We start from the raw sequence: 53,119 nt of genomic DNA on the forward strand, positions 1-53,119 counted from the left end.
CTCACTCGCGAGGGCGCGGTGAGCCCGGACGGGACCCGGATCACCGGAGCCTGACAAGCCCGCCGGGTGTTCCCGTGCACGCTGCCCGCGCACGGGAACACCCGACGGCACCCGCGCGGCCGGAGCACGACAGCCACGATCCCGCGCCGCCACAACGTTTTGACCAACGGCAGCCGCCCTTGCAGGGGGCAGGACGGCACCGTTTTCCAGGGGGGAAACCGAACAATGCGATCTGCGCGCACACCCGGCCGGAGCCGACGGCTCCGGCGGCTGGGCACCTTGGCCGCCGCGGCGGGAGCGGTGCTGGCGGCGACGGCCGCGACACCGGCCGCCGCGTCCGCCGACACCGCGCCACAGCGGACCTGCCGTGACGTCACGATCCCGGCGAAACTCGGGCTGCTCGACGTATCCGTCCACGGCGTCCTGTGCACACCAGACGGACCGGCCAAAAACACCGTCCAGTTGCTCCTTCATGGAGGTACCTACAACTCGTCCTATTGGGACTATCCCGTCGCCGGAGGCCGGTATTCCTATGCCCGGCAAGCGAATTCCGGCGGCTACAGCACGCTGGCGATCGACCGTCTCGGCTCGGGGAAAAGCTCGCGGCCGCTCAGCGCGCTGGTGACGGTCGACAGCCAGGCCGACGTCGTCCACCAGATCGTCGGGAAGCTGAAAGCAGGCGAGGTCACCGGATCCCCGGCCAAACGCGTCGCGCTCGTCGGGCACTCGATGGGCACCGGGGTCGCCTCGGTCGAGACCACCGCCTACCACGATGTCGACGCCGTGGTCCTCACGGGCGGCACCAGCCAGCTCGACACCGGCGCACTGCTGAAAACGCTCACCTCCCAGGTGTGGCCGGCCGCCCTGGACCCCGCCTTCGGGCCGCTGATCGACCCGACGTACCTGACGACGAAGCCTGGCGCGCGCGCCGCGGCGTTCCACGACGCCGGCGACGTCGACCCCGAAGTCGTCCAGTACGACGAGGCCACCAAGGACGTCGCCTCGCCCGTCGAGCTGACCGGAGTCGTGCTCAAAGGCTTCTCGCCCGACACCACCCGCAAGATCACCGTGCCGACCATGCTGCAGGTCGGCGGCAACGACCGTCTGTTCTGCGCCCCGGGCAACGCCGCCGACTGCGCCTCCCCGCAAGCCCTGGCCCGGGCACAGGCCACCGCGTTCGGCCCCGCAGCGCGCCTGCACACCTCCGTGCTCCCCGGCGCCGGGCACGACCTGCAGCTGGCGCGCAACGGCGCCGACGCCGCCCACGACGTCACGCGCTGGCTCGACACCGTCCTGCCGCAGTAGGCGCCCGCTCCGCAGCGGCGCGGGCAGCACCCGTTCCCGCGCCGCTGCGCACCCGAACTCCCCGTCAGGGAAAGGAAATCGGATCAATGTCGATCACTGCCGCCGACCCGTTCGCGCGCGGGCGCGCCGAGCCGATCCCGGTGCATCTGGTCGGTTCGCTGCCCGAGCCGCTCAGCCACGACATGCGCACCGCGATCGCGTGGATCCTCCAGCACCGCGGCGACGCGCCGCTGACCGCGCTGCCCTTCGAGGCGTCGCGCTGGATCGTCGACTGGCTCGACGGCCTGGCGCGCCGTCCCGCGCTCGAGCAAGTCCGCTCCGGCGCCAGCCGGGGATACGACGACGTCCCCTACTACCGGATCCGCCCCGGGCACGAACTCGCCCCCGCCGACCTCGCCCTGGGCCGCGTCGAGCAGACCGAGGCCGCCTTCGCCGTCCTGGACGCCCTCGACACCGGCGACGTGCCGCGCCGCCTGCAAGTCAGCATCCCCAACGCGTTCGACCGCGCGCTGTTCGCCTCCGGCTCGCCCGAGGCCGCCGACGAGTGGATGCCCGCCATGCAGGCCTCCGTCATCGCCGAGGTCGCCGAGATCGCCGCCCGCTGGGGCCCGCGCGTGCAGCTGCAGCTGGAAACCCCTGCCGTCCTTGCGGCCTACCACCGCACCCCGCGCGAGGACTGGCCGCTGCTGACGACCGAACTCGTGCAGCAGGTGTCCGGGGTCATCGCCGCCGCGCCCGCCGCCGAATGGATCCTCCACCTCTGCTACGGCGACCTCGAGCACGAGCCGTGGTTCACGCCCGTCGACCTCGACGCCGCGGTGCAGTTCCTCAACGCCCTCTCCGACGCCCTGGCCGCGATGGGCATCGCGATGCCGACCGTGCACCTCCCGGTCGCGCACGGCAGCGCGGCCCCGTCCACGGACCCGGCGTTCTACCGGGCGCTGCGGTGGCTGCGTCGCGGGATCAACGTCATCGCGGGCGTGGTCTCCGAAGCCCATCCCGAGCAGAGCCGCATCGCGCTCGGCCTGGTCGCGGACGCCTTGGGCGGAGACCTGGACGGTCTCGGAGCCGGATGCGGACTCGGTCGGCGCACCGTCGCCGCGGCGGCGGCGAACATGGCTCTGGCCGTCCGGCTCGCGCACGAGTGGAGTTCCGGGCTGACGCGCCGCACCGCATGACAGCCCTCCGGCACGCGCCGTCGGCCGCCCGAGGCGGCGCGATCTCCCTGTTCTCCGGCGCCGGCGGGCTGGACCTCGGCGCGGAGCTGGCAGGTTTCCAGGTGCGCGCCGCAGTCGAGCGCAACCTCGACGCCGCCGACACGCTGAGGGCCAACTTCGCGCACCTCGCGGACGCGGTCATCTGCGCCGACATTCGCGACGTCCCGACGGAGGAGATCCTGCGGGCCGCGGGCTTCGCGGGGCAGGACGGACCCGACCTGCTCATCGGCGGGCCGCCCTGCACTCCGTTTTCCAAGTCCGGCTTCTGGCTCGACTGGAAACGCGACGGTCTGGACCCGGCGGCAAGTCTTCTCCAGGAGTACACCCGCGTCCTGAAGGAGGCCCGGCCTCGCGGTTTCGTCCTGGAGAACGTGCCCGCGCTGACCTACGACAACAGGGCCAGCCGCCCGGCGTTCGCCCGGCTGCTCGCCGAGATCGACGATGCCGGCTACACATGCGCCTGGAAAGTGCTGAACGCCGCCGACTTCGGCGTCGCGCAATCGCGACGGCGGTTGTTCGTGATCGGAGTGCGCAAGGGCGAAAAACCGGTTCCCTTCTCCGATTTCGGCAGCACGCGGGAGCGCCGCGCCGGAGGTCGCGTCGAGAAGCCGCGCGCAACGGCGGCGCAGGCGCTCGAGGGCCTCGCCCCGAGCCCGGAACCCGCGGAAGAGGTCGCAGGGCGGTACGGCCACCTGCTGCCCGGCATCCCTCCCGGCGGGAACTACCTGCACTACACGGCCGAACGAGGGCACCCGATGCCGCTGTTCCGCTGGCGCTCGCGCTACTGGTCGTTCCTGCTCAAACTGCACCCGGACCGGCCCTCGCCCACCATCCAGGCACAGCCCGGCCCGTACGTGGGCCCGTTCCACTGGGAGAACCGGCGCCTCAGAATTCCCGAACTCAAAAGGCTGTTCGGCTTCCCCGACGAGTACGCGTTCACCGGAAGCCGCAGGTCCGTCCAAGCCCAGATCGGCAACTCGGTTCCGCCGGACCTGAGTCGCGCGGTGATGGCCACGCTGTTCGGCGAAAGCCCCGGGCACCGGCGACGGCGCAGTCCTGCGGGCGGGGCCTCCGGGGCCGCCGGCGCGAGTGCGAGCGACTGCCCGGCCACGCCCTGAGGCCTGCGGGAACGGGCCGATCGAGTGACCTGCCCACCACACCGGGCCGGTCGCTGCTCCCGGATCTCAGTAGCCCGCAGTGCCTGAGGCCCGGCCGGCTTGCGACCAGCTGGCTCGGCTGATGCCGGACCATAGGGCGGAGATCTCGTTGCCCGCAGCCGGGTTCCGGTCACGAGGGTCCGGCGATCCGGAGCGCCGGGCCCGGCACGCGTTCGTGTCCGCAGGAAGACGGAACGACGTGATTCGTCCCGGTTTTCTTGCGCGCGAACCCCGGCCTTCGATAGGCACGGGAGTACCACTGGTCTTGTCCTAGGAGCGAGTTTGAGCGAGGAACGGGCGGGATCGCCGAGCGCAGGTTCCGTGGATACCGATTTCCACTACCTCGACCCGGCCCTCGCCGAGGTGGACGTCCACGAACGTATGGGGGCGCTGCGCCGGAGGTGCCCGGTCGCGCACACCCAGGCCGAGGGTGATGAATTTTACCTCGCCCTGGGCTATTACGCGGTGGTCGAAGCCGCTCGCAACGCCAGCGGTGCCTTCAGTGCGGCCGTGAACATCGGGGCCGCTCCCCGAGTGGCGCCGGAATTGGCGTGCACCGCGCCGATGTTCGAGGTGGACGGCGCCGAGCACCGCCGATGGCGGAAGCTGCTGGCCAGCCACTTCACGGCAGAGACGGCGGCGACGCACGAGGACCACGTCCGTCGGCTCTGCCGGGAGGCGATCGCGCAATTCGTCGGCGACGGTGAGGCCGACCTCGTGGCGTCGTACACCCGGATCGTCCCGCCCCTCGTGGCGGCCATGGTCCTCGGCATCCCCGAGCGGCATCGTCCCGCGCTGGCCGGGTACGTCCGAGCCTTCATGACAGCCGCTCCTGAGGAAGCAGAACGCCGCGGAGAGGAATACGCGGCATTCCTCTCCGCGCTCCTCCCCGAGGTCGAGGAGGAGTCGATGCTCGGCACCGTGGCACGCACCTCGATAGGCGGTGCATCGCCCAGTCCGCTGCAACTGACGAAGTTCGGCGCCCTCATGCTCGCAGCCGGGCACCTGACGGCCTCGGACGCCTGCGGCGGTGTGCTGTTGCATTTGCTCGGAGACGACAGTCTGCGTGCCCGCGTCGCCGCCGAGCCGGGCTTGCTGCCGACAATCATCGACGAGAGCGTGCGCCACGAACCGGCCGTCACCGCTACCGGCCGGGCGGTGGTCAAGGAGACCGAACTCGGCGGCGTCCGGCTGGTCCCCGGAGACCGCGTCGTGCTGCTGTGGCCCTCGGCCAACCGGGACGAAGCCGTTTTTCCGGACGGGGCGGAGTTCCGGGTGGACCGGGACGAGCCGGGTGCGCAGCAGGTGGCCTGGGGCACCGGCCCTCATCAGTGCGTCGGCAAGCACATCGCACGGATGGAGATCAGGGTGATGATCGAGGAGCTGCTGGACGCCATCCCGGACGTCCGCCTGCGGCCCGGTGCGCGGCCGCGCCGGACGTTCGGCGTCATCCGCGGCGTGCCCGAGCTGCCGACCGTCTGGTCGGTGCCCTAGGACGCGGTCCCGGCGGGCGATGCAGCGTGCATAGCCCGCCCCGGACGCAGCGAAGCGAGTTTCTACCGCTTCGCTGCGTCCGCTCCGCGGCGCTCGAACCACGCTGCCAGCTTCGCCCGGTCGCCGTCGAGGCCGAGCGCCTCGTACACCCTCGTCAGCCGTCGGCTCACGCTCGCTTCCGAGAGGGACAGCGCGATCGCGATGTCCCTGTTCGTCCAGCCCTTAGCCACCATCGACACGATGCGCAGCTGTTCCGCGTCCAACAGGACCGATCTACCCGGGCTCGGGATGCGCATCAGCTTCACGATTCCGTCCTCGCCGAGGCCGCGTCCCTCTTTTTCGAGCTTCTCGTATCGGCTGCGGCCGAGCTGGCTCTCCATGCGATCGACCGCGATGTCCCGGTGCTGACCGAACGAACGAAGTTCGGAGATCGCGACGTGGTGTTTCTCCTGCCATGCACTCGACGCGCCCGACAGGAGGGCCGCGCGCTCCGGATCTTTCTCGGCGCAACCCCACACCTCGGCTTCAGCCGTCCAGCCCGGAGCCCACAGGTCGCCGAGAGCGAGCTGCGCGGACATCACCTCGCCGCCGATATCCTCGCGTTTCGTGCGCATGGGCAGCATGAACAGCCACCGGGCCCACGAGATCGCCCACGGCGCACCGGCGCGTAGAGCGTGCTCAAGGCAGTCGCGTGCCGTCTCGTCCGCGAGCGGCGCAGGGCCGAGCAGCCCCGCGCTCATCCCCAGCATCAGCCAGGTCATCTGTTTGTCACCGGCGAAGTCCGGCCCCATGGCCTCCCAGCCGGCCAACGCGGCCTGGAGCATATCCATGCCCGCGGGGTTCAGCTTCACCAGCGCCTCGTAGGTGCCTTCCGCCACCAGCGCCGGCGGGAAGTCGCGAGCGGCGGGGAGCGATTCGGCGATCTGCTTGATTTCCCGCAGGTGCTGCAGGGCCGTGCGATCGCCCAGGACGGTGCGCATGAACGCGACGCTTGACAGGGCGCCGACCCTGGTCAGCGTCGGCGCTTGGCCCTTGATCGCGAGAAGGCCGTCGAACCACCGTGCGACCAGAGGTTCCCGGGCGTGGTGGTAGGGCATGCGCACGCGATGGGCGTTCGTCGCGATGGCGAGGCCCTGCTCGACGTCCCGGCGCTGGATGCACCAGTCGATCGCGACGTCGAAATTCGGTGCGTCGACCGCGAGCTTGTCGAGCCAGGGCTTCTCGCGCGGGGAGAACCACCCGCCGGCGTTGGCGCCGTCGGACGCCAGCTTGGCCACCCAATCGCGATGGCGGTCACGGAAGACTTCCGTGTCTTCGCCCAGCATTTTCAGCCCGTACTCTTGGAGGGCGGCGTGCTGGGCGTAGCGGCCGGAGGCATCGGGCTCGACGATCGAACGCTGTTTGAGGTTGCCCAGGAGCTGCTCGACTTTGTCCCGCGGAAGCTTGTCGTCGCTGCATACCTCCTGTGCGGCGGCGGTCCCGAAGGATTCGGAGAACACCGAAAGCCTGGCCCAGAGCAGCCGCTCCGCTTCGCCGCACGAGTCCCACGACCCCGCCATGGTGATGTCGAGCCGCCGATGGTGCTCCCGGATGCCGCGGGCCCGCGGCGAAAAGCCCAGCCAGAGGAGGCCTCGCTCCTCGATCTTCGCGAGCAGGTCGGCGGCCGTGGTGCCCAGGCCCAGCTGCGCGGCCAGCAGGTTCAGTATCAGCGGCGAGCCCTGCGAATAGCGGACCAGCGCGACGAGATCGGCCCACGCGTTGGTCTCGGTGACCGGCCGTCCGGCGGCAGCAGTTCCGCGGTCCAGGAACAGGGTCATCGCGTCCGTCAGCCCGGCGCCGGGGTCGGCGTCCTCGGCGGGGCAGGTCAGCGGCTGGACCGAGACGATGCACTCGCCCCAGATCCCCAAGTTCTCTCGGCTGGTGACCACCACCTGCAGTCCGGCCGCGTCGTCCTGCGCCAGGAGCGCCTCCAGCAGACACGCCACGTCGTCCGCGACCGGTTCGCAGTTGTCGAGCACCAGGAGCACCCGGCGATTGCGCAGCCGACCCGAGATCAGCGAGATCAGCGAGTCGAAATCGGGCGCGGCCGGCTGATGGCTCTCCATCAGCGCGGCGGCGATGTCCTGAAGAATCCGCTGAGCGAGATCAGCCGGTGGGCCGGAGGAGTCATCGGACCCCGTAAAGCGGGCGAACTTCTCCAAGCTGACAAAAGCCGTATCTTGGTACGCTTTGCGGCGGCGAAGATCTCGGTGCAGTTCCTGCGCAAGCCGGGTTTTGCCGATTCCGCCCCATCCGAGAAGCTCGATCAGCCGCTCTCCCCCGGCGAGTTTCTGCTGCAGATCGTCGAGCGCCTTGTCTCTGCCGATCAACGCGGTCAGCCCCGGGATGAAGCCATCCCCCATATCCCCCTCCCGTTCTCGGCCATCTGCCGGCCGTCCCCTCCCCAGGGGTCTACAGCGTGCGCCGCGCGGGAGACTCGCCTTCACCGGCGAAACGGCCCCCGCGCCGATACCGGATCTTGCCGCATCCTAACCGGGTCCTCACGCCCTCCTCACCCGATGGTGAGGAGGGCGACCAGGCGTTTTCCCGGACAGGTGAGGACCCTGCGGCAAATCTGAGGAGGCATTTCGCCGTCCGGGCAGGCGTAATCCGCCACAGTGGAAAAAGTGTCCACTCTGGGCTTGGCAAACCGGGGAGGTTGCTGATGGATCCGAAGGATTACCCTGCCCGCCGGCCGCGCCCCGCCAGCCGCAGAGCGGCAACGAATTTCGAGCATTGCTCCAGGCGGCTTCGATGAAGAGCCTCGACCGCGGGCTGCAGTACGCGGCCGCCGTTCTCGCGGACGGGCGCATCGGAAAAGCGCACGCGGTCAACGCGAGGTACCGGGTGATGCCGCAGCTGCGCAAGCCGGTCGAGGACGTCCTCCAGGCCTGTTCGTCGGGAGACACCGCAAAGCGGCACGCCCTCGCCGAGCACGATCTCGGCATCTTCACCCGGACCTGGCCGGCGACGCAGGACCCGGCCCGCCTCGCGCGGGACATCGCCGCGCACGGCTTCGCCCGCGCCCACCTCAACCTCGCCAGCGTGGGCCTGGACAGCCTCGACCGGCGCAGCGCGGCATCGGTGCGCGCCGTCTTCGACCGCGCCGGGGTCGCGATCACCAGCATGTCCGTGACCTGCAACATGCTCGACCCGGACCCGGGCCGCCGCCGCCGCGACGTTCGCGGCGCCGCCGCGCTCATCAGCTGCGCCCCCGCGCTCGGGGTGGGCATGGTCAGCCTCTGCACCGGCAGCCGCGATCCCGGCGACAAATGGGCCCCGCAGCCCGGAAACTCCGAACCCGAGGCCTACGCCGACCTCCTTGACGGGATGCGGCGGCTGCTGCGGCCCGCGCGCCGGGTCGGGGTCGTGCTCGGCGTCGAGCCCGACCCCGGCACCGTCGTCGACTCGCCCGTCGCGGCGCATCGCCTGCTGCGCGACGTCGGCGACGGGGTCGGGATCATCCTCGACCCCGCTGCCCTCATCACCCCCGGCAACGCCCACCGCCAGGCCGAGGTCCTCGACGAGGCGATCGAACTGCTCGGCCCGCACATCGTGGCCGTGGCCGTCCACACCCGGCCAGGCCCGGTCGACTTCGGCCACGTCTTCGACCGGTGGGCCCGACTTCCGCGCCGCGTCCCCATAGTCGTCCACGGCGTGGCGCCCGAGGACGTCGCCGCCGCGCGCGCATTCGTGCTCTCCCACCGGGAACCGGCATGACCCGCGGCGGCCCGCCGCCCCGCCGGTCCTGTTGAACGGGCTCGGCGCAACGGAGGTGGAACACCACCTCCGTGACGGACGCCTTCGGACAGAGCGTGTGTCCGCGAAGGGCGTCCCCGACGTCGTTGCACGCTCGGTTCAGCACCGACCCGGTTGCGTCCGGCGTGCGGATGAAGTCGCGCATGGTTCCCCAGTTTGGGGGCAATGCGCGCCCTGCTCGGATTCCCTCGGAACACCTGCCGGTCGATGGCGTGCCGTCTGTTGCAGGCTGCACCTTCCCGGCGCGGCCGGTCCGGCATGCCGGAGCCGGTTCTCACGGGCCGGACTGCCCATGATCAGCGGCGCGAACGTCGAGACCATTCGTCGGAAAGGACCGAGTACAGGACGGAATCGCGCCAATCGGCGTTGGTGAACACGTGATCGCGCAGCACGCCTTCGCGGACGAACCCCAGGCGCTCGACGACCTTCTGCGACGCCGGGTTGTCGGGGCCGATGGCCGCGGTGACCCGGTGGAGCCCCAACGGCCCGAACGCGAGCGCGAGCGCGGTCTGCACCGCGTCGGTCGCGTAGCCGTTGCCCCAGTGCTCGGCGGCGACGGCGTAGCCGAGTTTCGCGGCTCGTACGCCGCCCAGGCCGAGGCGGCAGAACCCGATCAGCCGGTCGTCGTCGAGACGCGTCATGCCCAGGTAGTACTCGGTGCGCGGACGGGCTTTCGACCGTTCGACGGCGCTGTCGATCATCGCTTGCGCGTCGTCCCTGCTCCTGCTGTCGAACGACAGGTACTGGGTGACCTTGTCGTCGCCGACGATCGCGAAGGCGTCCGCGCCGTCGGCGGAGCGGAATTCCCGCAGTCGCGTCAGGTCTCCGGCGAGGGCGACCGGGGCGTGCGGGTCGTCGAGGTGGTTCATCGTCATCGAGGCAGCGCCAATCGTTGCTGGGCGAACGTGGTGATCGAGCCTGCCAGGTCGGAAGCGACGCGGCCTTGGGCGGGTGCCTGTGCGAGGTGCCGTTGGACATGCTGCACCGCCGTGATGACGCCGTGGGTGCGCTGCGCGGGCGGCAGTGCCATCACGCCCGTCAGCGCCTCGGCAGCGCCGTCGACCTCGCCGCGGTTGATCCGCGCGATGGCGAGCGCGCACCGGGTGCCGGCTTCGTCTCCGAAGGCACGGTCGCCCGGGGCCGCGCTCTCGTAGGCGCGGAGCGCGTCGAGGGCGTACCGCTCGGCATCCTCGGAGGCCGAGCCCGCGCCCCAGGACAGCGCCTCCGCCGCGTAGTAGAGCTGGCGCGGGCTGCTGAAGAAGCAGAACCCGCCGAGATCGTCGAGTTCGTCGCGCCGCACCTGATCCCGCGCGTCCACTGCCCGCTCGACGGCATCGCGCGCCTCGTCGTGCCTGCCCAGCGCCGCGAGCGACCGGGCTTCGCCGGAGGCGATCCACACCGCGGACGTGTTCCGGCTCGCGGCCGCGTACACGGCGCCCTCCCGGGCGTAGTCCACCGACTTGCCGTAGCGCAAAGCCCAGTACGCGATCAGCGACTGCAGGCCTTTCGCCCAGGCTTTGAGCCCGTCGTGGCCCGCCTGGTCGGCGGAGGAGAACGCGAGCCGGGCCTGGGTCATGGCCTCGTCGGGATACCCGGTGTCGTGACTGGCCCGGGCCATCAGACCGGACGCGACGCCCGCCAGGAGATGAAGGTCCCGCGTCTGAGCGAGCTTTTGCGGGCCGTCCAGCAGCCGGAGGATCTTCTGCTGCGTGTCGTCCATGTCTTGCAGGAGGTCTTCCAGCGGCTGCTGCTGGTAGGCGATGGCCAACCCGCGCACGTCGTCGGTGAGCTGGTCCAGGTTTTCCGGTCCCACGTTGGATACCTCCATCTTGCTCAGGTGCTCGCGTGCGCGGCGAGCGCTCGCGAGAATCACCCGACGTTGCCAATCGGGCTGCTCGCAATCGAACGAACGGCCCTCCAGCACAACAGGACTGTGCCGCCGGGCCAGACCGCCGCCGTGCGGCGGACCGAGCAACTGCTCGGCAGGTTCTCCGAATACTTTCTCGAGACCGGCCAGAGAATGCGCACGAGGCGAGCCTTTCAGTTCGCCCTTGACCCAGCGGTACGCCTGCCGTTCCGACAACTCGGAGCCTGTTGCCGCCCGGAACGCCTTCTGCAGGTCCTCCGGCGTCATCCGGAGCTGCTCCAGCAGTTGCGCCAGTCGTGTCTTCGGCGACGCGTGGTCGGCCATGCTTTCTCCCTCGCCGGTCGATCCACAGTAAGACGGTCGCCTGGCGTCAAGCGAGGGGGAACCCGCAAAAGGCAGGAAAAGTCAGGAAAAGGCAGGCCTCGCGTCATTACTAAGTCAACGGTGCCTGGGGCAGGGTGCAGGGCACAGCGATTCGACACCGCGGATCGCGCGGCCGGGTCCCTGGGGAGGTGCCTGATGAACCTGTTCCTCACCGCGTCACCCGGCGTGCCGCCCCGACGGGCGCTCTGCGGGAATGCCCGCGCAGACAACCCGGTGGCCGGACAGATTCCCCCGACGTCTGTCCGGCCGCCGGGTGCACCAACCGGCCGGCGGACGGCTCTCGCGGACCGCGACGGAGACGCCGCCCGGCCGGGGACAGCCTTCCGCACCACATGAACCGAAGGCGCGTGGCGGGACCCGCATCCGGCCGCGCCGCCCGACCGGTCCGTGCAGCCGCTGCGCCGCAGAGCAGCGCGGCGCGCGGACCGGTCCTACCGGAGAGGAATCCACGCGATGGCTTCGATCGCGTCTGTCCGCCCGCCGACCTGTTCGGCGGCGAGCGGCGGTGCCGGGTCGCGAGCGCTGGGCGCAGCCGCCGAGCGCTACGCCGCGCGGGGCTGGCGGGTGCTTCCCGGCCCGGTGAGCAACGGGATCGCGATGCGGCACCCGGTCACGTTCAGGCCGCTCAACTCCTGGGAAGCGGCGGCGGACGTGTCCGCCGCGACCACCGATCCTCGCCGCATCCGGGAATGGTGGTCGCGGCACGCGCACACGATTCTCGCGCAGACCGGACGGCAGTTCGACGTCCTGCGCACGCCGACCCACCTCGGCTGGCAGGCGATGGCCGCGTTCGGCGGGCACCGTCCGCTGGGCCCGGTGGCGACGTCCCCCCAAGGCTGCTTTTTCTTCGTCACGGCCGGAAGCTCCTTGAAGCGCGAACTGGGCAACGTGGCCGGCGTCGACCTCGTGCGGGCGGGGGCTCTCGTCGCGCTTCCGCCGAGCCGGGCGGTTTCGGGCGCGGTGTCGTGGCGCATCCCGCCTGAGCGCCTCCCGGATTTGGGCGCCTGCGACGAGATCCAGGACAAGCTCGCGGAACTGGCGGCGGCCCGGTGAAAGGGCTCGGCTGCCCGGGTCCCGGTCGGGAGAGAAACGCGCCGCCGCACCCGCTGACGCTGCTGGACGCCGCCAGCCCGCTGGCCACGGCGATGTACGTGGCGGTCCGGGCCGGTCAATCCCCCGGGTTCCCCGCATCCCTGCCTGCTGCGCTGGACGCGCTTCCGCCCGTGCCGTTGTTCGACGTCCCGGGTGCCGGAGAAACGGGGTTCTGCGGCGCGGCTGCGTTCGCCTCGGTGCTGCGGATCGCGTCGATCAACGCCCCGCACCTCGCCGAGACGTACCGGTGCCGGCTCGCCGAGGCCGACGCCCGACTGGACAGGATCGTGCGAACCCGTCTGGCCGCCGCCCGCCGCCGCCTGGACGACGGGGCCAGGTCGGCGCGGGCGGAGTTCTCGCTGAGGCAAGGACTGTCCGGGCTGGGCATGTGCCTGCTGCAACGGCCCGGCCCGGACCCGCTGTTGCCCGCCGTGCTGGAGTACCTCGTCGACCTGGTCGCGAGCTTCGGCGACACGGAACGCCCGGGCTGGTGGGTGGACGATAGCCCGCACCCCGACCTGCGCGAGCGGGAGGAATGGCGGCACGGGCACGCCGACCTCACCCTGCCCGACGGAAGCGGCGGGATCCTGGCGCTGCTGTCATTGGCCTGGCGCGAGCGGGTGCGCGTGCCCGGCCAGGAGACGGCGATCCGCACCCTGGCCGAGTGGTACCGGCGGCATCTGCGCGCCGACGAGATCGGCAACCCCTGGTGGCCCGACGTCGTCGGCGACCCTGATCCCGCCAGGGAACCGGACGCGGGGGTGCGGAGACCGAGCCAGCTCGTGCCCGGCTGGTGCGGGGGGCTGGGCATCGATCGCAGCGTGCAGCTGGCTGGGATGGCGCTCGGCGACGCCGGACTGCGCGAGACCGCCGTCGCCGCCGCGGGCGCCGCTTTGCACTGGGACGCCGAGGTAATCCGCCAGGGCGGACTGTGCCACGGTCCGCAGGGGGCGCAGTGGATCGCGCTGCGCATGGCCGGCGACGAAAGCGACGACGCCGCTTGTTCGCTGAGGTCGGCCGCCGGGGTGCTGCGCTCGATCGTTCGCCCGCACACCGCGCGCACGGCCTCCGGCGGCGGGCTCCTCGACGGAGCCCTCGGCGTGCTCGTCTCCCAGTCTCCTAACAAGACGTCCGTCGACCTGCCGGGCGCCGACGCCGCCCAGTGGGACTGCGTGCTGGGTCTCACCGCGATCCGGGGCTCCTCCCGCACTGCGTCCTCCCGGCTTCCTTTCGGGCAAAGCCCGCAGGTTCCGCCTTCGCGCACGGACGCGAGCACACGCGCCGCGCCGTCCGGGTGAGGCCGTCCGCCGACCGGACCGACCCGGTCGCTCGTCTTCGCCCGCCTGGTCGCCCTTCCCTTGCGGGGGAGGGGTTTTCCGTCATTCCGTCGAGAGAAACGAGGCACAGCTTGCGTTTTCGAAGAACTGTAAAGTCCGCGGTCGTCGGCGTGATCGCGGCCGGGCTGGTCGCCGGTCTGGCCGCGCCCGCGTCGGCGATCGTCGGCGGCCACCGCGCCCAGCGCACCATCGCCGACATCGGCGCGCTGGAGTACCTGCACAACAACGTCCCGGACTGGGACACCTGCGGCGCGCACGCCCTCGATACCGGCGAGGACGGCGGGACCCGGTGGCTGGTGACCGCCGCGCACTGCGTGACGGTCATGCCCGGCCCCGAGTCGGCGCAGGTCCGCTCCATGAGCGACGACGGCAGGACACGCTACGACGGGTTCCGGCGGGCGGCCGAGCAGGCGGGAAAGCACACCGGTGCGCCCGGATTCTCCCCCCGCCCGGCATCGGGGATGCACTCGACGCCGGAGGACCCGGCGACCTGGCGCTTCGCCTACGGCAACATCAACCGCTTCGAGGGCCAGAAGGCCAAGATCAAGCGGTTCATCGTGCCGCCGGAATGGGCGTGGGGCGAAAAAACCAAGCGCGGCGACGTCTGGGACCAGGCGCTCATCGAGCTGGAGCACCCGATCCGGGTCGAAGGCGCGCTCATCGCGCCGGTGCTGCCCTGGGCTTCGGTCACGGTCCAGGGCTGGGGCAAGGAAACCCGGGAGCCGGAGTCGTGGCACGGGCCGCTCGGGCCCTGGCTGAACGAGACCGACGTGCGCCTCACCGCGCACGCGCAGTGCGCCGGCGGCATCGACGCCATCGGCGCGGACGAGGTGTGCCTCGGCGAGACTCCTGACCGCAGGGGCCCGTGCATGGGCGACTCCGGCGGCGGCGGCTCGCAACGGCTGGGCCCCGTCGAGGTCCTGCCCATGCTCGTCTCCCGCGGCCTCGTTGCGACCTGTGGCACGGCCAGCGTGGCCACGGCCCTCTGGGCGCACGGGCGCTGGATCTTCCAGCAGATCCACGCGGCCGATCCGCAAGCGCGCGTCGCCACCGCGGATCCGAACCTGATCCGCGCCGCGGCCGCACAGCACCACGCGGCCGCACCGGTACAAACCGATTTCGCTTTGGCCGGATGACACCAGCGGCGGGCCGGGGCTGCTCGACTCCCCGGCCCGCCGCCCGGTCCCGTCCGGACGCACCGACACACAGCAAGGACCCTCGATGACCGCCACCCACCTCGATCCGGGCCCGGCGTCCCCGCACCCCGGCGGACGCGGCCGGCTCGCCGCGCACCGGCCGGCGACCCGATGACCGGGCTCGCCGGACTCGCCGCGCCGGTCGGGCAAGCCCACCCGGCAGCGGCCGTGCTCTGCGGCCTGCTCATGGCAAGCGTCCCGCTCGCGGCGTGGCTGCTGGCGCGGGCGAGGCGCGCGATCCCGGCGGACGGAGAGCTGACGGTGCACGCCTTGCAGGCACGGCTGGCGGACGAGGATTCCCGAAAGACACTGCGGTGCACCGTCGTGCGCTACGGCGACGGAATCCGGCGCGTCTACGACGCGTCGCTGCTCGCCGACCTCACGGTCCGCCCGGTCTGCCGCCTCCCCGGCGGCGACCCGGTCCCGCCGGATCCCGGCCCGCTCCCGCCGCTCCACCGGCCGCGCCGGATCGGGGAACCCGCGTGACCGGCCCCCCTCGACAGCCCGCGGCACAGGTTCCGAGGCGGGTGGCGATCCGCGCGTACGGCGACGGAACCCGCCACGCCTATGACGCGTCGCTGCTCGCCAGGATCAAGATCGACCTCACCATCCGCCCGATCTGCCACCTCCGCGGCGGCGACCCCGACCTGCACTACTTCGACCGGATCAACGCGGTGCCCCAGACCCGCCTCGGCTACCGGGCCTGCCTGTGGTGCGCGGCGGTGCTCGCGACGGCCTGCCACGAGGTGATCGTCGGGGTCGACGTCGTGCGCGTCGCCGGTCGGCTGCCTGTCGACGTCCCGCCGGACAGCGCGCCCGCCCCGCTCGCGCTTCCTCAGGACACCGCCCGGTGCTCGCCCTCGGAGCAGGAAGTTCCGCCGGAGCAGACGCTCCCGCCGGAGCGAACCGCGCCCGACCCCCGCGACGCGCCCCCTCCGGGGGCGGCGCACGCGGCACGGCGAGAACCCGCGCTGGCCGGCGCAGGTCCGTGAGGTCCCGGTCCGCTGCCTGTTCCCGTCCCGTTCCCGACGACCCTGCAAGGACCGCAATGACCGCAGGCGAGCCCTCTCGGCTGCCGAGCACCCCGAAGCTCCTGCACGGATTCCGCGCAGTGGGAACCGACGCGCTGCACGCTTCCCCTTCTCCCGGCCCGGACGAACCAGCCAGGCCCGCGCCAGCGCGGCGCGAGCACCCGTGCTGCGCGGTTTCGTCGGCGGACGACTCTTCGGCGGGCCAGGGGGCGACGACGGGCGGTGCGCTCGCGACCGCGGCCCGGCCGCGCGCGGCCGGAGGCCCTGCTCCACGGATCCTCGTGCTCATCGCGGCTGCCGTCGCGGCAGCGCTGCTCCCCGGCTGCTCCGGCCCCGCCCGCGACCGCCACCGCACCCCAGAACCCGAGACCGCCGCTCCGCCCTCGGCGACCGTGCCGTCGCACAGCGCCCCGAACAGCACGGCGCCCGAGCCGAGCGGTCCTGCGGCGCCAACCCCGTCGGCCGCAACCCCTTCGCCGCGCACGGCAACGGCGACCGTGACGTCACGACCGGAACCCGCGGCCACGACCACGTCGACGCCTCGACCGCAACGCCACTGGAGCCCCGCCGCGGAAAGGACCCGGGCGCGTCCGCAGGCGACGCCGCAGCGCAAGTCTCGACCGACCTCCCGGCACTGACCGGACAGCGCTGGAACCGCCCCGACCGAAGAACCGACAGGATCGATGAAACCCCACGACCAGAACCGCACCGGCGGCCCCGCCGACTGGTCCCGGCAACAACGAACCCGCAGGATCGCGCTCATCGCCGCCCTGGCGGCGACCGGTGCGCTCGCAGCCGGGTGCGACGACGGGCCCGCCCCGGGCATCACCCGCTCCTGCCAGGGCTCGCTGGCCCCCTCCTGCCTGAAACAACTGCTCAAGGAAGACGAGGTCAGAGCAGCGCCGGTACCCGCAACCGCCAGCTTCGGCGTTTCTCGTCCGGTGTCCGATGCGGACGGTGCGCCGCCTGCTGGTGCGTCGTGACCGCCCGGCCGCAACGATCCGAACCCGGGCGCCGCAGGCGGGTCGCGACCCGCACCGCCGTCACGCTGACCGCGGCGGTCGTGCTGGCGACGGGATCCCTGGCGTCCGGGTGCGACGGTCCGTCGGGACCGGCACGCCTGTGCGAGGGCCTCCCGATCGTGCGCTGCCTGAAAAAGCTGCTGCGGGCGCTCCCCGGAACCGTGCACGCACAGTCCACTATGGACAACCAGACGCCGGCCGGTGCGTCGTGACCGCCCGGAGCACGCCGGTGCGCGTGCCGGTCCAGCTCCCGCCCGCGCCTCCGGCGCTGATCGGCCGCGGCGCGGAGCTGGCCCGGCTCGAGGAGATCGTGAGCCGGTCCGGGCCGTCGCCGGTGCTGGCGGTGGTCACCGGAGTGACCGGGATCGGGAAAACCGCGCTGGCCACGACGTTTCTGCACGGACGGCTCGGCGACTTCCCGGACGGGATCCTGGTCGAGCGGTTCGCCGCGGACGGCGGCGACGACGTGGGTGCCGCGCTGTACGGTTTCCTGCTCGCGCTGGGCGTGCCGCTGGAGGAGATCCCCGTCGCCGGGCAGCACCGCGCCTCGCTGTTCCGCACCGTCACCGCGGACCGCCGGTTCGCGGTGCTGCTGGACAACGCCGTACGAGCTGAGCACGTGCGGGCGCTGCTGCCCAGCAGCGCCCGCGCGGTCGTGATCGTCACCAGCCAGTCCCAGCTCAGCAGCCTCGCCCGCGACGGCGCGGACATCCTCCCCCTCCGGCCGCTTCCGGACGAGCGGGCGCGTGAGCTGCTCGTCGACCGCGCCGGTCCCGGCCGGATCGGCCCGGACGGCCTCGCCCACCTCGTCACGGTCTGCCAGGGCCACCCGCTGAAGCTCGCCATCGCCGCGGGCGACCAGCGCACGCACCCCGCCCGCAGCCCGCGCACCACCGCCAGTCACCTCGTCCGATCGAGCGGAGACACCGCCATGCACACCATTTTCGAACAACAAGCCGACGAGTGGCGGCCCGACACGAAACGGCTCCACCTGGCCCTCGGATGCCTGCCCGGACCGCGCTACGGCCTCAACGAACTCTCGAAGGCCCTGAGCTGGACGCGGGACTACCTCGACGACCGTGTCAGGGACCTCGTCGAGGTCAACTACCTCGTCGAACTGGAGCACGAGGACGTCGTCGAGCAACCCGAGCTGGTCCGCGCCGACGCCGACGACCAGGCGGACAAGCACTACGGGCACGACAAGGACCGCGACGAAGGCAGGCTCGACCTGCTGCGCCGCTACCTGCTCGCCTACCGCGACCACACCGGGGCCGCGAGCGCCTGCGCGCACCGCTACCGGCCCCCGCTCGACGGCGACCTTCCCTTCGAGAAATTCTCCGGCACCCGCGAAGAGGCCATGGCCTGGTGGCACCGGCACCGGCACAACGTCTACGGCGTCGCCGGCATGGCCGGCACCCGCCACTGGAACCACGACGTGTGGCGGCTGGCCGAAACCGTCTGGGGCTTCGTCCTGCACACCGGCGACTACAAACCGTTCCTCGCCCTGTGCCAGGCGGGGCTCGCCGCCGCCGAGGCCTGCGGCCACGGCCTGGCCATCGCGCGGATGCATCTGCAGATCGGGTTCCTCCACCACAAACTCGGACAACCGGACCTCGCCGTCCCGCACCACGACGCCGCGTACGCGATCGCCGTGCAGGAACAGCACGGGCCGACGCTGGCCACCGCGCTCTCGCGGCGAGGCCGTGACGCCAGCGCCCGCGGCGACTGCGAAGAAGCGTTGAAGTGGTACCGGCTCAGCGCCGCCAAGCACCGCGAGATCGGCAAGCTGCGCGGCGAGGCCATGAACCGGCGCCGCTGCGGCGAGATGCTGATCCTCCTGCAGCGCCCGGACGAGGCAGAGGCGGAACTCGTCGCCGTCGCCCGCTTCATGGAAGGCATCGGCGACCTGGCCCAGGTCGCCGAGACCGTCCTCCCGCTCGCCGCCATCCACGCCGGCCGCGGCGACACCGACACGGCCCGCACGATGCTGACCGACCTGCTCCCCCGAGTCGTGAACCACCCGGCAGCGCAAGCCGCGCAACAGATCCGCGCCGCCCTCGCCGACCTCGACGCGGCCGACGACAACCCGGAACCCGCGCCCGAGCCGTCCCCTCGCGATCAGCCCGAGCCCGCGAGCACGGACCCGGAACGATCCGACGCCCCGCGCGACGACAATCCCGCGACCGCGCCGGACACCGCAGGCGGCCCACGGGACGAGAACCGGTGACCTCGGCCCGCGCGGCCGAGGAGCGCCGCGGTCACCGCAGGGCGCAGGCCCCGTCACCGCACCGGACTGTCCGCGAAGGACCGGGAACACCGCGTCGGTCCACAATGGACTCCGCATCCGGTGCCGCAGCGTCCGCATCGGACGCCGAACTGCGTGCTGCGGCCGGCGACTGGGTTCCGCCGGGGCCGGACCTGGATCGTGCTTCGGCGTACCGGATCCGGGAGTACTTCCTCGGCGGCGGCGAGTACTGGGCGGCCGACCTCGCATGGTGCGCGGACGCGATCCAGGCCGTGCCGAACCTGCCCCTCGCCTACCACCTGACGCAGCGTTTCCTGGACCGCGCCACTCGTACCGCCGGGGACGCGGGCGTGGACCGGTTTCTGGTGTTCGGCGAGGCATCGCCGTTGCTGCACCCCGTCGTCGACCGCGTCCGGGACACCGGCGGCCGGGCCGTGTGCGCCGGCCTCGGCCATGTGTCCAAGGCGGACTGGGACTGCTGCGCGCAGGCGCGCGACGCCCCGATCGAATGGGTCCAAGGCACGTTCGCCGTCCCGGGCACCGTGCTCTTCGCCGAGGAGACGCAGCGGCTGTTGGCACCCGCCGCCCCGGTCTGCCTGGTGCTCGCCGACCACGTCCTCGACGCGGTCGGCGACACCGCTGCGGCCGCCGACGCGCTGCGCTGCTACACCGACCGGCTCGCTCCGGGCAGCCTGGTGATCGTCACCCACGCCACCTGCCACGGACTCGACTGCGATGAGGGCCCCGACCGGCTCGACCTGGCGACCGGGTGGCGGCACGCGTGCGAGAGCCGCCCCGGTTCGCGACCGGCACCGGTGCTGCCGCCCAGGCCCCGCCGGGTTCTGCGCTCCCCCGACGACCTCGCCCGCATCCTCGCCGGGCTCGACCTGCTCCCGCCCGGCATCACCCACGTCGACGGCTGGCGCAATCCCCACCCCACCTTCGTCCGCCCCGCCGAGTCGCTGTACCTGGCCGCGCTCGCCGCTGTTCCCGCCCCGCCGCACACCGGGCTCGACGGCGCTGCGGCCCCTCGTCCGGTCGACGTTTCTGCCCGGTGAAAGACATCTCAGGTTGTTAGAAGTCAAGCCGCGGCAGCGAGTGGGGGTGGAAAGGCTTGGTGTTCGTCGTAGAGGCAGCCGGTGCGGAGGCAGTGGTGGAGCTGGCCGAGGAATTTGTTGAACAGGTGTCGTTGGGCTTGGTGGTTCCAGTCTCCGGCGGCGCGGCGGGCGTCGAAGTGGCGTCTGGCGCCGGGGCTGGCTTTGAGCGAGGCGAGTGCCCAGATCGGCCCGACGGCGGCCAGGCGCCGGTTTTTGATGTGCCGGTGCGAGATCACGGTTTTCCGGCCGCTGGCGCGGGTGATCGGGGCGGAGCCGGCGTAGGCCTTGAGGCCGCGCGGGTCGGTGAAGCGGGCGCGGTCGTCCCCGATTTCGGCGAGCACCCGGGCGCCGGCCAGCAGCCCCAGGCCGGGGAAGCTGGTGATGATCCCGGCGTCCGGGTGCAGCTCAAAATGTGCCCGCGTGGCCTCCGCGAGATCGTGGGCGGCGGCGCAGGCGGCCTCGAATTGGCTCAACAGCGCGGAAAACTGGACGCCCATCGCGTTCTCCACGATCGGCGGCTGCCGCGACCGCTCCGACCGGAACACGCCGTGGAGACGGTCGACGTCGTGGTCGACGTTGCGGCGGCGCCCGGCCTTGGTCAGCAGGGCCCGCAACTGCGCGCGGGTCAGCTTCGCCGCGCGCGCGGGTGTCGGGGCGGCGGCGAGGACGGCGCGGGCGTCGCGGCGGGCCAGGCCGCCCTCGGGCTGTCCGGCGAAGGCGTCGAGCGCGGCCGGGTAGAACTGTTTGAGCAGCGACCGGAGCTGGTTGCCCAGCTGCTGCCGGGCCCAGACCGCGTCCTGCCGGGCCCGTGCCAGCACCCGGACGGCCCGGGCGAGGTCGGTGTCGGCGGGCAGCGGCCGGTGCGCGTCGGCGTCGGTGCGCACGATGTTGGCCAGCATCACCGCGTCCGCGGCGTCGGACTTCGCACCGGAAACCTGGCGCCGGGCCCGGTAACGCGATGCCGAGAGCGGATTGATCGCATAGACGGTGCGGCCGGTCGCGCGCAGCGCGGCGACCAGCAGACCGTGGTCGGTTTCGATCCCGACCGGGACCGGGTCCTCGGCGGTGTCGCCGGCCTCGGCCAGCAGCTCCAGCAAGCGGGCGAACCCGGCCGAGTCGTGCCCGATGCGGGCTTTCGCGACCACGGTTCCGGTGTCGTCGATGATGGCGGCATCGTGGTGGGATTCGGCCCAGTCGATGCCGCAGAACAGTGTCAAGTTGCTCTGCCTCCTTCGATGTTTCTGCTGCTCACGGGTCCAGGCGGGGTCACGCGGCGCCCTAATCGCGGGACTCGGCGGTCCGTCATCTCAGTAGCCGTTCGCGACTCCGGCACACCGCGGGAACCCCGTTCTGCCGAAGAGCTCGAAGCTCGGGAACACATCGAGAGGTCACCTCCTGCGGCGGACTCGAGCAACGACATCCCACCACCACGATCACCAGCCCACCGGCAGACGCGCCGTTCTTTCACAAGTCGTCGAACGACGGGAACCCACAGGCGTCGCCGCCAGTGAACCAGCACCAACCGACCCAGCCACGAGCCGGAAGAACTACCCCTACTACCGATTAGGAACGACACCAATGGCTGCCGCAGCGCCCGCCGGTATCCGACGACCTGGCCGACCCGGACGCGCCGCGCACCGGGCGGCGGTTCTTCTCCTGTCCGCCGGGAGCATCGTGCCGCTGCTGACGGCCTGCGGACCGGACAGCACGCCGCCGGATTCGCTGCCCGCGGCGGGCGCGCCCACGACGGCGAGTTCCGTTCCGTCGGCCGGTTCCGGTGCCCGTCCTGGGTATCCGGTGACGTGCGGTCGGAACTCCCTGCCCGACGAGCGCTGTTTCGACCCCGGCGCAGTGAAACCGGAGGCCCTGGAGCGCCACCTGGCCGCCAAGCTGGGATGGACCTGCTACAAGCAGGGCGCCGCGAACGCACCGCCCGCCGCCCCGCACGACATCGAGACGTGCAGGGCCACCGGGCGCGATCCCCACGGCGGCAAATACGAGTGGGACCAGACGATCAGCTGGACCAACCGAGCAGAGGACCCGCGGGATCCGCTGGAAACCCTCAACTTCACGGCCTCGGCCACCAAAATCTCCGCGCGCGGGGAAACGGCCTCGGCCGACGACGCCTACTTCATCGCCGAGCACACCATCCGGCACCTGACGGAGGCGGCCTTTCCCGACCACCCGCAGATCGCCTCGGCGCTGCTCGACCTCTACCACCAGTCGTGCGGCGAGCACGCCACGTCGGGCATCAACGCGTACCGCAGCAGCACCGGCTACGAGATGTCCTGCCTTCCCGCCGACCCCATCAGCAGCGTGAACTCCAAAGGCGAGACCTACACCATCTTCACGACCGTCGGCGGGATAACGGGATCGCTCGTGTTCACCCCGCCGACCGCGTCGAAGCCCGCCCGTGAGGACCCGGGCGACCAGCCGCACTCCCTCGCCACAGCTGACGTCCCGCAGCACACGCGAACAGACCACGCTCGTCGCCTAGCCGCACGAGGAACGCCCCGATGACCCCGCCACCGCACGGGCCCGGCCCGTGGCCGCCCGAAGGCTGGCCGCCGCATCCATCCGGACCGGGCACGCCGCCAGGACCGGAAACGCCGCCGGGACAACAGTTTCCACCCGCCCCGCCGTCGATGCTGCCCGCAGTGCACGTCGGAAATCCGCATCGCCTCCCGACGCCCGCGGTGCCCTTTCCGCCGCAGCCCGCGCAGTTCGGCGCTCCGGGTTCCTGGCCGTATCCCGGTGCCCCGGGCTACGCCGCGCACGCCCGAATCGGCGGCCGGCCCGGCGGCCCGGCTCCTCGGAAGAGGTCGCGCATTGTCGTGATCGTCATGGGAGCGCTGGTCAGCGTGATCGCGCTCGCCTGTTTCGCCGTGGCCGGCGGGATCATGCGGCACACGCACGGGACCGACACGGCGGGCGCGCCGACGCCCCCGCCGGTCTACAGCGCACCGCCGACGACCTGGCGCGCCGAAAGCAGCGCACCGAGCACCCCGGCCACAGCCGGACCCAGCGCCACGAGCAGCGCATCGACCCGACCCTCGGCGGACCCGACGCCCGCCGGCCCGCGCCGCGTCCTGCGGCTCGCGGACAACCCGCTCTTCGCGCGTACGTCCACGGGGCTGGCGAACGACCCGTGCCCCCTCAGCCGCTGGCGTTCGGACCGCGACAGCGCGCAGCGGTTCTTCCAGTCCGCGATCACATGCCTGGACAGGGTGTGGTCCCGGGTCCTCGCCGGCGCGGGCCTGCCGTTCAATCCCCCGCACCTGTTCGTCGGCTCGTCGCGGCAGATGCGAAGCCCGTGCAGCGGCGGCAGAGACGACTTCGCCGCCTTCTACTGCGGGCAGAACCAGGCCCTCTACATGCCGCTGGACACTCTCGACATCGACCAGTTCGGCGCCCATCCCGGCGTCTACCTGGCCGTCGTGGCACACGAATACGGCCACCACGTGCAAACCCTGTCCGGCGTGAAGGACGCCATGGACTCCGCGGCCGCCGCCGCGGGCGCCGAGTCCGAACCCGGACGGGAACTGTCGCGCCGCCTGGAACTGCAAGCGCAGTGCTTTTCCGGGATGTTCCTTGGCTCGGCCTCGGTCGCAGACGGAGGATCGGTCGACCGCAACCTTTTCGAGGAAGCCTGGTCGACACAGCGCCGCGGAGATCATGGCGGCGCGGTGCGCGACCACGGCACCGACGCGCACTCCGCCCAGTGGTGGCAGCACGGCGCGACGACGAACCGGGTCTGGCAATGCAACACCTGGGCTGCGAAAGCGTCGGAGGTTTCCTGAACATGCCCCGCAGAGCCTCCCTCACCGGTCGCCCCGCCACGTGCACCCGCACGCGGCCAGCGCCGCGCACCGGTCCGCACGACCGCCCCGGCGAGACTCTTCGGATCGTCGCCGGGCTGCTGGCTCTCGTGATCGGCGTCGTGCTCGCGACGCTCGACCCCGCGACGACTGCGAGCGGGCCCGCTCTGCGGACCGTCTCGACCGTCCGCGACAGCCAGGCAGTGTGAGGCATTTCCCGTGTCCGCGCCACCTGGTCGGAAGATCCCGTTCAGCAACACCGTCCCCGAGGACGAGGCCGAGCGGATCGCCCAGATATACAAGGAAAACCTCAACGTCGCGCTAACTGCTCTGCAGTGCGGACGGTGCTACAACACCGTCAAGCTCATCGTGGAAGCGAAACTGCTGTACGTTCCGTTGCGACGGCCCGTCGACGTCGAAGAGCAACAGCGCATCGTCAGGCTGTTCGGCAAAACCCGCAGCGTCGCGGCGACCGCGCGCGGGGTCGGACGGGCCTACGCCACCGTGAAAACCGTTCTCGTCCGGCGAAAGCTGGTCGAGGCCGAGCTGCGGCACGCGGGGAAGTTCGCGTCGTTGGACACGGCATGGGCGAGCAACGGCCTCACGATCGCGGAGTACATCGACTGGCACGCTCGGCTCGCAGCCGAGACCAGGCCCCGCATGGTGCCATGATCGTGTACCTGGCCGGGGTCGGGGCCGGGATCTGACGCTCGTAACGCTGTGGCTGGTGTTGTGGCTTTACACGAGGCGGGCCAACCGCCCGCCGCGCGACTGGGATCCCGACGCCACCGTGGAGATGCCCCGGATTCCGGGAGACCCGCGCTGAACCCCGGCGGCAGGGCCGAAGAGGAAAGGGCAGGTCAGCTGCTGTTTCCGGCGTCGCCTGTTCCCGAAGAAACAGGAAACCACTCCCTCTTCCGCATCTCGGAGTTGGGGCTGGAGACAGCCCGGATCACCGGGACCTGTTGCAGCGCAAGGAGATTCGTCATGAACGACACCACTGTGGACAGTTCTCTCGTCGAGCAGCCGACGGGCGACCCTGTCGAGCACGCGGCGAACGCGGTCGTGGTGACCCGGGACCGCCGGGTCCTGCTGGCGGTGCGCGACCGCGGTCCGTTCGCCGGGCTCTGGGGTCTGCCCGGCGGGGTGTGCAAGACGGGCGAGGCGACCGACCGCGTGGCGGTGCGCCGGTGCCGGGAGAAGACCGGCCTCGACCTGACCGGCACGCCGCTCATTCCGGTGTCGTCGCGGGACGAAGGCCGTGACGCCTTCCGCCGTTACTGCACCGTGTCCTACGCCGTGCTGCTGGACTCGGCGCCGCCGGTGGAAGTCGGCCACGCCGTGCGGGCGGTCGCGTTCGTGCCGGTCGAGCAGGCCCTGGCCCGGCCGATGCCGTGGGACCACGCGGAGATCATCCGCGAGGCGCTGCGAGCGCTGGGCCTGCCAGGCGAGTGACCCGGCGACGGCGGATGCCGGTCGGGTCCGCGAGGATCCGGTCGGCGTCACGCCGTGAGATCGTCCGCCGCGCGGTCCGGAACGGATCGAGGTGCCGGGGAGGGCGGACCGGCGGCGGACGAACGCGGGCGGGCTTCGCGTCGTAAGGTCCTGATCGTGGATGCGGTGTGCGGGCACGAGATGCGTGCTGCGGGGGTCGCGTGCGGTCGTCCGGCGGGGCACGAGCCTCCTCACCGGCCTGCAGGCTGGGACGACGATTCGCCCCGGGACGCGGCGGGAAACGGTCGACGGCGCGGGCCTCGGCTCTCGTCCCGCGATCTGGCGTACCGCGAGCAGCTCGGCGTGGCTGCCGGCGAGCCGTTGCCCGCGGTGCCGGGCGCGACTCAGGTCGGGGCGGGCGAGGCGGTGACACCGCGCCGCCGGGCTCGACGCGACGGTGCGGCGGGACCGGTGCGGACCACCACCGGGAATCCGGTGCCCGCCCCGGCCAGCGAAGGCCGGGAGCAGACCTCTGCTGCGGGAACGACGCGTGCGGTCGCCCGGTCCGGGGGCACTTGCAGCGCCTGTCTCGAGCCCTACCGCAAGGGCGTCCCGTTGGGCAGGACCGGTGAGGGCTGGGGACACGAAGCCTGCGCCGACAACGCCGCCGAAACGGAGAAGATCCGGTCCGGGGCGACATTCCGCAGCCGCCGCGCTTCGACCTGGCGACGGGGCGCGGGACCGGGGAAGACGCGCGACCGGTTCTGACGTCGGCGCCGGATCCGTCGCCGAAACCCGAAGACGCCGCGGTCGGAAGCGCCTAGTCCGGAGGGAACGGCGCGGTTTTCAGGGCTCTGAGGACCTTGTCCGGCCGGGCGCGCGGCTCGGAGAAATACGCGGCGGCGGCATGGGCGACGGCGCTGCGGTACGGCCGGGTCAGGTTGATCTCGTCGGGCGGAGGGAGCTTCCTCAGCGAATGCAGGACGGCCCTCGCCACCAGAATCGCCTCGGTGCGCACCGCCTTCGGTTCTGTGGAGGGCGGCTGCTTGTCGTCGGGCGGGCTCGCCCGGGCTCGGCGCACGGCCTGCCGGCGGGCTTCTGCGAGGATCGCGGCCGCGGCCGCGGCGGGATCCGTTGTCGTGTCCTCGCCGGTCATGCCCGCTTCCTGTCTTCCGCCTGAATGCTACGGCTGAAATGGTGGTCACTGAGGTGTGCAGGTGCGTAATCCACAGTGTCCGCCGCGAATTCCGGCGGACTGCGCGGGCGGATCAGTCGTAGAGCCCCTCCACCGTCCACGCAAGGGCGTCTCTGTCGACAATGCCTGTCATGAGCAGCGCGTCCTCGCCGTCGTCGGGGCGCGGGCCCGCGAGGACGACCTGGATCCTGACCACGCGCCGGGTGCCGTGGGGTCCGATCCGCGTGATGACGGCGGGCCACGGCCCGGCCCAGCTCAGGACGTGCCGCGGTGCGCCGGTGCCGAGGACGACCGCAGCCGGGGGCTCGGTGAGCCGGGCGCGGGCGGTCCAGCCGAGGGCGGTGCCGCTGGGGCCGAGCACGCGGGCGGGCCACGGTGTGGGCGGGACGGTCGCGGGCGAGGGAGCGGGCAGCCGTCCCGGCCACGGGGCGTCGGGGTCGCCGTCGTCGTGGGGTTTCTCGCCCCAGGGCACCAGGCGAACCTGTTCGGCGGGTCCGCGGCCGCCGTCCAGTACCGCGGTGAGCACCGCGTCGGGGCCGAGCAGGCCCTGCACTCGGCCGATCGCGCGCGCGGCGCGGTCGTCGGCGTCCGGCTGCGTGCCCGCGGCGGGCAGGCTCAGCTGCAGCGCGCCCCCGGACACGGTCTCGGCCGGTTGGAGCGTCATGCGCACGATGCCCGAGGAGGGTCGGTCTTCCTCGCGACGCCGCAGCCAGCCCTCCAGCTGCCATCGCACCCGATCCGTGATGCCATCGGCCGCGAGCGGCTCGGCAGCACGCCAGGTGCGGCTGTGTTCCTCGCCGTTCTCGGTGACGGCGTGGATGGCGAGTTGGGTGCAGGCCAGGCCGCGGTCGGCCAGGCGCACGTGCAGTTCGCTGCCCGCCGCTCGCGCCGCGAACGCGATCGCGTCGACACGGTCCAGCGGGTCGTCCTCGAACCGCTTCTCGACTGTCAGCTCCGGCGGCGGGGTCCGCCGCGACGGCGGGCGTTCCGAGAGGCCGCGCGCGAGCCGGTGCGCGAGGACGGCGTCCCGGTCGAACCGGCCCGCGACGTCGCGTTCGGGAAGTTCGGCGAAGTCCCCCAGCGTCTGCAGGCCGAGCCGGTGCAGCAGGCCGACCAGCTCGGAGCGGTCGGCGCCGGGCTGGCTCAGCTGCCTCAGCGTCAGGGGTGCGAGGAAAGCGGGGGTGCCGCCGGGGTCGACGATGCGGCCGAGCTGCGCGGCGAGGGTCGCGCCGAACAGGCCGTCCGCGATGCCGATCTGGGATTCCGCGCCGGCGAGTGCGGCGACCTGGTCGACGAGTTGCTCGGCCAGCACCGTCTCCGAGCCCGCATGCTTGGCGGGGCCCGCGATCGGGAGCGCGATCAGCCCGGGACGGACGATTTCCAGGCCCGCGGCCACGGTCTCGACCGCGCGCGCGACAACTTCGAAACCGCGCGCGTCGCGATCGGGATCGTGCGCGAACACGACCAGCTCCGGGCAGCGCGACTGGGCTTCGCGCCGCCGCATCCCGCGCCGCACCTGCGCGGCCCGGGCGGCAGCGGAGCACGCCACCACCCGGCTGCCGTGGACCACCGCCGCCGCGGAGGTGACCGGAAGCCCCGCCGCCGCGATCGCGGCCACCACGGGCCAGTCCGGGCACCACAAAGCCAGAAGGCGCGTTGACCCAGCACTATTCATCGGATGCAACACCGGTTTCGCTGCCTGGCGCGTACCGGGGGTCCAGCGTTCGCAGGGTTCACGGCGCGACCACCGTCATCGCCGGGCGGGCGGTTTCCGCCGGTGACGGCGTCGGGGGCGCGATCGTCCCGTCCGGGCCGGGAAGCCGGACGGCCACCGCAGCCTCGGCCGCGCGGCGGCCGTCCCGGCGGACCACCGCGTCGCGGTGCTCGAGGCGTCCGCGCCCGTCGGCGGCGGCGCCGTGCCAGCGTCCCGGCTCGGCTCGCAGGCTGACGTCCGCGCCGGGCCACGGCCCGGCCGCGATCAAGACCGCGCCCCGGTTGCGGGCGCGGCGGGAAAACCGCGCCGCAGCTGCAGCGGAAACCGTGCGGCACAGTTCGGGCCCGAGCGCGACGATGTCGAGCCCGTCGAGCAGCGCCCCCACCGCGCCGGCCGCGTCCGAGCCCGGGCGCGGCACCAGCACCAGCCGCTGCAGCGCCACCCCCAGCTCCGCCGCCGCCACGAGACCCACCGACGGCATCCCGACAAGAGCGGCCCACGCCCCGTGCTTGGTGGGTTCGGCCAGCACGCTCAGCAGCAGCGACGTCGACCCGGACACCGCCACGGTCGTCCCGCGCCGGAGCCCGCCGAGCGCGGCGAGCGGTCCGGCCACCGGCAGCGTGCTGCCGTCGGCCGCCGCCGACGCGCGCTCCCCGGCCAACGCGGCCGCGGTGCTGACGCCCGGGATCGACGCCAGACGCGCAAGCGCTGCGGCCGTGGTCACCGAACGCCTCCCCTGTTTCTCGACGTGCCGTTGCTCGATCTGTCGGGCGGGGAAGGCCCGGCAGACCCCTCGTGCGCTGCCCGGACGTCGCAACGGGCTGCGGTTCCCGCAACCGGGCAGGCTCCGCCGCTGCCGATTCCGGCCTGGCGTACGACGGAATGTAAAACATCACCCGCCGTGTTGTCGAACAAATGTTCGAGATGTCACCGGTACGGGGGCTGGGCGACCTCAAATGTATAACGGCCTATACGGTGCCGCGCGGCTCTTCGAGGGTGCCCCCGTCGCCCTCGAAGAGCAAAACGGACCGGCCTGCGGCCGGGCTCATCAATAAGGCCGATCTTCGATCTCTGCGTGCCGCAATGATGACGAACAGATATCCAAGCTGCTAGCGTTTACGCAAATGACTTTGTCTATCGAGAGGATGTGCGGGATGACGCAGCCGGCCGGGGATCTGCTGTCGACCAATCAGGTGGCCGAGCTGCTGGGCGTGTCGCCCGCTCGGGTGCGCCAAATGCCCGCCGAGGGGCTGCTGCCCGCACCGGAAGACTTCGGCGCGCGAGTGGGAGCGTGGAACCGGGCCGACGTCGCCGCGGTCAAAGCCCAGCGCGAGGGCACGGAAACAAGCCCGATCGCGGGCCTGCTGTCCCCGGCGGCGCACCCGCTGAGGCGGATCCGCGACCAGATCGTCGACGTGCCGGTGTTCGGAAACGGCGAGTCCCGCCCGTTTCACCTGCGCGCATGGCAAGGCACTGCCGACGAAGGCGAGCGCACCGTCGCGCTGCTCGGCAATCTCGACGGCGGCGTCGACGTCTCCGACCGGCTCGACGCGTGCGTGCGCGAGGCGAGTGCGCTGCTGGGCCTTCCCGGCACGGCGGTCGCCTGGTTCCTGTACCGGCCGTGCCTGGAGCACACGATGCACTACCAGCACGTGCAGCACCTCGTCCTGGCCGGGGATGGCAACGACGAGGAACCTGCCGAGCGCGGACGCCTGCGCCGGCTGCTCGCCTCCCGCGCGGTGCGGCCCCCGGCACCGCCGCAAAGCTGGCGCCGTCCCGGAACGCTCGGCGAAGTCGAAAAGCTGATCGGGGCCGCCGTCGAGGCCTACCCCGGCCCGGCCTACCGGCCGCAGTTCGTCGAGGAATGGCAGCGGCGGCGGCGCACCGTCGAAGCCACTCGCGACACCATCTACTTCGAGCCCTTCATGCGCGCCCTCGCGCACCTGCAGCGGATCCGCCCCGACGTCGCCGATCCCGCCCGGCAGGACGACCTGGAGGCGGCCGTGCGGCTGCTGGCCGACGAGATCCAGACCCGCCTCGACATCGAGCGGCCCGGTTTCGACGACGGCACGCGGCCGAACACGCCGCGCAACGCGCCCGTGCCCTACTGGCCCGGCACCTGGGCGGCGCGGCTCGTCCTGCCGCGCCCGGACCCGGCCGACCAGCAGATCCTCGACCGGTACCCGGACGAATTCGTCATCCCGCAGGACCCGGTCGAGCACGGCGACCTGCGAGCCCTGCTCGCACGCCTGCGCGCGTGGGTCGAAGAGTCCGACCCGTACTCCGACCGGCCCGACCCCGCGCTGCACGCCGCACTGACCGAACCGGCCAGCCTGCTCGCCTTCTACCTGGGGGCCTACGACCGCGACTTCGCCGAGAACGACCACCCGGACACCATCCCGGAACAATTCCTGGTCTGCGGCGACCACGACCGCGCCTACCTGGCCTCGATCGCCTGGCAGGACGAGCCGCCCGAGGACACCCGCGCCTACCGGAGGCTGTCCGCCCAGGTGTGGACCGAGGACCGGGAGGACCCGTTGCGCTACGGCTACGACAGCCGCGGCGCGCTCGTCGTCCACCACCCCGGCGACCGGAAAGACCCCTGGTCCGAGTGGTACATCACCGACTGGCCGCTGCGCCCGCCCGCCGACGGCATCCCCGCCGGAGCCGCGATCGTCGCCGACGCCGGACGCGGCGACCGGCCCGCCTACATCCGGGGCCCGGGCGAGCGGATCACGCCCCTGCCCCGCGTGCCCTCGAAAGTGCAGTCGCAATGGTCGTTCGGGTACTCCGGAGGCGGCCCCGGCGCTCTCGCCGCCGCCATCGCCTCGGCGTTCGTCCGCGCCGACAACCTCGACCGGCGACCGCCGCGCGCCTGGACGGAGTGGATCGACAACCAGGTCTGCTTCGGCCTCGACGAACGCCCCAGCCGCCATCGGGAAATGACCGAACTGCGCCTGCCGGTCGACACTATCCGCGAACGCTACGCCCGAGCCTGAACGCCTTCACCTGTTCCACGTAGGCCGCGAGGCCGGCTGGCGGAAGTTCCGTCAGCCGGCCTCGCTGGAGGTTGCCGATACCCGTGCCGGCGTCGGGCCGGTCAGCGGCGTCGGCCTCGGGGGGCGTGGAAGCGGGCGCCGACGTTGTCGGGCGGGTTGAGGAACACCAGCGCGCGCCACCACCGGGCCGCCTTGCGAGGGTGCTTGTGGGAGAGAAGGTCGGCGTAGGTGTAAAGGAGCCGGTGCGCGGGCCGGTTGTCCAGCTGCCCGTAGAGCAGGAAGTCCAGGAACGGCCACGGCAGGCTGGCCTGCAGCACGCAGACCCCGGCCTCCGCCCATTCCAGCGCCTCGTCCAGGTCTCGCGGGTCGATCGGGAACGGGTCGCCCTCGTCGGAGTCGTCGAGGCCGGCGGTCAAGCAGGCCCATTCGGCGAAGTCGTCCAGGCAGCGGGGCGCGAGCTGCACGCCGTCGACGTCGCGGCACGCCGCTTCGTAGGCGGCCAGCTCCTCGGGACCGGATTCCTCGTGCGGCTGCCAGAGGCGTTCCAGCCGCCACGTGGGACGCTCGCCGAGTTTCGCGACTTCCCGTTCCAGCGGGCTCGTCTCGTTCGCCGGGAACTGGGCGTAGTAGTCGGCGGCGTCGAAGTCGAAGTCTTCCTGCCAGGCCAGGATCGGCCGGTCGAGCGCCGCCAGCGCTTTCCGCGTGATGCGCCCGGTCGGCGGCACCCACGGCATCGACCAGTCGGGCGGCTCCTGCAGGCGCGTCACGAACATCCCGTCCCGGAAACGGTTCCTCATGTCAGCGCCGTCCGAGCGCTGCGGGCGGCGGCGTAGGGAGAGGCCAGTAGATCGGGTCCCGGATGCCGTGCCCGGCCGCGAGCAGCGTTTCTTCGGGCGTCTGCAGCACCGGTGCGCACCGGATCAGCTGCGAGGGCGCGGCGGCGGCTCCGTGTTCCCAGCTCGTGACGACGGGAAGCGGCAGGAGCGCGGCCTCGGCGACGTCGGATGCGGACAGGCCGGTAGCGGCGCGGCGGTGGCGCAGGAATCCCGCCACCGTCGTGGCGTATTCGAGGGCCTCCGCCCGCACGTCCAGGGCGGCGGGCAGCGCCGGGTCGACGACCGGCATGGACGTGCCGGTGACGTCCAGCAGCAGTTCGGGCGCGCCGGCGGCGTAAAGGGCGACCACTTTCGCCGCGCAGTCCCGCATCAGCGCGCGGGTCCAGGACCGCGCTTCGCGGTCGGCCATGTCGGAGCGCAGCCGCCACACGCTCTCCAGGCCGTCGATGCGGAAGTCGAAGTCGACGATCAGCATGTCCTGGCCGCAGAAGGCGTTGTGGTGGGTCCAGGCCCGGCCCACGATCAGTTCCGGGGCGGCGAGGAAGGCGGTGAGCAGTCGTTCCAGCGACCGGGCTTGTGCGATCGCGCAGGAGACGTCGAAGAACCGGCGTTGCGCGAGACCGACGAAGTGCTCGAACTCGCGGGCCAGCACGCCGGGCAGCGACGGGTCGCCGACATGCTCCTGCGGCCCCCGTCCATCGGTCGGAGGCGTGTCCGGGGCGGAGAACAGGGAGTTCTGCCGGAGGCCGTTCAGGAGGGCGGGGTCGAAGCCGCGCGCCGCGGCGCGCGGCTCGAGGTTGCCGAAGATCCACCACCACGACGGCGGGCGGAGGTCCCCGGTCTGCAGGTAGCGCATGGCCAGATGGTCGGGATCGCCGGCGACGTCGGCCAGGTCCTGGTCGTACAGAAAGAGAAAGTCCTCGTCCTGCTGGAAGACCTCGCGCATCATCGCGAACTGCCGGTGCCGCGCGGTGTAGGCGTCGCGGGCGGGCAGGCCCCGGCTCTCGGCGAAGTCCTCGTCGTCGAGGAGGTCGAGCAGATGCTTGGCATGGTTCATGATCAGGTGCAGCGCGACTTCCTCGGCGGTGCAGCGCGGCAGCGGAGCGCGGCCGGCGAGCAGGTCGTCCCGAAGGTCGAGGACGGCGCGCACCATCGCCATCCGCCAGGCCGCGTTCTGCCGGTCGCACAACGGCGGCAGCAGGCCGAAGAACGACTCGCCGGGCAGCTCCTCGTCCTCGTCGCCGCGTTCGTAGGGGTTCTCGCCGAGCTGGGTCAGCTCGTAGCGGCCCTGTTCGGCCAGGTCCTCGGCGGCCGCGGCGAGCAGCAGTGCGCCCTGCCTGGTCAGGTACTGGCCGAGCGGCCCGTTGTCGCCGGAGTGGTAGGCGTCGGTGTAGGCGGCCCACGGATCGACCGGGTCGTCCAAGCCGAGCAGCCGGGCGGCGTCGGCGGCTCCGGCAGGCACGTACGTCGCGGCAGCGCCGGTGTCAGCCAGCGCTGCGTCGACCCAGCGGGGATGCGGGAGGGGTTCGCGGGGCGCGGTGATGGAGAACGGCGACCACCAGTAGCGCACGGCTGCCCATCCGCCCGGCGGCGATGGCGGCGATTCCTCGCCCTGCCCGGTCGGCTGCGCCTCGGGAATAGTGTGCTCGGCGCCGTCGGTGACGAATGCGCCCCACAGCGCTTCCCAGAACGGGGCGTCGTAGCCGTGCTCGTCGTAGCCGCCGGGCACCCGGATGCCCAGCCCGCGCAGTTCTTCGTCCGAGGCGGCCAGCAGCCGCGGCGCGAGGTCGAGCATCAGCTCCAGCGCCACCCGTTCCCCTGTGCAGCGCGGCACCGGCGCCCGCCCGGCGTCGACATCGCCGGCCAGCGCGTCGAAACACGCGGCCATGGCAAGCCGGAACCGCTGGTCCTGCCGGTCGCAGTCCGTCGGCAGCAGCGCGAGCACCGTGTGGCGGGCGCGCTTGGCCCCGCGACGCAGAGGTCGGTCGCCGTAGTGCAGTGCGTCGCGGTAGGCCAGCGTCGCCAGCAGGCGACCCGTCGCGGCCAGCAGGCTGGCGGTGAACGGCGGGAACACCAGCTCCAGTTCGTCGTACGCAGCCTCGTAGTACTCGGCCTGCTCGGTGTAGGCGGAGTACGGGTTGCCGTCCACGACAGTCACGGGCGGGGCCTTTCGATATGCCGACGGCGTATCCGCAGGTGCGGCTGCGACGAACGGCGCGGCGTCGTTCGGTCAATTCCGGGCCGATGCACGACATTCTGTCAGGCCACGTTGTGCTCTAGCCTGTCGAGTGTCCGGTCGTCGACGGCCTCGATCCGGCCAGGGTGCCAGAAATCTTGGGGCGTGCAGGGCGCGGATTCGGGTGTGTCGCCGCGGGTTGCTGCCTCGTGGGCGGGCAGCCTCTCCCCTGCCTCGTTCACAAGCCGCGGCGGCGGGACTGCGCGCGCACAGCGCGCACTCGCGCCGCCGTCCGGCTCCAGCCTCGCGCGCATCGCCACCTCTGGCAGCGAAGGCGGCGCCGGAGTCGCGCCACCGCACTGCGGGATATTGGCTGACCGGGCCGGGCACGACATGGCTGAGAATCTGTTTGCCCTGTTGGCGGGCCGGACGGCGAGTGTGTCCGCACGCGCGTTCGCGAAGCTGTCCGCTAGGCTCCCTGTTCTGCCGAGGCCTACCGGGGGTTGGAGGACGGTCTGCACGCGTTTACGGCACCCGCCAGCAAAATCTACGAAGGTTATCTGTCGGTCATGCGGCAGAAGGCGGCCCAGGGCAGGGGCGGCACATCCGTCGGCGAATTGCTGCGCGAAAAGTTCGGGATCGAAACGTGGGAATGGACCCGCCTCAAGGTCGTGTACGAGGCTGCGGAAGCAGGCGACGAGAACGCAGCCGATCTCGTCAGAGACATCGACGCCAGGCGGACCACGGTGTCAGCCGCCTACGGCCAAATCCGTCGCAACCTCGCGGACGCCGATCGGCAGAACCTGCCGAAGAAGGTCCAGCTGCGCGATGTGTACGACTTCGCTCTGCGCAGCAACGGATTCGCGCAGACGACAGCGAAAGCGGTGCGACTGAACGTCCCCGTCAGCACGTCCGGGATGAGCCCGAAAGACGTCGCCGACTGCATCGTCCAACTGCGCGCGGCGGGCTTGAACCTGAAGGCCATGGCCGATCATCTTTCCCGTTCACAAGGAGGCACGTAGTTCCATGGCAGTCCGTCGCAAACGCGTCCCGGCCAACCAGCTCGGGGTCGACAGCCGGGTCCAACGCCACCAGCTCAACGAGAGCACGCTGACCGAGATCCGCGAGAACTACAACCGCGGAGCGCTGCAGACGCTCCAGGTCTCCGAGCGCGCCGACGGCACCCTCGTGATCCTGGACGGATGGCACCGGTGGACCGTCGTGCAGGAGAAAGAGGCACCGGAGTATCCGCTGGACTGCCATGTGCACACCGGCCTGAGCATCGGCGAGGAAGCCGCGTTGTTCCGGCAGTTCAACAACAACAAGCCCGCCAACAAGATCGACCTCTTCTACATCCGCATCACCCAGGGAGATCCCGTCGCGCTGGGCATCAGGAAGATCGCGGACGACAACGGCTGGACGATCGGAAAAGCCAAGCACCAGATCAGTTCCGTCGCCGCTCTGCAGACGATCTACAAGCACGGAGCGGGCGACGAACCCGAGTACGGCCCCACGTTGCTGCACAACACCATCTACGTCGTCACGCAGGCTTGGGGCAACGACGACCCGAAGACGGTGGACCAGAACATCCTCGCTGCGGTCAGCCAGTTCTTCGTACACGTCGACAAGCACGAAGCCAAGAACGGCGTCGATCTTCAGCTCGACGTCGACAGGCTGGCAGCGAATCTTGCGGCCTACACGAAAAACGGTCCGAGCGGGTGGCTGTCGGGAGCCCGCGGCATCGCCGCCGGCACGTCCAAGACTCTCCGGAAGGTCCTCATGGGCGAACTTTTCGACATGTACAACAAAGGCAAAGGCGGTCGCAAGCTGCCCGCGGCCCTCCGGCCGCTTTAACCGTCGGAACTGATGCGGACCGGGCGAACCTGATGCGGTTCTCACGAACGCGATGCTGAGGGTCTGCCCATGATCGGCGCTGTCCTGGCTCGGCGAAGGTGACGCCGACTCGCTCCAGGCGACGCCGCGGCTCGGCTACCTGACTCCCGGTTCGCTGAACCTGAATCCGGTCGCCTGCTGCCGGGCCCGGGAAGCCCTGCGCGAGCGGCCGTGGCACCGCTGTTGCCGGGTCCAGCCGCGGTCAGCTCGCGAACCAGGCGGGTTCGCCGTGTCGGGCGTCGAGCACGTCGGCACCGAAGTCCTGCCGGATCTCGGCGATCAAGGGCGCGAGGTCAAGGGCTTTGACGATGTCCTTGCGTTGCCACAGCGGCATCTCCGGTTCCGTGCGGTCGAAGAGGATTCCGCAGGAGCGGTACAGCTCTTTGTGCAGGCCGCGCCCGATCTGGACCGCCCGCGCGGTTCCGAGAAATTCGACGTTGCTCAGCGCGGCGACGACGGCGTCGTGGGCGTGCCGCATCTCGGCGCGGTTCTTCTCGTCCTCTTCCTGGCTGAGGGCGAGCGAGCCCATGTTCGCCTTCAGGTCTCCGCGGCTCACCCGGTTGAACAGCGCGTCGAGCTTGATCCGCCATTCCCGGACCGCCTGGAGGAACGCGCGGTACGCCTGGACACGTTCGGCCGCCGACGCCCGCTCGCCGTCCTTGCCGCCGGTGCTCACCGGGGCAGGCTCCTGCTCGGCCGACCGGAGCCGTCGTTCTTCGAGCAGGAGCCAGGTCCCTCCGTCGAACGCGCGGCCGGCGAAGTCCATCAGTTTCCTGCGTTTGCGCGCCCGGAAGACGCAGCGACGTGCGGCCCTGACGGCCATGTTCGCGGCGATGAAGGACTCGTGGGCTTGGTCGTTGGCCTCGTCCGCGGTCTTCGGCATCCGGCTCGCGATCGCGCGGTAGGCCTGTGCGTCTTGGCTGTCTCCGGGCGGCTGGCCCTGCGGTCCGGGTCGGTTGCCGGGCTGCGGTGACGTCATGCGGAGCCTCCCTGTCGCACCTGGCGGCGAGCGGAGGTTGCGTACCGCCTCTGACGTCCCGTTATCACTCTCCGCACTCCGCCCATGACTGCGACTGTAATCCAGGCGGACTGTTGCGGTCACCTGTTCGGCGGTAGTGCGCGCGAGCGGGGTCAGAGCACGCGCGCGGTGCATGACCGCGTGCGTGGTCGGACGCCGAGCGGAGGCGACGGAGCTTGCGGGAGACTGGCCGGATCCTGGGCGAGAGGAGGCGGTCATGACCGTCGAGAACGCCGAAGACCACCCGTCGCTCGTGTACGTCGGCTACGGCGAGGCGATGCACCAGATGCAGCTGCTCGAGGTGTCGCTGTGGCTGTTCGCGACGCGGAGGTTCAAGCGCGCCACCACGGCCGAGCAGATGATCCGGAAGGTCGAAGGCTGGGACCACGGCGAGCTGGGGCGGATGTGGGGCAGCCTCAAGATCCAGGACCACTGGCCGGACGGCCTCGTCGCCGAGATCAGCGAACTCGTGGACGCCCGCAATTTCCTCGCGCACCGGTTCCTGCTGCTGCACTTCGCCTGGCAGCCTTCCCCGCAGCACACCGAGGAATCCGCCGCATACCTCATCGGGCTCAACGCACGCCTCGACGCGGTGCTCGACGCGCTCGAGCGACACGCGCGAAGCCTCGGCATCGCCACCGTCGACGACCTGGACGACGACGTGCGCAGGGAACTGGAGGCGCTGCGCCCCGGGGCAGCACCCGACGCCGACGCGTAGATCCGGGCGCTGGCCAGCCCCTGTCCCGCGCCGACGCCAGCGGCATCCGGCAGCGCGGCGCCGGACGACGCTCAGCCGTGTCCTGCGGGTCCCGTCCCGGAGGTCGTCGAGCGCGCGAGCGCTCCGCTCGCGCCGTTGCAGGGCAAGCGCTTCGGACGCGTCCCCTCCCTCAACGGCCGCCCGTTCGCCGAGGACCCAGCCGAATCCGGCCGCGCGACCACCAAGATCACGCCGAGCGCGGACAGCATGAAACACGGGAGCCGCTGCCGGAGCCGCCGATCTCGTCCGCGGCGCAGGAAGGACTGCCCGGCTGCCGCGGAGCGCGGCTCCGCACCGCCCGGGTCGCGAGCGCGGGCACCATGAACCTCGGAGGACGCGCAGGGGGCGCGGAGTTCGCGGGGAGGGGGACGGGTGCTGACGTTCTGCGACGGGTCGGCGGTGTCGGAGGAGGAAGAGGCGGCGGTGTGGGCTGCCTCGCGGAGGCGGTCGGCGTGGAAGGGCTGGGCGGGGATTGCGGTGCTCGCCGACGTCCAGGCCGTGCTGGCGGTGCTGGCGCGCTACCCGCTGTTCTACGGCTTGACGCCGGGCTGGTTGGAGGCTGTTGCCGTCGTGCACCTGGCGGCTGTCGGGTTCGCGGCGGCGTTCGCCTTCATGGACCGCCTGACCGACGGCGGTGGCGGCTGCATGTTCCCGATCACGCTGCTGATGCTGGTCGCCCCGGTCGGCGGGCAGCTGACGGTGCAGTTCGGCCGCTACGCAGGCGTGCTGCCGTGGCAGACGCTGCTCGTCGCGCCCGTGCTCACCCTGCTCGTCGCGGCGTGGTTCGCGTATGTGCTCGGGTTCGACGCCGACGGCGAGCCTCACCTGCCAAAGGACCTGGACCAGTCTTGGGTGCGGCGCGCGATCGCCAAAGCCGACGCCGCGTCCGGTGTCCATCCGGTCCTGATCGACCGGGCCACCGGCGAAACCTGGGCGTGGGAACCCTCCCCTGCAGACGGAGGCGAACCCGGCTACTGCCGCAGCGGCGACCGCCGCACTGCCCGGTCACCCAAGCAACTGCGGGCACAGTTCGGGATCGACGAACTCCGGGCCGTGAGTCCCGACAAGGTCCGCAGCCTGCTTCGGGAACGGTCGCCGGAGGGAGCTGCTGACCTGTAGCGAGAGCGCGCGATGGCGGCGGCGGAGTGCTCGGCCGCGCGAAAGGGTGGTTGCCATGGAAGGCATGACAACCACGGTTCCGTCATGCTCTTGTTGAGGCATGCCGTTGCAAGAGCCGGTCCCGGACGAGCACGCCCCCTTCACCGACGCCACCCGCGCGCGGATGGCGCTCGCGGCCGCGGCGCAGGAGTTGTCGGACTCGGCGCGTGCGTTCGTGCCGATCTGGCCGGGGCGCCTGCGCACCGCCGGAGGGGCCGATGTCGACGCGGGCGACGTCGAGGACGCGGTCCGGCTGGTCGCGCGCGCGAAGGAGGTGCTGGAACGCATGGTCGTGTTCGCGAAGGTCGGCGGCGCGAGCTGGGAGGAGATCGGCGACGGCCTGGGCGCCGCGCCGCAAGACGCGCAGAACAAGCACGAGGAGGATGTCGCCCGGTTCCTGGCAGACCTGGCCGAGCCGGAAGGCGTCCAGGCAAACGGGACGCGGTGGCTGCGGCTGGACTCGGCCGCGCACGACCCGGACGAATGGGGCCCGCGGCTCGACGCGTGGGTCGAGCGCCACCGCGAGCCCGCCGAATACCTCCCCGCCGGGCGGGCGGTGTCCGACGGGCTCGCGCGACTGCACCCGCAGGCGGAGCTGATGCGGCTGCAGGCCCGCCGACATGCGCTGTCGGACGAGCACCTCGATCCCCCGGCGTCGCTGGTGCTGCCGCTCGCCGAACGCGAGCTCGTGCTGTGGCGGCAGTTGGGCGAAGCCGGGCACGACGTGGCCGACATGGTCGAGGCGGTTCAGCGCCGGATCGCCGGGTTGCGCGCCGTGCTCGCCCGAGCCGGCGTCGCGGAAGGGACCGGAGCGTGACCGCCGGCGACACCGGCGAGGACCCGCTCGAGAGGTGGCTGGCAGCCGGACCGCTGCCCTCCCCCAGCGACGAGTTCACCGTCCGGCGACAGGTGAAGCAGACCCTGGCCGCCTACCAGGAGCTGGTGTCGGATCCGGAGCGGCTCGCGGCCGTCGACGCGGAACTCGACGAGCTTGCCGAACGCCTCGGGATCGGCAGGCCTGCCGCTGACCGCATGAATCGCGCCGACTCGCTCGACGGCGCGGGCCAGCCCGGCAGCGCGAACCAGTCCGGCGGCGCGCGAGTATTCCCTTTCCAGGCAGGGAGAAACAGGTCGTGATCATCCGCGAGTCGTCCGCCGAGGACACCACGATGCGGGCGCTGGGCGTCCCCGCCGAGCAGCGCGGCCAGGCCGCTCCCCCGGCGCCGGGGGAAGCGCGGTGAGCGCCCGGACCAGCCAAGGCCACCAGCTCGCCTGGGCAGTGAAGAATGGCCTCGGGCTGCGCTGGTGCGAACTGCGCTGGTCCGGACAGCCGCGGCGCGGCGTGTTCGGCGGGTGGCGGCTGGAATGGACCGACGGCCCGCTGCTGGAGGAGATGCGCGCCGAGGTCGCCCGCCGCGCCGCCCGGTTCCCGGCCGCCCCGACCGGCGACCTGAGCTACGACCGCGACCTTTCCGACCTCGGCGAAGCCGTGACGGTCCTGCGCTACCTCGACCAGCTCGGCGACCAGCGCCGCTACGCGCTCGGCCCCGGCCTGGCCTCGCTGGCCAGGCAGCACGGCGTCTCCTACCCCGAACGCGCCGGTTCCCCGTGGCGCGACCGGGCGTTCGCGCTGCTCAGCGTGAACGCCGGCCCCGACCGGGACTGCTACGACCGGCTCGTCGCCGAGACTGGCCGCGGCTGGCCGCGCACGCTCGCGTGGCTGGACGCCCTCGCCGACGCCGAGGTGCCCGGCGTCGTGCCCTTCCCAGCCGCGCCGGAATGACCGACACCGCCGCGGCAGCGGCGTCGTGCACCGCGGCGGGGTCCCGAAAAATCTTGAATTCTCCTTGCACGCCCCGGGCCTCTCGCCCCTCTACCAGTCGTAAGAGCAGCTCCGACTGCTGAGATCGACTCAGAGGAAGGGGGACGTCCCGATGCCTGGAAGCAGCTTCGACGCGTTCTTCGCCGACGACTTCCCCCGGCTGAAAGGGTTTGTGATCAGCCTGGGATACGAGGCCTCGCTCGCCGTCGCCCAAGGGAACTCCGTCGATCGCGCGGTCTCGCGCAGCGACTCACCAGGCCCCGTTGGAGCCTCTCGCCTCCCCGGAGTTCCCGGAGCGGATCCTGACCGGCCTGCGCGCTGCAGTCGCTCGCCTCACCTCGGCCCACGACGTAGCGTGAAGACCGAGGCCAGACCAGGGGGCAGGGGGAAGCAATGTCCACGATGGACGAACGACGACACCGCGTGCCTGACCCGGCGCCGGCCATGACGACCGTCGGCGCGCTCAACGAGTGGAACCGCCGTAAGGACGTCCCGGACGGCGAGCGCATGCTGTGCCGCCAGTCCGGCCACGGCCTGATGGTCGCCCTGACCAACCCCGATTCCCCTGACGGGATCCGCTGGCAGTGCGCGATCTGCGCCGAGACCCAGCCGATCACGAACGACCAGGTGGTCGTGGCGCTGGGCAGCGAACACTTGCCCGTCGCGCCGGTAGAGGACCACTCGGAGCAGGTGCAGATTCCGCCTGGCATGCCCGGCGACCGCGGCGATGGCACCGTCCGTCTCAGCGTGGTCGCCCAGCACAGCGGCATCTCGATGAGCGGGCTCGGCATCGCGGGCCTAGCGCTCGGCTTCCTCGCCGGTGCCATGCTGGGCGGCGTCGTCCTGCACGGCGGCGGCGTCCTCCTCGCCGCGATCGCCTTCGCGCTGGTCGGGAGTCTGATCGGCGAGTCCGTCAGCCGCGGCCGGTACCCGGCCGCTGTCGTCGTGGCCAGCACCGCGACGACGGCGTCGGCGCTCCGCCCAGGCGACTGGGTCCCGGTGCGGCCAGGCACCGGACCGCACGATCGAGCCACGCGGATCGTCCAAGTCGGCGGGCTCCCGCTGAACCACCGCCGCTACCCCGGCGTCCGGTTGACACTGTTGAGCGGACAGGTCATCGAGTGCCACGGCGACGACGCCTGGCACGCGCTGACGTTGCGCTAACGCCTCCGTCCTAGCCGCCAGCAACCTGGCCGTCCGAACGATGTGCAGGCGCTGGCGGGCGGCCAGGGCTGCGGTGTGCGGTCGCGTTCGCCGGTGGCTCGCCAAGTGAGCGCCGAACTGCCGCGCCGTGCGCGACGGTGCTGGCCCGGCACAGAAGATCGCGCACCCGACCGACCGGATCGTCGGCCACAGCCCGTTCCCGTGGGGAGCCGGGGGGATGGAACAGCGATTGACCCGCGCCCGTTTATGCAGCGCCTTCAGGCGCTGAGGATCGCAACGCATCTGCGTTTCCTGTGAAGCGCTGCGTCGACACGACGTGCAGCCAGGCCCCGAGACCGATCGGTCTCGGGGCCCGGTTTCGTTCCGCCCGCCGGTTCTCGCATTCGCTGCCGGGCAGCCTGTCCTTCCTGACAACTTCTGGGGTATGGTCGTGTCTTCCGACGTCGGACTCCATTGAGGGTCTGCCTTGAGCGGCGTGGCTGACGCAGTCAGCATCGCTTTCCGGCGTCGGACTCCATTGAAGAACCTCGGCGTGCGCCGAGGTTCTTTTCGTTGCAGGGGAAGTTGCGGCGGCCTGCTTCCCTTCCGAATCTCGGAAGGGAAGGGTCGTCGGCGGTGCCCGTGTTCGTCCGCGCGCCGCCGCTGTGCGCGGTCCGGCTTGGGTCTAGAGGACGACGACCTGCTTCCGGTAGTCCTTTGCAGCCAGCAGAACTTCCGCCCTGTCCTCAGTGACGGCCAGGTAGATGAGATTGCCGATGCGGGTCAGGCGGCAAACGGCGTCGTCCAGGGTGACGCCTTCCCCGTGACGACGACGTTCAAGGTCTGCAGAGTGTCCGCGTTGGCGGCCACGTCAAGACCGCGGGGCGGCTGCTCGGCGGCTGGGGCGACGGATGCGGAGGTTTCCTCGGGACGATCGGTGCACGGGCTGGGCGCGGGGCCAGGCGGTTGGGTTCCTGGCCCCGCGTTGTCCCGGCAGGGGAATCGCCGGGACCCCACCCGCCTGGTCTGTCCAGGCCTGGTGATGATGCCCGACCGGGCGGCGTCCGCACGCACCCGGTTCGGGCACAGGGACGCAGCGCCGGTGTTGGCGCACTGCGCGCGTATGTTGCCGTGGCCGAATCAGCCGTCTCCCTGACCGGCGGCGAGGATTTCCAATGCGCGGTTCGTCAGCGGCTGGACCTGATCTACGGGCGCGCCGGCGTCGGCGGCGATCGCGCACCAGGCCAGCGCCAGGACCGGCTTGCGCATTCGCAGGTAGAGCTCGATCAGGCGCAGCACCACCGGTTTCTCGCCCGACTCCTCGTCGAACACGGGGTCGTCCAGGCCCGCCGCCACGCGCCAGTGTGCGGCCGCCTCGCCCGTCCGGCCTGCTTCAAGCGCCCGCTCGCCGGCCGTCAGCTCGGCCGTGAACACGGTCGCGTGCGCCGCGACGACCTGGTCTCCCAGCCCGGCCGGAGCTGCGGCCGCCGCATGCAATTCCGCCAGCCAACGGGACATCTCACGGTCCGCGCGGCGCCGTGCGAACGGCGAGGCGGGATTGGCCTCGGCCTGGTCCAGGGCGGCGGTCATCTCGCGGAAGGCGCCGAGCAGGTCCACGGTTCAGGCCCTTCCGGACTCGGCGGACCGGGCTGCGTCCGGAACGGAGCCGAGCGCCAGCGCGACCTGCCGGCGCTCGCGGGCGGTGCCCCAGATCAGTTCGGGCCGCACGATGTGCACCGCGTATCCGGACGGCACCGACACGGTGGCGGACGTGCCGGAGCGCCCGTTGCTCATCTGGCGGACGATGTTCGCCGCCGCTTCCCGCAGCTGCGAGCCCCGCACGAAGCGGGGCTCGCCGGGGACGGGGTGCGCGCACACGCCCAGCAGCCCGGGCGCGGTCGCCCACACCGGATCCCAGGGCAGGCCGGTGTCGTCGTCGCGGACCAATTTGACCAACGGTCCCGGGTCGGGCAGGCAGCCCGCGCGCCAGAGATGATCGGGCTGGATGAACACGAAGTCCGTCCGCATCTCGTTGTTGTGCTCGCCGTCGTGCACGACCGTGTAGACGTCGCGCGCGCGGACGGGCTCGCCGCTCGCGGCGGTCCTCGCGACCGGTTGGCCGGTTGTCTCCTCATCCGCCGTCCGTGGCAAGTCCTCGGCGTCAGGTGCGTCCATCACGTTCTCCTCGCGGGCCAGTCGTCGGTCGAGCGTTCGGCCGCGAAGCGGTCGTGCCAGGCTGTCGGGGCGGAGGCGGCGAACGCCTGTCGCAGTGCCGTCGCTTCCCCTGTCGGGCACCGCCCATCCTGCCGTCCCGCCGTTCTCTGCGTTCCGCGACTGCTCCCTTCCGAAGCTCAGCCCGAGCCCAGGAGCGGACCTTCCCTCGACCCCGCCCGCATCGCGCCGCCGGGCCGCCGCCAGGCACCGCGAAGCCGAGTTCGGACGGGCACGACGCATTCGCGGCCGTCCGGACCTGTACGCACTCCGCCGGAGCCCGCGTGACCGGGCACCCCCGTGTCCGGCCGCTCACTTGATCCATATCCGCAGCACCGCCGCGACGACCGCGACGATGATCCCGGTCGTCAGGGCGCCGCTGCCGAGGGTGCGCAGCCGGCGCAGCAGCGGTCCTCGCGGAGACCGGGTCCGGAACCGGGCGGCAGGAGGAAAATCAGCGGCGGGAATGGCCGCGCCGGTCGCGGCCGCAGTCGCCAGCTCGGCCAGGCAGGCGCCGAGAACGGGGCGGCGGCGAGGATCGCCCGGGCTCTCGGCGAACCACAGCAGCACCTCCCCCGCCGTCCTCCCCGCCGACGGGCCCGATCCGGCGAGGCGGGCGGTGTCGCGGGTGAGCGCCCACGCCACTCCCGCCACCCGGCGGCGGCGGAACCCGGGATCGGCGAGGTACGGCTGGACGGCGCGGCCGAACGGCGACGGCGGCGCAGCGCGGGGATCAATCAGCAGGACCAGGCGTGCGGCCCGCCCGACCGACGCCAGCAGCCGCGTGCGCCGCGACCCGGGCCGCAGAACGAACAGCAGGGAAAGAACGAAACCGACGAGCAGGCCGGCGACGAACGAGGGCGCTCGTGCTGCAAGGCCCAGCGACGTCTCGCGGAACACCAGCGCGATCGAAACAACCACGGTCGCGAACACGGCGGAGATTGCGCTGAAATTCTGCCGGAGCACTGCGCGCTTGATCAGATACCGGGGGTGCTCCGCAATCCCGTTGTCCGCGAGATACCGGGATTCTGCGGAACTGAGCGGAGCGGCCCAGAGCACCGCGGTGGGTGCCCAGGTCCTGAACGGCAGCCCGGCGAGGTACGTCACGACGAATTCGCGGACCGTCGGCCGCCGTCGGGCCGCTCGCCCAGGGACGGACCTGCCGGCTCGGCCACCGCCGGCGGCAGCAGTCGCATCCGGGCTTTTCCCGGCGGGATCGCGCATCGGTCCCTCCCCGATCTTCGGCACAGTCGGCTCTGGGTCGGAAATGCCAAGCCCTGCGTTACATTCCCCGCCCGCAGCATGGCCCGACGCCGCTGCGGAATCGTGGCCACCGCCGCGGCAGCTGAAACCGTGGCCACGATTCACCGGATACGCGGGCTCTGCCGTCCATTCGAAAGAACGTGCAGGCGGGCACTGGAATCGACTCGTGCCGGGCCCGGTTCCATTCCGCCCGGCGGTCCAGGCATGTCCGCCCAGAGGTTCGGCGAGCGCGAGAACCGGCGTCCTGCTGGCTTTGCCTGCGCGGCAGAAAACCCAAGCGGACAGATCCGGGACGCTTTCGAGAGCCGTTGTCGGTGACTGGCTCCGTCGCGGAAGCCCCTTTCTCCGCTTGCTTTCCGCGCATCGGTCTGGGTGAGGTGATCACGCCTGTCAAGGGGCAGCGGGGCCCTCTCGCACCGACGGAACATTTCGCGCAACGGAATCAACCGCGCGAGAGGGCCTCGTTAAAACACGACTACCCCCGCCTCGCACTGGCGCGGGAATCGACTTGGCCGGACCGTTCCGGTCCAGATCGACCCGGCCGGCCCACCCCCTGATCGGATGAAACCCGGCCGGGCGTTGCCGCGAAACCGCCCGTTTGCACGTCGCGTCGGCAGAAGCACGCGGGCGGGCTGGCGTGCTGTCCCTGGGGTGCCACGAGGAACGGTCACCGGGGGCCAACAGAACCTCGCGGAGCTGAACAGGCCGCACCACGGACGCGGACCGCAGGAACCCCGGGTCACTGTCGGGCAAAGACGGATCCGGGCAGCGCCTTGGTCAGCGTCTCGCCGAGCTGGGCCAATGCGGTGGTCACCGCGAGCTGGGTCGTCCCGTCGACCGGCGCGAGGTCCAGGGCGGGCGTCTCCCAGACGACGTGCCCGTCGCTGTCCACGGTCAGAGTGACCGTGGTGCTGTCCCCGCTGGGCAGGCCGACGTCCAGGCGGGCACGGTCGATGATCGCCGCGGTGTCGACGCTGGTCGCGCGGCGGTCCAGTTCGTCGGCGGCCAGCGCGGCGATGCTCTGCAACTCGGCCAGCCGCTGCTGTGTCGCGCGGGTGACGTAGTCGGCCCGGTGCGCGACCTCGGTCAGCCGTTCGATCCGCTCGGCGCGGTCGGCGGCGTCCAGAGCGTCGGTGATCCATGCGATTGCCGTGACGGCCTGGGAAACGGCCTGGGCTTCGGGTGCTGTGCACGCGGTCACCAGAGCGGGCATGACCGACTCCTCCAGTTGCTTGATCAACCGGCGCACGGTCGGCAGGGCGGCGACGAGTTCGGAGCGGGATCGCGCGGCGTCACCCGGCGGCGGTGCGGACTGGTCGCTCATCGCGGATCTCCGTTCAGGGGAATCGGCACGGGGTTTCTTGCGGCGGCGGGATTCGCGGATCTTGCCCTCGATGGGGCGTGCACGGGTCGCGGAAGGCCAAGCCGAGGGGCGGCGGCCCCCGCCCCAAGACGAGCAGCAGCGGAGCCGGGGAGCGCCGAGGAGATCGCGGCGGCAGGACAGTCAGGTGACGGAGACGGACATCTGGCCGAGCAGGACGCACAACCCGGCCAGTCCCGCGTCGGCGTGCGTGTCAGCGGCCACCCGGATCAGCGTCACCGTGGCCTCGAACGCTGCTTCGAACTGCTGCACGAAGTCCATGGTTCCCGATTCGACGAGCGCGGTCGCTTGCCGGAATGCCGCGTCGGTGTCCGGGGCCGTCGCTGCAAGCGCGAGCATCTGGGCGGCGCGCGGCGTGAACGGCGGGAGCCCGTCCAGCGCGCGCAGGAGCACGGATTCCCGCACAGGCTCGGCCTCCTGGCCCACAGGCGTCGATGCGGCGTGCGCCGCCCACGACAGGCACCTGATGAGGGTGGTAATCGTGTTCCGCTTGAGTTCGGGATCCGCCCGGCGCCACTCGCGGGCCGCGCGCTCGGCGAGCGCCGCGGGCGCGGCTCCCTCGGCGTCCGCCAGCACCGCACTCCCGACCGCATGCAGCATGGCGTGCCGGCCGATTAGCGTGTCGATATCGTTCATCGTGTTCCTCTCCAGTTGAAAGTTTCCGGGAGACCGTCGCGAGGTTCGTGGGGTCCCGCCGGGGGTTCCGGGGTGGCGATTCCGTGCGCTCCTGAAGCGTGGGCCCGGTCGAGCGAAGGGCACCGATCGAAGAATCGGAGCGCCGCGGCGCGACGTCCGGCTGCGACGGCCCCCGAACCGCAAAGTAGGAGCTTGTTGCCTGGTCAGGGACGGCCGCGATGGGTTTCACCGGCCGACTCAAACGGCTGGCCGTGTTTGAACAACGCCGCCGGGCTGGTGTCCCGCCGCGCGGGAGAGGATGCTGACAGCTCGGCAAATCCGCTGTCTGACCACGCCGCCCACCCGCCGACGGGAGCCAAAGCATGCCCGCCACGCCGAACTGCCAGCCCGTGCTTCGGGTGTGCTCGCCTTCCGAGTGCGTGCTCCCGATGAGCCATGTGCGCGGATGTCCTTTCACCTCAAGGGCAGCCACCGATGCCGAGATGAGAGCCGAGATCCGCGCCCATCCAGCCAGCGACCTGCTCCGGCAGGCGCGAGTGGCCGGCGAGTGGGTGAACTAGACCGTCCCCGCGATGTGCCGACAGCCTGCCGGAACATTCGGAGAGCACCAGCTGACCGGGAGAACTCCCACCGCCGCCCCGCCGGTATCCCCTGACCAGGCACGTCGCCCCTACTTCGCGGCTCGGGTCAGCTTCGGGAGTTCCGGGCCGCCACCGCCGAGAGCGGCGCCCGACCGCTAGCGGACAGCGCCGGCTGCCAGCTCTTCCATCCTCTTGAGCACTTCTTCCGATCCAGCTTCGCCGTGCTGCTTTTTGAGGTCCATGGCGAGATCGCCCGGATCGACGCCGAGCACGTCCGCGAGCGCGTAGAGCCGACGCATGGAAGACAGGGGCGTGCCCTCCATCGCGACCGCGAGTTCGTAGGGAGTGAGGTTGGCCGGGTAGAGGATGCGCTGTCGCAGCTTCTGTACCCAGTCGACCGTGCCGGGGTCGTGCCGGTCAGCGGTGGCGGTGCGTTCCGCGAGCAGGGCCTGGAACGTGGCGAGCGGTTCGTAGGCGGGGTGGCGGAGGTTGTCGGGAGTCAGTTGGAGCCACCAGCCTTGCTCCTGGATCCGGCGCAGCGAGTCGCGCCACGCGCCTGCGGGGTCCTCCTGCGGACGGGCCTCGTCGATGTCGTCGTCGAGATCGTCGTCGGAGTCGTCGGGGAATCCGAGGCCCTGGCTGCTGGTGATGACGACGGGACCGTCGGCCGTGGTGAGGCGGGTGATGACGTTCTCCCAGCCCATTCCGTCGCGCAGTACTCCTGCGGCACGTCCTTCGGCGAGCAGCGCGGCGAACCAGCCGACATGCTCTGCGGCGATCCAGAGACGATGGTCGACAGACCCGTGCAGGCGGGCGAGGAACGCCACGATGTCGGGGCCTTCGACGGCCGCGGTGTTCAGCACCGCGTGCGTGACCGGGACGGACTGGCCGCCGATCTGCACCTCGGCGTCGAAGGCAATGCCGGTCATCCATCTCCGCAGCGCCTCCACCGGGGTGTCGCCGGTCCTGGCGAAATCGGTCGCGTCGCGGGGCAGCACGCCTCGCCGGATCAGCCCGGTCACCGCGGCGGCGTTGGTGGCTCCGAGGACTCGCATCGCGGTGTCGACGGCCAGGCGGTGGCCGTGGGGCCGCTCGGAGCCCTGGACGGAGACTGCGTCCGCGTGCTCCGTGTGGAAACTGATCGCGCTCATCGTGAGGTTCCTTGTCGTCTGGAATGGCGGGTGCCCGTGCGTTTTGTTCCCGACCCGGGTTCCCTGGCGTGGGTTCTCCGGGTGGGGGCGCGAGCGCACGGAACGCGGGACTGCTTTCTCCGGGCCGGGTGTTACGACTCGCCGGGTTCCTGCTCGGCGCCGGTCGCGGTGTCGTCGGCGGCGATCCGGGCGAGCCGGTCCTTCACGTGCGCCGTGTCGGTGTCCGGACCGATCTCGGCGAGGACGAGGAGGAGGTTCCGGCGCAGGCGCTGCAGGCCGTCGGCGGCTGCCTGGTTCCGCTCGGCGGCTGCCTTGGCGTCTTCGGCGTGGGCGGTGAGCGCGGAGACCTGGCCGGTGAGGTCGGCGATCCGCTCGGCCGCGTTCTCGCGCTGCTGTTCGAAGGTCGTCCGCTGCTCGCGCAGTACGGCGTCGGCCTGGGTCCGTTGGCTCGCCAATTCGGCCGCCGCGGCGGTGCGCTCCTGCTCTAGCTCGGCCGCGGCATCGGCGGCTTGCTGCTGCAACTGGTCGCGCGCCGCCTGGACGTCGGCGTCGAGTTGCTGCGCGCGGGCGGTGAGCTGCGCGTTGGCGGCGGAGAGCTGGCCGATCTTCTCGGCCTGCTCGGCGATGCGCGCGTTGGCGGCCGACAGCGATTCCTGAGCGTGCTTCGCGGCGTCGAGGGAGGCCCCGGCGCGGGTGTTGGCGTCCTTCTCCCTGGTTTCGGCGGTCTTTCGCGCGGCCTCCGCCTGGTCGCGTTCGACCAGGGCGGAGCCTTCGCGGCGGCGGGCTTCGGCGGCGTCGTCGACGGCGGCCTGCTTGGCGGCGAGCGCGGCGTCGCGGTCGGCTTCGGCGGCGCGGGCCTCCCCGCGGGCGAGGTCGGCGTCGGCGGCGGCCTCCTCTGCGCGGACCAGCGCCTGGGCGACCTCGCCGGTCAGCCGCTCGTCGAGCTGGTCGAGGTCGCCGCGCACCGGGTCGAGCGCCGCGACCAGGGCTTCGGACGCGGCGCGCAGGTCGGCGAGGTGGCGGGCCTGGGCGCCGACGTCGAGCCGGGACAGCGGGCCGGTGCCGCCGTAGGCGGCCAGCCACAGGTCGAGGGCGTCGTCGAGCCGGGCGCAGGTGACGTCCTTGCCGCGGTAGTCCTGGCCCCAGACGTGATCGCAGTGCTTCGGGCGCGGCCCGCCGCCCCGGCTGGCCGGTTTGCGCGGGTGACGCTGGCAGAACTCGCACCGCTCCGGGTCGGCGGCCGCCTCCCGCCGTGGGTCGCCGCGGCGGAAGGCGGGCGGGGTCGGGGGACGCTCGGCCACGACTCCCCCGCCGCCCGGAGCCGGGTCGCGGGCCTCGTCCGGCTCCGGGGACACGTCGGTCATGGCCGGTGATCCTCGCAGCCGTCGCCGTCCTCGGCGCCGCCGCCGGCGTTGTCGAGGTCGTCCGGGGTGATCGTGCCGTCGGCGAGAAGCCGGTCGAGGTGCTCGGGGGCGTTCGGGCACGTGCCGTCGACGAGGAGCTCGTACCCGCACCCGGCCGGGGAGAGCGTCTCGGCGGAGCACCGCTCGCCGTTCTTCGGCAGCAACCGCAGCGGCACCGCCTCGCCCGCGCGGTGGGCGCGCCAGGCCTCGTCCTGCTCGTCGTTCTCGCCCTGCTTGTCCAGCGATGCCAGCAGCGCCAGCCGCCAGTCTTCCGCCGACCTGGGCCGTTGCGGCCCGCGACCGGGCCCGGAGGGAATCGTCGTCATGATCATCATTGTACAGGACTAAGTTAGAAAACTATGACTTTAAGTCAGAGTTTTCTAACTTCAACCAGATGGCACAAGACGTTTTCGATAACCTGTGTTATCGAATAAGAGTTGATCTTCAAACCGGCGGGAGGCGTGGAACGGGACACCGAACACCGCCACCAGCAGATCGGGCTGCCCGCACAGCCGCGCGACCATCGACGCCCGCCGCGCGCCCTGGCCCGGTGCCGACGAACTCGCTGCCCGCATGACGACCCGGCTGCAGGCAGGCGAGTGACAATGGAGCGAGTCCTGCGAGAGCGAGGTTCTCCATGCGGCGTGTGAAGCTGATACCGACAGCCGAGTCCGGTCCGCCGGATGTGACGATCGGCGACCTCGTCCAGTGCCGGGACGCGGGCGGCCGATGGCTCACCATGCTCGCGCTCGCTCCGCCCCGCTATGACGTCGCCAGCGCGTTCGGCTCGACCTGCTGGATGTCGGTCCCAGTCGTCGACCCCGACGACTGGGACGCCGGCCCCGGCCGGGCCCGCTGGTGCAACTGGCCGGCCGACGCGGTCCGCCCCGACCCCGAGCGCCGGAACCGGCACGTGTACTGGCGGCCCCCGTCGCTGATCCGATCCCTCCACGCCCCCGAAAACCACCTGGACACCCCTGTTGACCAGGAGAAGCCAGCCTAGGGTTCTCGGCAATCGGACATCCGGCGCGGCGGGTTTCGGGACGTCGTCTCTTGCCGACCGCGTCGCGAGCGCGCAGGCTTGAGGCCGTGCCGACCGCGGACGGCAGGCTCACCGCGCAGGACCGCGCGCAGATCACCGGCGAACTCACCAGGATTCGCCGTCTGATCACGGGCACCGTGCTTCCGGCGCTCGAGCGCTTCCCCGACGACGCGGCGCACTGGCAGCACAGCCTCGACAACGCCGAACGGCTTGCCCAGGCACTCGAACAGCTGATCATCCGCGACGAGCAGCGCGCACTGAGCGAAGGGCCGATCGACGATGACCGGTGAACCCGCGATCGAAGACGTCGCGAAAGCGGCAGCCGACCGGGGTTCACGCTCTCCGCAACGACCGCCCGGCGAACTGGCAGAGGTAACGAACGTCGAATCAGCTGGGTGCGACGCCGAGGCGCTGCCTCCCCGGTTTCGGGGTCGTGAAACGGTTTCCGGGTCGGGACTTTCCGGGCCAGGGCCCACAGATCCCCCGATCGCGGTGCGCTGGGCGGCGTCCTCGGCGCTGCGTCCCTGCTTCTGCCTCCGCATCGCCCAGGCGATCCCGGCGGCGAACTGTCACAGCAAAGGCCAGTCGCCGCGATCGATCGCGGTTGCCAGGCGAGCGGGGGGAACGCCGAAGGTGTGCAGTACCAGCGCGACAGCGAGGGTATGTCCGAGGCGGGTCAGCATCATCAGTTGCTCGTCGGTCTGGCGAATGTTGCCGTGAGCGAGGTTGTTGCGCGCTTTGCCCATGATGTGCCAGACATTCATCGGCTGCTGAAGAATCCCCTGTAGCAACTCGGGAAGCGGGTTCACCGCATTCTCGATCGGTCCTCGGATCTCGTCGGGCAATCGGTCGGCGAGGGCTTGGAGTTGTTGCCACAGAGCATATTCGGTGGTGCCGGGGTCATCGACACCGTGGAAGCTCTCCAGCGCGGCGATCAGCGCGATGAACCGGGAGGTCACGGGCAGAGGAGTGGTGCTGATCGAGGTGAAGTAGTCGGCGAAGGTGACATAGCGGTTCTTCAGATCGTCCCATCCGGTGAGCAGTTCGGTCAGCGAGGCGCCGCCGGATCCGCAGTGCACAAGTGCTTGCAGCGTGCCGGGTCGCGGGCGTTCGGCCTCGTAGCGCTGTTGGGTCAACTCCTGTCCGTAGACGGCCCAGGACTCCCGAAGCTGGCCCGAGCCGCAAAGTAGGGGTGGAGTGCCTGGTCAGGCGATACCGGCGGGGACGTTCTGAGAGTTCACTGGTG

General features: G+C 71.6%; 50 protein-coding genes. 31 read left to right on the forward strand and 19 right to left on the reverse strand.

The window, feature by feature from the left end; all coding sequences use genetic code 11:
- The first annotated feature begins 225 nt into the window (after nucleotides 1–225).
- The 4 genes from ACZ7OI_RS37765 (at nucleotide 226) to ACZ7OI_RS37780 (ending at nucleotide 5,173) form a co-directional block, all read left to right on the forward strand.
- Nucleotides 226–1,305 carry an alpha/beta hydrolase gene (locus ACZ7OI_RS37765; RefSeq protein WP_470268903.1) on the forward strand — a complete coding sequence of 360 codons (1,080 nt, stop codon included), beginning with the start codon at nucleotides 226–228 and terminating at the stop codon, nucleotides 1,303–1,305.
- Nucleotides 1,306–1,391: 86 nt separating this feature from the next.
- Nucleotides 1,392–2,483 carry a hypothetical protein gene (locus ACZ7OI_RS37770; RefSeq protein WP_470268904.1) on the forward strand — a complete coding sequence of 364 codons (1,092 nt, stop codon included), beginning with the start codon at nucleotides 1,392–1,394 and terminating at the stop codon, nucleotides 2,481–2,483.
- On the forward strand, nucleotides 2,480–3,640 hold the full coding sequence (locus ACZ7OI_RS37775) for a DNA cytosine methyltransferase (RefSeq protein ID WP_470268905.1): 1,161 nt from the start codon (nucleotides 2,480–2,482) through the stop codon (nucleotides 3,638–3,640). Before ACZ7OI_RS37770 ends, ACZ7OI_RS37775 begins: the two co-directional genes overlap by 4 nt.
- 360 nt (nucleotides 3,641–4,000) lie before the next feature.
- Entirely contained in the window at nucleotides 4,001–5,173 is a 1,173-nt protein-coding gene (locus ACZ7OI_RS37780; protein ID WP_470268906.1) for a cytochrome P450, read from the forward strand.
- 62 nt (nucleotides 5,174–5,235) lie between these two features.
- Here the strand turns inward: ACZ7OI_RS37780 and ACZ7OI_RS37785 are convergent, their stop codons facing one another.
- Nucleotides 5,236–7,659: an ATP-binding protein gene (locus ACZ7OI_RS37785; RefSeq protein WP_470268907.1), complete on the reverse strand. Its 2,424-nt coding sequence runs from the start codon at nucleotides 7,657–7,659 to the stop codon at nucleotides 5,236–5,238.
- A gap of 307 nt (nucleotides 7,660–7,966) precedes the next feature.
- Between ACZ7OI_RS37785 and ACZ7OI_RS37790 the strand changes: the two genes are divergently transcribed.
- Nucleotides 7,967–8,932: a sugar phosphate isomerase/epimerase family protein gene (locus ACZ7OI_RS37790; RefSeq protein WP_470268908.1), complete on the forward strand. Its 966-nt coding sequence runs from the start codon at nucleotides 7,967–7,969 to the stop codon at nucleotides 8,930–8,932.
- 335 nt (nucleotides 8,933–9,267) lie between these two features.
- Here the strand turns inward: ACZ7OI_RS37790 and ACZ7OI_RS37795 are convergent, their stop codons facing one another.
- Together ACZ7OI_RS37795 and ACZ7OI_RS37800 are read right to left on the reverse strand one after the other, a co-directional pair.
- Nucleotides 9,268–9,846 (reverse strand): GNAT family N-acetyltransferase, encoded by a 579-nt coding sequence (locus ACZ7OI_RS37795; protein WP_470268909.1) that lies wholly within the window; start codon nucleotides 9,844–9,846, stop codon nucleotides 9,268–9,270.
- The gene (locus ACZ7OI_RS37800) at nucleotides 9,843–11,162 is read right to left on the reverse strand and encodes a hypothetical protein (protein ID WP_470268910.1); all 1,320 of its coding nucleotides are present in this window, start codon (nucleotides 11,160–11,162) and stop codon (nucleotides 9,843–9,845) included. Before ACZ7OI_RS37800 ends, ACZ7OI_RS37795 begins: the two co-directional genes overlap by 4 nt.
- Before the next feature lie 513 nt (nucleotides 11,163–11,675).
- Here ACZ7OI_RS37800 and ACZ7OI_RS37805 point away from each other — a divergent pair.
- The 9 genes from ACZ7OI_RS37805 to ACZ7OI_RS37845 all read left to right on the forward strand — a co-directional run bounded on the left by ACZ7OI_RS37805 (nucleotide 11,676) and on the right by ACZ7OI_RS37845 (nucleotide 20,203).
- Nucleotides 11,676–12,275, forward strand: a complete 600-nt coding sequence (locus tag ACZ7OI_RS37805) for a bifunctional DNA primase/polymerase (protein WP_470268911.1) — start codon at nucleotides 11,676–11,678, stop codon at nucleotides 12,273–12,275.
- Nucleotides 12,272–13,612 (forward strand): lanthionine synthetase LanC family protein, encoded by a 1,341-nt coding sequence (locus tag ACZ7OI_RS37810; protein ID WP_470268912.1) that lies wholly within the window; start codon nucleotides 12,272–12,274, stop codon nucleotides 13,610–13,612. The genes ACZ7OI_RS37805 and ACZ7OI_RS37810 overlap by 4 nt, the downstream gene beginning before the upstream one ends.
- Nucleotides 13,613–13,722: 110 nt before the next feature.
- Complete coding sequence (locus ACZ7OI_RS37815; RefSeq protein ID WP_470268913.1) at nucleotides 13,723–14,787, forward strand: trypsin-like serine protease; 1,065 nt, start codon at nucleotides 13,723–13,725, stop codon at nucleotides 14,785–14,787.
- 171 nt (nucleotides 14,788–14,958) lie between these two features.
- Nucleotides 14,959–15,333, forward strand: a complete 375-nt coding sequence (locus ACZ7OI_RS37820) for a hypothetical protein (RefSeq protein ID WP_470268914.1) — start codon at nucleotides 14,959–14,961, stop codon at nucleotides 15,331–15,333.
- Nucleotides 15,334–15,374: 41 nt separating this feature from the next.
- On the forward strand, nucleotides 15,375–15,839 hold the full coding sequence (locus tag ACZ7OI_RS37825) for a hypothetical protein (protein WP_470268915.1): 465 nt from the start codon (nucleotides 15,375–15,377) through the stop codon (nucleotides 15,837–15,839).
- Between the two features lie 722 nt (nucleotides 15,840–16,561).
- The gene (locus ACZ7OI_RS37830; protein WP_470268916.1) at nucleotides 16,562–16,861 is read left to right on the forward strand and encodes a hypothetical protein; all 300 of its coding nucleotides are present in this window, start codon (nucleotides 16,562–16,564) and stop codon (nucleotides 16,859–16,861) included.
- Complete coding sequence (locus ACZ7OI_RS37835) at nucleotides 16,858–17,112, forward strand: hypothetical protein (RefSeq protein WP_470268917.1); 255 nt, start codon at nucleotides 16,858–16,860, stop codon at nucleotides 17,110–17,112. Before ACZ7OI_RS37830 ends, ACZ7OI_RS37835 begins: the two co-directional genes overlap by 4 nt.
- A complete protein-coding gene (locus tag ACZ7OI_RS37840) occupies nucleotides 17,109–19,127 on the forward strand; it encodes a tetratricopeptide repeat protein (RefSeq protein ID WP_470268918.1) in 2,019 nt (672 codons plus the stop codon). The genes ACZ7OI_RS37835 and ACZ7OI_RS37840 overlap by 4 nt, the downstream gene beginning before the upstream one ends.
- 104 nt (nucleotides 19,128–19,231) lie before the next feature.
- Nucleotides 19,232–20,203: an SAM-dependent methyltransferase gene (locus ACZ7OI_RS37845; protein WP_470268919.1), complete on the forward strand. Its 972-nt coding sequence runs from the start codon at nucleotides 19,232–19,234 to the stop codon at nucleotides 20,201–20,203.
- 23 nt (nucleotides 20,204–20,226) lie between these two features.
- Here ACZ7OI_RS37845 and ACZ7OI_RS37850 read toward each other — a convergent pair whose 3' ends face one another.
- Nucleotides 20,227–21,459: an IS110 family RNA-guided transposase gene (locus tag ACZ7OI_RS37850; protein ID WP_470268920.1), complete on the reverse strand. Its 1,233-nt coding sequence runs from the start codon at nucleotides 21,457–21,459 to the stop codon at nucleotides 20,227–20,229.
- A gap of 457 nt (nucleotides 21,460–21,916) precedes the next feature.
- Between ACZ7OI_RS37850 and ACZ7OI_RS37855 the strand changes: the two genes are divergently transcribed.
- The 6 genes from ACZ7OI_RS37855 to ACZ7OI_RS37880 all read left to right on the forward strand — a co-directional run bounded on the left by ACZ7OI_RS37855 (nucleotide 21,917) and on the right by ACZ7OI_RS37880 (nucleotide 26,262).
- Complete coding sequence (locus ACZ7OI_RS37855) at nucleotides 21,917–22,762, forward strand: hypothetical protein (RefSeq protein WP_470268921.1); 846 nt, start codon at nucleotides 21,917–21,919, stop codon at nucleotides 22,760–22,762.
- Nucleotides 22,759–24,042, forward strand: coding sequence for a neutral zinc metallopeptidase (locus ACZ7OI_RS37860; protein ID WP_470268922.1), 1,284 nt, complete (start codon nucleotides 22,759–22,761; stop codon nucleotides 24,040–24,042). The genes ACZ7OI_RS37855 and ACZ7OI_RS37860 overlap by 4 nt, the downstream gene beginning before the upstream one ends.
- Nucleotides 24,043–24,044: 2 nt before the next feature.
- On the forward strand, nucleotides 24,045–24,269 hold the full coding sequence (locus ACZ7OI_RS37865; RefSeq protein WP_470268923.1) for a hypothetical protein: 225 nt from the start codon (nucleotides 24,045–24,047) through the stop codon (nucleotides 24,267–24,269).
- 10 nt (nucleotides 24,270–24,279) lie between these two features.
- Nucleotides 24,280–24,732 (forward strand): hypothetical protein, encoded by a 453-nt coding sequence (locus tag ACZ7OI_RS37870; protein WP_470268924.1) that lies wholly within the window; start codon nucleotides 24,280–24,282, stop codon nucleotides 24,730–24,732.
- Between the two features lie 315 nt (nucleotides 24,733–25,047).
- Nucleotides 25,048–25,515 (forward strand): NUDIX domain-containing protein, encoded by a 468-nt coding sequence (locus tag ACZ7OI_RS37875; RefSeq protein ID WP_470268925.1) that lies wholly within the window; start codon nucleotides 25,048–25,050, stop codon nucleotides 25,513–25,515.
- Between the two features lie 342 nt (nucleotides 25,516–25,857).
- Nucleotides 25,858–26,262, forward strand: a complete 405-nt coding sequence (locus ACZ7OI_RS37880; RefSeq protein ID WP_470268926.1) for a hypothetical protein — start codon at nucleotides 25,858–25,860, stop codon at nucleotides 26,260–26,262.
- Nucleotides 26,263–26,314: 52 nt separating this feature from the next.
- Here the strand turns inward: ACZ7OI_RS37880 and ACZ7OI_RS37885 are convergent, their stop codons facing one another.
- The 3 genes from ACZ7OI_RS37885 to ACZ7OI_RS37895 all read right to left on the reverse strand — a co-directional run bounded on the left by ACZ7OI_RS37885 (nucleotide 26,315) and on the right by ACZ7OI_RS37895 (nucleotide 29,127).
- A complete protein-coding gene (locus ACZ7OI_RS37885) occupies nucleotides 26,315–26,650 on the reverse strand; it encodes a hypothetical protein (protein ID WP_470268927.1) in 336 nt (111 codons plus the stop codon).
- Between the two features lie 112 nt (nucleotides 26,651–26,762).
- Entirely contained in the window at nucleotides 26,763–28,364 is a 1,602-nt protein-coding gene (locus tag ACZ7OI_RS37890) for a DNA polymerase Y family protein (RefSeq protein ID WP_470268928.1), read from the reverse strand.
- A gap of 58 nt (nucleotides 28,365–28,422) precedes the next feature.
- Nucleotides 28,423–29,127, reverse strand: a complete 705-nt coding sequence (locus ACZ7OI_RS37895; RefSeq protein ID WP_470268929.1) for a hypothetical protein — start codon at nucleotides 29,125–29,127, stop codon at nucleotides 28,423–28,425.
- A gap of 400 nt (nucleotides 29,128–29,527) precedes the next feature.
- Between ACZ7OI_RS37895 and ACZ7OI_RS37900 the strand changes: the two genes are divergently transcribed.
- Nucleotides 29,528–31,402 (forward strand): helix-turn-helix transcriptional regulator, encoded by a 1,875-nt coding sequence (locus tag ACZ7OI_RS37900; protein WP_470268930.1) that lies wholly within the window; start codon nucleotides 29,528–29,530, stop codon nucleotides 31,400–31,402.
- A gap of 101 nt (nucleotides 31,403–31,503) precedes the next feature.
- Here the strand turns inward: ACZ7OI_RS37900 and ACZ7OI_RS37905 are convergent, their stop codons facing one another.
- Complete coding sequence (locus ACZ7OI_RS37905; RefSeq protein ID WP_470268931.1) at nucleotides 31,504–32,199, reverse strand: hypothetical protein; 696 nt, start codon at nucleotides 32,197–32,199, stop codon at nucleotides 31,504–31,506.
- 1 nt (nucleotide 32,200) lies between these two features.
- Nucleotides 32,201–34,396, reverse strand: coding sequence for a hypothetical protein (locus tag ACZ7OI_RS37910; protein ID WP_470268932.1), 2,196 nt, complete (start codon nucleotides 34,394–34,396; stop codon nucleotides 32,201–32,203).
- 521 nt (nucleotides 34,397–34,917) lie between these two features.
- Here ACZ7OI_RS37910 and ACZ7OI_RS37915 point away from each other — a divergent pair.
- Both ACZ7OI_RS37915 and ACZ7OI_RS37920 read left to right on the forward strand, forming a co-directional pair.
- Nucleotides 34,918–35,436, forward strand: a complete 519-nt coding sequence (locus tag ACZ7OI_RS37915; protein WP_470268933.1) for a hypothetical protein — start codon at nucleotides 34,918–34,920, stop codon at nucleotides 35,434–35,436.
- A gap of 4 nt (nucleotides 35,437–35,440) precedes the next feature.
- Nucleotides 35,441–36,268, forward strand: coding sequence for a DUF6551 family protein (locus ACZ7OI_RS37920; protein WP_470268934.1), 828 nt, complete (start codon nucleotides 35,441–35,443; stop codon nucleotides 36,266–36,268).
- A 241-nt stretch (nucleotides 36,269–36,509) separates the two neighbouring features.
- On the opposite strand, the gene ACZ7OI_RS37925 is transcribed toward ACZ7OI_RS37920, so the two are convergent.
- Entirely contained in the window at nucleotides 36,510–37,286 is a 777-nt protein-coding gene (locus ACZ7OI_RS37925; protein ID WP_470268935.1) for a hypothetical protein, read from the reverse strand.
- Nucleotides 37,287–37,542: 256 nt separating this feature from the next.
- On the opposite strand from ACZ7OI_RS37925, the gene ACZ7OI_RS37930 reads away from it, so the two are divergent.
- From ACZ7OI_RS37930 to ACZ7OI_RS37955, 6 genes are all read left to right on the forward strand, one after another.
- Nucleotides 37,543–38,043: a hypothetical protein gene (locus ACZ7OI_RS37930; RefSeq protein WP_470268936.1), complete on the forward strand. Its 501-nt coding sequence runs from the start codon at nucleotides 37,543–37,545 to the stop codon at nucleotides 38,041–38,043.
- A gap of 411 nt (nucleotides 38,044–38,454) precedes the next feature.
- A complete protein-coding gene (locus ACZ7OI_RS37935) occupies nucleotides 38,455–39,201 on the forward strand; it encodes a hypothetical protein (RefSeq protein ID WP_470268937.1) in 747 nt (248 codons plus the stop codon).
- Between the two features lie 100 nt (nucleotides 39,202–39,301).
- Nucleotides 39,302–40,057: a hypothetical protein gene (locus ACZ7OI_RS37940; RefSeq protein ID WP_470268938.1), complete on the forward strand. Its 756-nt coding sequence runs from the start codon at nucleotides 39,302–39,304 to the stop codon at nucleotides 40,055–40,057.
- Entirely contained in the window at nucleotides 40,054–40,377 is a 324-nt protein-coding gene (locus tag ACZ7OI_RS37945; protein WP_470268939.1) for a hypothetical protein, read from the forward strand. The genes ACZ7OI_RS37940 and ACZ7OI_RS37945 overlap by 4 nt, the downstream gene beginning before the upstream one ends.
- A gap of 100 nt (nucleotides 40,378–40,477) precedes the next feature.
- The gene (locus ACZ7OI_RS37950) at nucleotides 40,478–41,023 is read left to right on the forward strand and encodes a hypothetical protein (protein ID WP_470268940.1); all 546 of its coding nucleotides are present in this window, start codon (nucleotides 40,478–40,480) and stop codon (nucleotides 41,021–41,023) included.
- A 432-nt stretch (nucleotides 41,024–41,455) separates the two neighbouring features.
- Nucleotides 41,456–42,226, forward strand: a complete 771-nt coding sequence (locus tag ACZ7OI_RS37955) for a hypothetical protein (protein ID WP_470268941.1) — start codon at nucleotides 41,456–41,458, stop codon at nucleotides 42,224–42,226.
- Between the two features lie 1,119 nt (nucleotides 42,227–43,345).
- Here ACZ7OI_RS37955 and ACZ7OI_RS37960 read toward each other — a convergent pair.
- The 8 genes from ACZ7OI_RS37960 to ACZ7OI_RS37995 form a co-directional block, all read right to left on the reverse strand.
- Complete coding sequence (locus tag ACZ7OI_RS37960; protein ID WP_470268942.1) at nucleotides 43,346–43,822, reverse strand: hypothetical protein; 477 nt, start codon at nucleotides 43,820–43,822, stop codon at nucleotides 43,346–43,348.
- Between the two features lie 3 nt (nucleotides 43,823–43,825).
- Nucleotides 43,826–44,380, reverse strand: a complete 555-nt coding sequence (locus tag ACZ7OI_RS37965; protein ID WP_470268943.1) for a hypothetical protein — start codon at nucleotides 44,378–44,380, stop codon at nucleotides 43,826–43,828.
- 348 nt (nucleotides 44,381–44,728) lie between these two features.
- Nucleotides 44,729–45,523: a hypothetical protein gene (locus ACZ7OI_RS37970; protein ID WP_470268944.1), complete on the reverse strand. Its 795-nt coding sequence runs from the start codon at nucleotides 45,521–45,523 to the stop codon at nucleotides 44,729–44,731.
- Nucleotides 45,524–46,418: 895 nt separating this feature from the next.
- On the reverse strand, nucleotides 46,419–47,003 hold the full coding sequence (locus tag ACZ7OI_RS37975) for a hypothetical protein (protein ID WP_470268945.1): 585 nt from the start codon (nucleotides 47,001–47,003) through the stop codon (nucleotides 46,419–46,421).
- 180 nt (nucleotides 47,004–47,183) lie between these two features.
- Nucleotides 47,184–47,696 (reverse strand): hypothetical protein, encoded by a 513-nt coding sequence (locus tag ACZ7OI_RS37980; protein ID WP_470268946.1) that lies wholly within the window; start codon nucleotides 47,694–47,696, stop codon nucleotides 47,184–47,186.
- A gap of 736 nt (nucleotides 47,697–48,432) precedes the next feature.
- Nucleotides 48,433–49,428, reverse strand: coding sequence for a hypothetical protein (locus ACZ7OI_RS37985; RefSeq protein WP_470268947.1), 996 nt, complete (start codon nucleotides 49,426–49,428; stop codon nucleotides 48,433–48,435).
- A gap of 131 nt (nucleotides 49,429–49,559) precedes the next feature.
- A complete protein-coding gene (locus ACZ7OI_RS37990) occupies nucleotides 49,560–50,792 on the reverse strand; it encodes a hypothetical protein (protein ID WP_470268948.1) in 1,233 nt (410 codons plus the stop codon).
- Complete coding sequence (locus ACZ7OI_RS37995) at nucleotides 50,789–51,157, reverse strand: hypothetical protein (RefSeq protein WP_470268949.1); 369 nt, start codon at nucleotides 51,155–51,157, stop codon at nucleotides 50,789–50,791. Before ACZ7OI_RS37995 ends, ACZ7OI_RS37990 begins: the two co-directional genes overlap by 4 nt.
- Nucleotides 51,158–51,468: 311 nt before the next feature.
- Here ACZ7OI_RS37995 and ACZ7OI_RS38000 point away from each other — a divergent pair, with 311 nt between their 5' ends.
- Nucleotides 51,469–51,834, forward strand: coding sequence for a hypothetical protein (locus ACZ7OI_RS38000; RefSeq protein WP_470268950.1), 366 nt, complete (start codon nucleotides 51,469–51,471; stop codon nucleotides 51,832–51,834).
- Nucleotides 51,835–51,920: 86 nt separating this feature from the next.
- Nucleotides 51,921–52,163 carry a hypothetical protein gene (locus tag ACZ7OI_RS38005; RefSeq protein WP_470268951.1) on the forward strand — a complete coding sequence of 81 codons (243 nt, stop codon included), beginning with the start codon at nucleotides 51,921–51,923 and terminating at the stop codon, nucleotides 52,161–52,163.
- 279 nt (nucleotides 52,164–52,442) lie between these two features.
- Here the strand turns inward: ACZ7OI_RS38005 and ACZ7OI_RS38010 are convergent, their stop codons facing one another.
- Nucleotides 52,443–53,009: a hypothetical protein gene (locus ACZ7OI_RS38010; protein WP_470268952.1), complete on the reverse strand. Its 567-nt coding sequence runs from the start codon at nucleotides 53,007–53,009 to the stop codon at nucleotides 52,443–52,445.
- Nucleotides 53,010–53,119: the final 110 nt, after the last annotated feature.

Source organism: Amycolatopsis sp. NPDC114503, assembly GCF_055633655.1.

Excerpts from the sequence above, each read along its gene's own strand:
- ACZ7OI_RS37765 (WP_470268903.1), top strand. The coding sequence starts at position 226 with ATGCGATCTGCGCGCACACCCGGCCGGAGCCGACGGCTCCGGCGGCTG.
- ACZ7OI_RS37770 (WP_470268904.1), top strand. The coding sequence starts at position 1,392 with ATGTCGATCACTGCCGCCGACCCGTTCGCGCGCGGGCGCGCCGAGCCG.
- ACZ7OI_RS37775 (WP_470268905.1), top strand. The coding sequence starts at position 2,480 with ATGACAGCCCTCCGGCACGCGCCGTCGGCCGCCCGAGGCGGCGCGATC.
- ACZ7OI_RS37790 (WP_470268908.1), top strand. The coding sequence starts at position 7,967 with ATGAAGAGCCTCGACCGCGGGCTGCAGTACGCGGCCGCCGTTCTCGCG.
- ACZ7OI_RS37795 (WP_470268909.1), bottom strand. The coding sequence starts at position 9,846 with ATGACGATGAACCACCTCGACGACCCGCACGCCCCGGTCGCCCTCGCC.
- ACZ7OI_RS37800 (WP_470268910.1), bottom strand. The coding sequence starts at position 11,162 with ATGGCCGACCACGCGTCGCCGAAGACACGACTGGCGCAACTGCTGGAG.
- ACZ7OI_RS37805 (WP_470268911.1), top strand. The coding sequence starts at position 11,676 with ATGGCTTCGATCGCGTCTGTCCGCCCGCCGACCTGTTCGGCGGCGAGC.
- ACZ7OI_RS37820 (WP_470268914.1), top strand. The coding sequence starts at position 14,959 with ATGACCGGGCTCGCCGGACTCGCCGCGCCGGTCGGGCAAGCCCACCCG.
- ACZ7OI_RS37830 (WP_470268916.1), top strand. The coding sequence starts at position 16,562 with ATGAAACCCCACGACCAGAACCGCACCGGCGGCCCCGCCGACTGGTCC.
- ACZ7OI_RS37845 (WP_470268919.1), top strand. The coding sequence starts at position 19,232 with ATGGACTCCGCATCCGGTGCCGCAGCGTCCGCATCGGACGCCGAACTG.
- ACZ7OI_RS37860 (WP_470268922.1), top strand. The coding sequence starts at position 22,759 with ATGACCCCGCCACCGCACGGGCCCGGCCCGTGGCCGCCCGAAGGCTGG.
- ACZ7OI_RS37865 (WP_470268923.1), top strand. The coding sequence starts at position 24,045 with ATGCCCCGCAGAGCCTCCCTCACCGGTCGCCCCGCCACGTGCACCCGC.
- ACZ7OI_RS37875 (WP_470268925.1), top strand. The coding sequence starts at position 25,048 with ATGAACGACACCACTGTGGACAGTTCTCTCGTCGAGCAGCCGACGGGC.
- ACZ7OI_RS37885 (WP_470268927.1), bottom strand. The coding sequence starts at position 26,650 with ATGACCGGCGAGGACACGACAACGGATCCCGCCGCGGCCGCGGCCGCG.
- ACZ7OI_RS37890 (WP_470268928.1), bottom strand. The coding sequence starts at position 28,364 with ATGAATAGTGCTGGGTCAACGCGCCTTCTGGCTTTGTGGTGCCCGGAC.
- ACZ7OI_RS37900 (WP_470268930.1), top strand. The coding sequence starts at position 29,528 with ATGACTTTGTCTATCGAGAGGATGTGCGGGATGACGCAGCCGGCCGGG.
- ACZ7OI_RS37905 (WP_470268931.1), bottom strand. The coding sequence starts at position 32,199 with ATGAGGAACCGTTTCCGGGACGGGATGTTCGTGACGCGCCTGCAGGAG.
- ACZ7OI_RS37920 (WP_470268934.1), top strand. The coding sequence starts at position 35,441 with ATGGCAGTCCGTCGCAAACGCGTCCCGGCCAACCAGCTCGGGGTCGAC.
- ACZ7OI_RS37925 (WP_470268935.1), bottom strand. The coding sequence starts at position 37,286 with ATGACGTCACCGCAGCCCGGCAACCGACCCGGACCGCAGGGCCAGCCG.
- ACZ7OI_RS37930 (WP_470268936.1), top strand. The coding sequence starts at position 37,543 with ATGACCGTCGAGAACGCCGAAGACCACCCGTCGCTCGTGTACGTCGGC.
- ACZ7OI_RS37940 (WP_470268938.1), top strand. The coding sequence starts at position 39,302 with ATGCCGTTGCAAGAGCCGGTCCCGGACGAGCACGCCCCCTTCACCGAC.
- ACZ7OI_RS37955 (WP_470268941.1), top strand. The coding sequence starts at position 41,456 with ATGTCCACGATGGACGAACGACGACACCGCGTGCCTGACCCGGCGCCG.
- ACZ7OI_RS37965 (WP_470268943.1), bottom strand. The coding sequence starts at position 44,380 with ATGGACGCACCTGACGCCGAGGACTTGCCACGGACGGCGGATGAGGAG.
- ACZ7OI_RS37975 (WP_470268945.1), bottom strand. The coding sequence starts at position 47,003 with ATGAGCGACCAGTCCGCACCGCCGCCGGGTGACGCCGCGCGATCCCGC.
- ACZ7OI_RS37980 (WP_470268946.1), bottom strand. The coding sequence starts at position 47,696 with ATGAACGATATCGACACGCTAATCGGCCGGCACGCCATGCTGCATGCG.
- ACZ7OI_RS37985 (WP_470268947.1), bottom strand. The coding sequence starts at position 49,428 with ATGAGCGCGATCAGTTTCCACACGGAGCACGCGGACGCAGTCTCCGTC.
- ACZ7OI_RS37990 (WP_470268948.1), bottom strand. The coding sequence starts at position 50,792 with ATGACCGACGTGTCCCCGGAGCCGGACGAGGCCCGCGACCCGGCTCCG.
- ACZ7OI_RS37995 (WP_470268949.1), bottom strand. The coding sequence starts at position 51,157 with ATGACGACGATTCCCTCCGGGCCCGGTCGCGGGCCGCAACGGCCCAGG.
- ACZ7OI_RS38000 (WP_470268950.1), top strand. The coding sequence starts at position 51,469 with ATGCGGCGTGTGAAGCTGATACCGACAGCCGAGTCCGGTCCGCCGGAT.